Raw genomic sequence first — 57,671 nt, forward strand, 5'->3', positions numbered from 1 at the left:
ATTTCAACCCCGCAAAGGGCACCGAGCCCGGCAAGATCCGGCCTTGCCTGGTCATGCAGAGCGACCTGCTGAACGAAGCCGGGCATCCCAGCACGACGGTGCTGCCGCTGACGACGCAGCTACTCGACGACACAGCCCCGCTGCGCTACCGCCTCAACGCGCACGATCAGCTGGCCGAGGTTGAAACCTGCTGGCGCATAGTGATGGCGCTCGATTGAATCACCGAAAGATGGATTTTGATGGTGACGGCGAAAGGGTAGCCGGGCCTTCCATCTACGGTCATTCAGTGGAGCCAAAAATCACCGTGGTGGACCTGCCTGTAGGGCTACGGGACTACTAAGTCATTTGCTTGTGCCCGTTGCCAGGCGGCTTCCAGGTCCGTGCAGGATGGCCCGTCAATGGGGATTTCGTTACGCCCATGGCGGAAACTGGAAATGCTCCGGTAGACGTCGCGGCGCGCCCGGTTGAGGCTGCCCAGGGGCCTGTGTGCCTTTAGGCAATTCCAAGGTGAGAATGAAATGTGCTCACAAAGCCACATCATTTCGCTGGTGTCGAAGCGCTGTTTGGGTATCGTGAGGGTGCCTACCTTCACGGGCTCGGACAGCTTCTTCGACCAACTCACGGCCGCACGCTCCACTGGCATTTTGTATGGGTGCACCTGCCGTTGCACGTAAAAACCCAAGATCACGTCCCCTTGCTTCAGTTGTTTCCGCAAGCCATGGCGCAGGAAGTCACGAGAACGGTCTTTTTCCACGGTCGGCGACGCAGACTTCAGCTCAACCTGAGCGGACTCCAGCTTGAACGATTCGAACTTGACGATGAACTTGACGGCCAGCTTGTGGTTGCGCACACCGAACCGGTAAGCAGTAATGCTGTTCCAGGTGATTTCCGTCAGGATCCTATGCCTTTTCACTGAAAGGAGGAGGTTGCGAATGACATACCATCGCCACGGTGCGATTAAGCAGTAGGCGAAGTAGATGAGTTTGAAGATACCGCCGCGTGTCACTGAGAAAGTCAGGTATTCGTACTGGCCGATATTATTCACAGGGAAAACATCGTGACTGACCAGGAGAAAGTCCTGCTCGTTTCGGGAAATACCATCGTGTTCGAGTCGCTCGCCGGGTGGATGGCATATCTTGATCGCCATTCCACGCACATCTGGCTTGCCGTCCGGTTTAATGGATGGGCTGGAATTCGAGAAACGCACCCAGGCATCGTATTGGCCGTCTTTGGAATCTTTGGAAAACAGTCCCTGGCGCAGGTCTTTGGGTATGTCCGCAACAACCACCTTCAGCCGGGCCTTGACTAGGCCGTGGTGTTTTGGATGGGCATCGCGGCGTGTATCACCAGCCACGTAATCTGCCTTCAGCATGTTCAACAGGTTCCTCGCAATGCGGCCTGTGTGCTGAAACTGTGACGGTTGCGGGTATTCCTCTCCCAGCCTGAGGCTCTTGGCATAGCTCACCCAGGTTTCGATCTTTTCAGGTATGAAGGCCGACAGCGTAAACACCAGAGCCAAATAGGACATCAGGAATTTCCAGATCCCCCTTGATACGGGAGGGAGCCAGTACAAAAGGCATTTCACCATCACCCACAGCGCCGCCAGGACGACGGATAGGTATGCCATCGTCATGACGATGATGCGGAGCGCGACGATGATCAAGCCTGCCAAAAAATCAAACGTTCTCGACAGGAGTTTGCGCACCCAGTTGAATACGTCGCTCCCGATTTTCATGAGTGCAGCGAACAGGATTTTCATGAGACACCGAACATGGCTATGGCGTCGCCGATGCGGGGTATATCCGGCTGACAAAATCCGTGTACTTGGTCAAGCCGGTACCTTCGGCTGTACCTTCTGCGCGGATTTTCTCGATTGCGGCCAGGACCTCCGGATTGCCGATCATATCGTCGTGCAGATCTTGGTTCTTGATGGCTTCCAGCGCCCAGATCTGATGGTCTGGATCTGGCAAAGGCAGGTAAGACGATTCAAACAGGATCATGCCGTCGCCGTTGAACATCCGGCCGCGACCAGGCTTCGCCTGGCCGCTGATTTCCCAACCACTGCCTTTGTGCTGGCTGACAGACGACCAAGTCTCCTTTGAGCCGATACCAACAATGAGGAACATACGCTCTTTGAGGGCTTCATCGGCAAAGGAGAGCTCAAGATCCAGGTTTTGGTACCAAGCTTTTGCCCACTTCAGGCAGTCTTGGTTGGGGGCCCAAATTTCTTCAGCCTGGCCTTTCCGAGGTTTCTTATTTTTGAGCCGGCTTTTCCAGAGAGTTGGGTCATAGAGATCGCCGCCCTGTACTGGATATTTGAGATCGAGGGTGCCGCCATTCATCGGCAATTGTTTCAGCCATTGCTCGGCGGGTGCCAGCACCATCTGGTACATGCCAGGCATGGTGGTTGCGATGTCCCTCAGTTTTTTATCGCTGAGGAAGAAATTCAATTTGGAAATGGTTGTCTTGCCGTCCTGGATGGTGCTGATGGCGCTCAAAAGCCCCCTGAAGGGCGGTGCGATGAAGATAATTTTGCCGATCTGGTCGTGGAGTTTTTTATTGTCCTGTAAAAACTTGAGCACGACGCAACCGCCCATGCTGTGCGTGACCAGGTCCACCGTCTCGATACTTTCTTCGGCGTCATAATCCAGCAAATCATTAAAAAACAGCTTAAGGCGCTTCGCTTCGGTCTCGATACGGTCGCGCCAGTCGTAGGAAAATACGCCCGGCCGCAGGCATTTCAGGAAATTCCGGTAGCCTGGGGATAGCACTAGCCAAGATCTCATCGGTGCCCTGGCCATTATGTAGTTGTCCACCCGGTCGTAGGAGCTGTTTAGTCTGGGTTCCTTGAAGCCCAGCCGAACAAGCTTGCTCGGGAAAACGATGACGCGCGGGTCAAACCAGAGGGTCTGTTGTCTGCGGGCATCCCAAAGCGTACTCATCATAAACCCGGGTACAAACAGCAACGGGCGTTTTTCTCTTTCCCGATCGACGGTCGGCACTTCGCCAAGTATGCGCTGAAAACCCCACTTCAGCCCCGGCCGGGGGCCAACGGTCCTTTCGATCCAGTTCGGCCAAAGCCGTTGCTTGTAATACTTGTGCTTGTACAAGTCTTTTGCGCTGTCAGACATTGCAGGCTACCTTTAGATACCGGCCAGGTAGCGCAGGGCGCGAATGCCGGGCATGAAGAAATAGGCACCGCCGCGGACATGAACGAAACGTTTCAGGCCGTCGAGTCGCCGCTGGACCGGCTCTTGCTGGATCGTGAAGTGGCCACTCGGCCATTTCGGGCGGAACGGAGAACCGGGCAAGGGATCGACGACATTTTTTGATGCGCTATGATCCCCCATGATCGGGTCCGGGTCCTCGGAAAGGCCGCCAAATTTCGGACTCATGATCCAGGCCGATTGAATGGACTCAAACTGCCGGGCGATATTGGCATTGAAGCACATGAAATGCAGTCCCCGGACCAGTTCACCTGGATTGTTGTCGACCACCGTGTCTTTGGCCCCCCATTTATTTCCCCACGCTTTTTCCGGACATATGGTAGTCCCGTTTCCCTTGATGAAATCCTGTCCCGCCAACGGCGGCCCATAGGCCCGGCCCCGGCGGATGATGCGGTGATGCCGGCCGTGTACCGAGGACTTTTCAGATGCACCAGGGAAAGAATCTCGGGGATTGGTACGGCGCATGTGTGACCCGAAGGGGCAACGGAAACCATAGCGGTCGATGTCATAGAACCCGAAGCCGTCTTCGTCTTGCAGTGCAGGATTGTCCGAAAACGGCGCCAGTACCATGGGGGCTCCACTCGGCCAGCGTCCGACCATCTTGGACGCCAGCCAAGTACCCTGCTGTACATCACCAGTGACTTGTTCGCGCACGAATTTCCAGAAACCGGGCACATCCTGGGACAATTGCCGGAACACCAGGAAGCTGCCGTTGCGGCCGAAATGATTGTTATTCTTGGTCTTGGGTGGGATCGGGAAACGTTGGTATATGTTGGGGTAGCCGAACAGGAACTCGCCCGCATCGATGACATTATCCGGTCGGCCACTGACGCCAGATCCTTTTACCACAGGCTGAGCAATACCGTCGCGGAATCCGAAATGTTCCTTACGCCCGGGTAATAACCGCGTCGAAAGTACCCGGACAACCTTCATGCCGTTTTCCTGGAAATCTTTACCCGATTCTTTTTCATCCCCAGATGCCTCGCCCCCAGGTGTTCCACCCCACGGGGAGGCCGTTTTGAAGCCGACATCCCCACCAGCGACTTTGTTGTACAGATTTGCCAATTGCGCCTCGTCCGGCGCATACAGCATCACTAACAGGTGGATCTCCTTTCCCAGATCGCCGCGCTCGAGTTCGTCGCTGTCATAGCCCCAGACCCATTTGTAAGGCGCGCTTTCACCAATATCGCCCAGCAATCTCTGGCGATGATGGATGTGGGGGGAATCCTCGGGATGCTCGCTCTTACCGTGATCCTCGGGTCCGACCATGCCCTCATGGAACTGCCGGGATACCTGTTCGAAAATGCCCTTGGTCTCGTCGAATTTGTCCAGTCCCGGGCGGGTGAAGGCGATATTCAGGCACCGGTCGCGACGTAACTTGACGGGCTTTCGCGTGGCATTCGTAAAGCTGGTTCGCTTTAGCCATTCCCGCAATCGATCGACATCAGTGATTTGCAACAAGACCAGGCAGGCGGCATCCATTTCCTCGTAACCGCGGAGGATGATGCCCTGGATGTCTTCGCGTTCCAGTTCGCTCATAATGCTTCCGTGGTGCCGCCAAACAGCCGTAGCCAGTTCTTCGCCTCGTCCGCAGTCATTTTTTTTCTGTGCAGGGCTTGCCTGATTCTCGAGTTACGATTGATCTCGATGATGGACAGGTAGGGGTAGGCGCTGTACCAGAGGTGGGTCTCGATCATTGAATTGCGGGAATAGGCCTTGAAGGCTTGTTCGTCCTTGGCGCCCTTGGTGATCAGCCAGCGTGTACGGGGAAAAGCATGGGCGTGGGTCCAGATCAAGGTCAGCCCAGCCGCCGCATTTTCGACGAACTCGCTGAGGTAGTTCTCCCAACTGCTGTTGTAATTGCTCATGAACAGCAAAACGGGCGGCCTGCCAAAAATAGCCCAGCGGGCGAAATGGATCGAAGAAATACCACCCAGCTGGCCCTTTGTGTCACTGAACCTAGCCACCCAGCGGACAAACCACAGCACCAATTCCAGGCTAACAAGACGAAATAGCCCGGATTTGACCAGGATGGCGCTGGACATTGGGTTCTGTAGGATGTGCTCTTCGTTTTTGACGAACTTTACCGGATCGGGCTGAGTCAACTCGTCGTATTCGTCATTGATCTCGTGCCAGTTCAACACAACGACGAGGTAAAGTAGAGGGCCAAACACGGCGAGCAGCGCCCAACCAGGATCGAACGCCCCGGTCCATGACCATGCAGCTGAAACCCCGAGCAGCGCAGCCAGCGCCGGCACCGCCGCGTAAACAAAAAAGGCAATTAGCGGCAGGCCCAGCAGGAAGCCGACGTAGGTGACCAAGAAACCGGACAGTCCGGCATCCGTGATTAATCGCGTCAGCCAGGGAAGTTGCGGTGGTGGTTCGTCTTCGGGTTTGAATCCTTTTTTGATCTCCTTCCAGACCGCAACCGGGTCGCGTTCCTGCCATTTTTTTCCGGTGAGATGGTCGGAAATGTTCTGTCGAAGTTCTTTCTCGTACTTGATTTGTTTTACCGTTCGTCCGCGTGCGCCGACAAAAGGCGCATTGGCATAATCCCGGCCACGGTGCTTACTCATGAATTTGCGCAGATTCTCGCGGTCGCTGTCATCCAGGGGCAGGTTCGCGATTTCATAGTTTTCGCAAAACCCGAAAACAGAGTTGAACATCTCGTGTAGTTTGCGGAATCTGGCGGGATCATCCTCCTCTGAATGGGAGTCTTCGGCATTGGCCTCTTGATTACCGGTTTCTGGTGGTAATAAGTCCAGCAGATGATCTTGACCGATCTCGTCGTACCAGGTTTCGAAAAGTAACTGTGGTCGAAAAACGCTCATATCGCTGCGCTTGACGTCGATGATGACAAGACGAGCGAAATGCACGTTCTTCACAGCTTTGAAAGGTGAGTCTGGCTTGGTGTTGCCCGCGGAGCTATACCAGTCGTGCCGCAGTTTGTATAAAGCTTCCTGGAGTTTGCCTTCCATGCCGTCCTTGATCGACACGATCACGGATAGGAAAGTCTGCTGGATCGGTCGTCTGTTTTTCCAATTATTCATGCATCCCCGACCCACCGACCAATGCTTTTTCCCGGAATTGATCAGTTGTTTTTCGATGGTTTGAATGCTGTCTTGTTCTCCTTTAGTTTAGACTATGATTCGGGTCTTCGCTTCGCAAGCCGAAGAATGCGTGATATCTGTGAATGACCTTGCGAATCAAGCGATTCAGCGATTTCCGGGTTTTCTGCTAAGCTAAGCTGAATGTCCGCGTGATAAGAGAAGCGGAAAATGGCCGACAACCCTCCCCGGGAAAAAGTCTCACTCTTGGCAGAGTTGCAGCGCCGCAAGGTGTTCCGGGTTGGTGCGGCCTACGCTTTTATCGGTTGGCTTTTTATCCAGGTCGGCGCAGATATTTTTCCGGCGTTAGAATTCCCGCACTGGGCGTTGCCACTACTGATCTGGCTGGTGCTACTGGGTTTCCCGGTTGCGCTGGTGGTGGCATGGGCCTATGAGCTCACATCCAGGGGAGTGGAATTCGATCAGCGCCCGATGAGTTTCCGGGTCGCCAGAATATCGAAGGTTATTCTGGTGCTGATCATCGGCCTCACCGTAAGCATCATTGGTTTCTCCGTGTTCCGCTACCAGGCCGAGCGGTTGACGCAAATAAATTCCCTCGCTGTGTTGCCGTTCAAAAACCTGAGCTCTGACCCCGCCGGGGTGATTTTCGCGGAAGGCCTCGCGGAAGAGTTGCTGAGCCGTTTTTCCAGGATCAAGGCACTAAAGGTGCCGGGCCGACGCTCCACAAAATTGGTCGCCGAGCGAAGCCAGGACTTGGCAGAGATGGGCAAAACCCTGGGCGTTCAAGCAGTACTGGAAGGCGGCGTGCGTTGGAGTTCCGGTGGAGGCAACGAGGCCATCGTCAAGATTGACCTGCGGCTGCTCAAGGTGGCCGACGGGCTGACCATCTGGACCCGTTCCTATACCCGCAGGCTGGATAATATCTTCGAATTACAGGAAGAGATCGCCACCGAGGTGGTGGGCGCCCTGCAGGTGGAGATGCTAACGGCAACCGGGAGCACTGTAAAACCGACATTCAGCGTTGAAGCATACGAACTTTATCTCAAGGGGCGCGCAGCCTATTACAAGCGGGAGTATGCGTCCATGATCCAATCCATCGCGTACTACGAACAAGCCATTGCAGTCGATCCGGACTTCGCCAAAGCGTACAGCAGTCTGGCAGAGGCTTGGGTTCTGCTGGCCATGTGGGGTTACGTGGACGCTTCCGAGGCGATGAGAAACAGCCTGCGCGCCGCCCAGAGAGCGCTACAACTTGATGATAGCCTGCCGGGTACACAGGTTGTGCTGGGTTCGATTGCCCACTGGCATGAATGGAACAACGAGAAGGCCGAACCGCACTTTCGGCGCGCTATTAAACTGGATCCGAATTACCCGACCACGCGCAACTGGTATTCGGTGTTCCTGGCTCATACCGGCAGAGCAGAGGAGTCGCTGAGTGAACTGGAACTGGCGTTAAGGCTGGATCCGGTCAATCCCATCATCAATGCACAGGTCGCCTACACCTATCTGCACGCCGGCCGTTTCGAAGAGGCTGTAACCAGTGCCCAGAACGCCGTCGAGCTGGATCCCGGCTATATTCCCGCGCGTTATTACCTTGGCTGGGGTTACCAGATGACTGGTCAGTTCGAGGATGCGATTAGGGAATACCTACAGGTAGCGCAGCCGCTTCCCTTGTTCCGGCAGGTGCTGGCACAGGCTTATGCCGCAGCCGGGCGCCGCGAAGAGGCGATGCCCATACTGGATGAACTCATGGAGACCCGCGAGCGGGGCGAATTCTATGTTCCGGCGTACTTCACCGGGGTAATTTATACTCAGTTGGGGGACTTCGACCAGGCCTTCAAGTGGTTGGACCTGGCTGTTGAAGAACGCTCGGTTCAGCTGGCCAAGATCGAGTATGACCCCTACCTGATCCCACTTCATGACGATCCTCGCTTCGACGCCCTCAAAGAAAAGATTTGGCCCGATTGAAGCGTCCACGATAGTAGAGTCAAGGTAAGGAACTCGGTAACCGGAAAGTGGGAAAATCGGCCGTTTCCTGCATCCCGTAAATCCTTTGCAACAATTGGTTTTTATTGGATTGAAAGGCAATACCAAAATCGGACAGTCGGAGAATCATAGCCATGCATTACGAATATCAAGGCTGGATGCTTGCAGTTCTCATAGCGTTTGATCAGTTTGGCAATGCGATTGGTGGCGGCAACCCAGATTCTACGATCTCCGCCCGAGTGGGCCATTTCTCGGAATTTACTTCTCGCAAAGATTTTCCTGTGAAATACTCCTATTGGAAGACACTCGAGTGGATAATCGATCTTTCATTCTACCCAATCGATGGTGCAAGACATTGTTACCAAGCAGCGACAGCGGATATACACGGTCGTTACGAGCGTGGTAACGATATAACCCAGTTCGTGCTCAGCATGATTATTTTCATGGTATGTCCATTAATCGCTATCGTGCTATGGCTACTGTCGCCGTTCTTTCGGTCCTCCGGGTAACTAGCTGATAACAGGCAGGAAAAAAGCCATCCTGGGACGGCTTTAGACTTTGTGTTGGTGGAGGCGGCGACTACCGAATAATAGGTGTAAACTATTGGATATAAAGTGAAAGTGTAATTCTCGTGTTTGCAGTTGCCCCCAATGTTGCCCCCGCCTGTTACATCTTGCTACCAGTCATCTCTGAATACTAATATGTCCGTTATCGATCCAGGTTATCGTGTGTCAAAGGGGACATAACGATGTATAAGGTCGCATTTGCCTTGATTCAGTTATTCCGCTTTCTTGCTGTGCCGGTCGGTGCTTGGCAAGTCTTGGGCCTCTTGCCAGTCCTCAGTTGGTCCTCGGCGCCGGGCCAAGTTGCAGCTGGTATGTGGTTCATGGTCGGTATCAAAGTGTTCGTCTTGGCTATTTGTCTGCTCGTATTCTTTGGACTAAAGCGGGTAGCAACATCGCTCCGCACTCGTATTACGGAGCAAAGCGCAGGTGCTTCAACTTGATTCCTTAATAGTTGGCTGGAGAAACGAATGTCAAGCTGGGCCAATTCTAGGTTTTTTTGATGTCTCCACGATAGGCCGTGTAGAACTCCCTAGAGCGAAGAAGTCATTGAGGAACAAATGCTGTGGAACAATATAAGAAAATATTTTTTGGCCTATTATTTCTCTTGGCATTAATTATCATTGCGTGGCTTAGTGGGTCATCTTGGTCCCCTTTAAACCTCATTTTCGGTCCGCAGTCCTCTGTTCATACGGAGGCACCAAAAAGTAATTCCCGCGACCCTTTTCTGATGGAAATCGTGCCAAAGCGGTACCCTATTCTTGTCCAGTGCTTGCAGAAAGGATCAGAAACAATACAGTGGGTGGCGCAGTCCGGCGAGAAACAGCAGGAACTTCTAAGTTTCCAGGAACCCAATAGTTTGGCTATCGAAACTACGATTTTCGTTGGTACCGCACCTAATTCATCTTCCTCCTCCACGCAGCAAGTTTTGGTAACGATGATCGATTCAACCGGCGATGCGAAAATGGATCAAGTTGTCTATCTTCTTCCAGGAGGTCAGACGCACAAATATACAGAGCCATTTGACGAAGCATCTCAGTTCCTTTGGGATTCTGGATTAGCGATGGCCTTCAAACTGAGTAAGTGTTTTTGAGAGTTTTGACAGCCACGTTATACAGACACCAATAATCGGTGCTTCCATTTACTTCGTTATTTGCCGGCGTCTTAGGACTTTTTTATAGGGCGGGGTTGGCTGCTTTATACTTGTGGTCGTTGATAACTTATGTGATTGATTGAGTCCGTGTCAGAACGATTGCTCTATTCTAGCTTCTCAAAAGCAGATATGCGTGGTCTCGACATCGAGCAATATGTGGCCTTCCGGGCAAACTAGCTGATCATAAAAACAACTGATACCGACGTGGCTTTCCGTGATAATTAGGTCTTTCTTCCGGAGGGTGGATTTACACTCCAGACAGGTCACCTCCGCTTGGCCTTTTTGAACCAAAGCGATTGCCACAAATTCAAATCTGTCCCATATATGTGGTACCTCTGTTGGTTCCCGAGTCTCTTTACTGCGTTTGCGTATCCAGTTAAAAATCACGCTGTCATCAGAGTTGGAAAGATATGGGTAGAAATTCAGATCGTCCTTAAGGATCTGTTCGATATCGGCTGCTTGAAAGAGAAACTCGCCACCGTTGTTTTCATCCGATCCGCAGGCCGGCCGATAAAGAATGAGTTCACCACAAGGCGGTAGATTGTGCCGAAGCCGGTCCCGTTCTCGCCTCCTGTTTATCATCCCAAACTCGTCATTGGCCATGAACCGTTCGGGATGTATCAAAGATTGCGGTTTTAAGGCCAGGAGGGGCCATAGAAGCGTAGACAAGAAGAAATCGAACCAATGCTCGGCCTTTTTGAAGTGCCAGTCATAGGCATCGAGTTCATAGCGCATATGCCAGCCGAGGCGTATTGCCACATACAGCGCGCCGCCAATATATGCAAAAAGCAGTAGTTTCAATGGCTCGAACGTCACAGGGTGTCGGTGAGGCCTCTATTCGTGTGTGTAACAATTCGTTACGATTACTGTACAATGTAACGCACTTCACACCATAAGGGCAATCAATGGCCGGACTGAAAACAGCGACTCTCAACCTGCGCATCGACCCGGGGGTGAAGGAGGCTTTGCGGATAGCAGCGAAACAAGAGCATCGAAGCATTGCCAACATGATCGAAGTGATGATTCGAGCACACTGCAAAGAGGCGGGCATCCCGGTGCCGGAGCAAGCCGAACTTTTCCAGGAAGAGAGAAATGAATGAAAAAGTCATCAGGGCGCTGGTTGAGGCGGGCGCTGTGCGGCAGGTACGGATAATCGCCAACCAATCAAGTTTCCACATAAGAATAGAAACAGCCAACGGCAGTAACGTCGCTGAAACATTGAAGGGCAAATTGAAGACCTGGGCCACATTAAACGCGGCGGCAAAATGGATACGCTCACTGGGGATCGGGGAGGCAAAACTGGAGCTTACCCATTGGAATCCGGACCAGAAGGCCATGCCGTTATGACGAGTATCTTGGACGGCCGCGGGTCACCCACCCGTACCCGATCTCGCCTTCGTGAGACCTAGCCCTGCATACACCGATTCCGAATTCATACTGGGCAGAAACCGGCTCACTTCTGGCCGGCGAGTACCCGGGCATGCGTTCTGAGCACCTGTCAAAGTCGAAGCTGGCCAGGTTTCTTGATTCAGGTGTTACATACTTTATTGATCTCACCGAAGCGGGAGAACTACGCCCGTACGAACCGGACTTGGAAAGGCTTGCAGAAGATCGGACTATCGATGTCTGTTATCGGCGCTTTCCCATACGAGATGGGGGGGTACCTCCGCACCAGGATGACCTACAACAGCTCCTGAACACTATTAAAGGCGCCTTGTGCGCGCGCCATGTCGTGTACATCCACTGCCTGGGTGGAGTAGGCCGTACAGGTCTGGTTGTCGGTTGTTATCTTGCAGAAAAACATCGGAGCGGTCGGCAAGGACTCGCGAAATTGCAGGATTTCTGGACAGAATGCGAAAAATCAGCCTATCGGCCAACAACGCCGGAAACTGAAGAACAACGCCAGTGGATCCTGGCCTGGGGGAGTGTGTAAACCGCGCAATAGCGGAGAAAACGAGCCCGATGACCACCGTGGGTGTTAGCCGCTGGACGTTTAACAGGTGGTAGTTTGCCCGTATTTGTATATGATGGTAATATACAAATATGATTGCCTTGACGAAGATCACGGGCTTTGACTGGGATGAGGGAAATACTCGAAAGAACGAGAAACACGGTGTCTCGATGGCGGAGGCGGAGCAGGTTTTTTTTAACGCGCCATTATTGTTGCTTGAGGATGTGAAACATAGCAACCGGGAGCCACGCTTCCACGCTTTGGGGAAAGCAGATGATAAACGTCTGCTGCACATTACTTTCGCCCTGCGCCACGAGGGGGAAAAAATTCGAGTGATCTCAGCCAGGGATATGCATCGGAAGGAGCGAGCAATTTATGAAAAAGCGACGTAAAGCGGTACCGGAATTCGCCAACGAGGGCGACGAACGGCGTTTCTGGGAACAGTACGATTCCTCCGACTACCTCGACTGGACTCAGGCGCAGCAAGTCGTCATGCCCAGGCTAAAGCCGACGACCAAGACGATTTCGCTGCGTCTGCCTCAGCATCTTCTGGACTCCATCAAGATTGCGGCCAATGCTCGCGACGTACCCTATCAATCGCTGATCAAGGTGTGGCTGCAAGAGAAACTGCATAAGCACTGACAATCTCCGGCAGACACTTCATTGCTGTAAAAAAGCCCGCCACAAGGGCGAGCTATGTTGTTGGTGGAGGCGGCGACTACCGAAAAATAGGTGTAACCTATTGAAAATATAGAGAAAGATAAATTCGCATTACTTGAGTTGCCCCCAATGTTGCCCCTGATTATCGTGTGTTGCTGCCGATTTTTGCCGCGTATTTCTGGGTTTGCTAGCGATCCAAAGCGGACATTATAGAGTCTCGACCTTCCGCTGTTCCTGATCGTATTCCCAGACTTCCACATCAAGTGGGATCAGATGTCGGTAGGTTCGGACGTAATACTCGGCAAGTGATTCACCCGTCTTCGCACGAATATCGCGTAAGACAAACAAAATTTTCCTATACTTCGTCGGCGCAGTCGCGAAGTAATACATAGCCTCATTCCAGACTGTCATTTTTGCGCTGGGCACGTTGTTCCCGCTGGTCCAGCAATGGGACTTACATTCGACAAGAATTGGAGGATTAACGGTCCCCAAGTCAAAGTTATGGGCCTTCTTTTTCTCACTAATACGGACATCTACCGAAAAATTCTTTTCGACAACGATACCTGCCTCAGCAAGAACCGAGGCAGCCACTTTTTCAAAGTCACTGCCAACACGGGCGTTGCTTATGGATCCTACTCTTTGAAAATTTGCCAAGTCGTTACTTTCCTAAATTTTTCAGCCATAACCTATCGAGCACCAATTCGATGCAGTAGTCAAACATGCTTCTGGACCTTGTCAACTTAGGCCCCTAATTATCTAGTCTTCATTTAGCAATGCCTGAAGCGACTTAATATCATCTACCAAGTTGTGGAATCGCCATGCAATGCCCCGTGTTTCTCCGTTCCACTCGAATACGCCAATTTCTTCCAAAACGACTCCAAGATAACTCGCGCCTTGCGCGTGCGTGGTATCGCCCGGCCGTAATTGATAAATTGTTGTGCCCAATCCCAACCTCTCAGTACCGGAATACATTGTTTCTACATTGTTGGCCAGTGGTATCCAGTTTTCATTGAATGCGGTATGAAGTGAATGGATGATTGTGAGAATTTCTTCCAACGAATAACTATGCCGCATTCCAGATTCGCTTTGGATCAGTAATTGTCCATGTTTAACTGACCAGTCAAAGTTTCTAGCGCGGCCACCACCGTGAGTAACAGACATTGGTAGTTTCCTTACAATCTGCTCGATCCCAATAATAATCTATTTGAGCAACCGCTCCTGGCCGAAGGCGGACTGTCAAAAATCGGCTTTTGCTCAAATCGAACGTCCGCTATACACCCGGAAGCGGACATTCAGCTAATATTGCCACGAAGGGCCGCTAACGACTGCGATTTCAATCGGTCGACGCAACACTTTAACTAAAACGCAGAAGATGGCGTGTATGCTGATGAATCATAAGGAGACGTCGAGGTCTTCACGGGGCAGAGAAAGTGGAGCTGTGGGACCGCTGAAAGCGAGCAGGGGCGCTAAAGTCGATTGGGCGAGCGTTTGACAAACCTTCATCGTCTGGTTATCACCAGTTGACGCCGCACAGGGGGATCGAAACCCCAGCAGAGAGGATTAACACAGGTGTTGCGTCGACCGGTTGAAATCGCAACCCAAAGCCGACCTTCAACATTATGCCGTTTTGAGCTAGCGTCCCATGAAAGTGGTCGTGATTCGCGTCTTTCTCGCCTGCTGCGGTACGAAAGGATACCGTGACTATTTTTCCATCCATGATGTTGTCGAAGACTTTGATGGCTTTGAAGTCCGTAGAGCCGGGATTGTCTTCCTCTATTCGAATTCGCGCTTTTTCCTTTATTTCGTCGAGATTCATGTGTGTCTCCTTGAGCCGGTCGGGAATTGGTGGGCTTGAAAGATTAAACAGCAGGCAAAATGGAGCAGGAAGATTTTCTCATATAACCTAGTGAATAGCCGCTTTCAGCGCAGGTACACGGCGAACTGCTCCGTGATCGTCTACTGTCAGCGTCTTATGGTCGCATCCATGTCGATCAGCCGATTCTTGAGGGCACCAAGCCGTTTAGCAGGTACATGGATCGCATTTGCGGCGCATTGTGCGCCGTGAGACAGGATCGCCAGCGCGTCGGCCCGCCCAATATAAGAGAGGGTCGTCGGGAATCCAGCCGAGTGCTTTGCTTCCTGGATCGTGTTGCCTTTGACCCACAGTTGTTCGTCGAGGTGCGAGACGGCGATGTGCACACCGCATACATGGCAGCCGAGCCCAGATTCGACAATATCCATGATGAGTTCGTTCATTTTCGGCTGGGCGAGGTCGCCGGTCAGGCGGAACACCTTGTCCGAAAAACGCAAGCGTTCGCCGTCGCGTACGACGCTCATTTCACGTCCGGCATTCGACAGGAACCATGTGTCGCCAGGGCCAAGTACGCGCTTGGCGTTTTTCTTGAGCAAAGGGTGAAAATTGTAAAGTGCTTGGTTGTCAACCAAACCGGCATCGATGAGCTGGAGTTCTGGTAATGACACCTTCGGGAAGAAGCCCGGGAAAGCCGTTGCCGATACGATACCGTGCGGCGCAGGAAGGTTTTCGACCCGCACGTCTTTCGGTATTCCGCGCTCGTAAAAATCTCTATCCGCCTCGAAGTATCTGCCTTCGTGAAAAGCAATGATGTGGCCGTCGTTGTAATTGAGCGACTGGAATATGAACACCGGATAGCATTGCGCGTCGCCGGGACTCACATATTTGGCGAAGTTTTTGTCGAGCTTAAGCGGCTTTTCACGCAGTTCGAGGTTTCGCCACCAGGCATGAAGGTGCCGAAACCATGCTTCCTGTGCCCGAATGACGGCCCCACGCCAATGCCAGTTGAATTTGCCGAGGAACCGCGGACTGCCCTCGACGAGAGCGATCAAAGCTTCTTCGGGTGCGAAAGAGTCTTTATCCTGGTCATACTCCTCCGATCGAAGGAACCGGTTCCAAATTTCTGCTGCGATTGCTCCACCTGAAACAGCATTTACAAGCACGTGAAGCCGGTCAGGTTCAAGGTTCGGTCGAAGAATGTCGGCTTCGTGCAGCGTGCGAAGAACACCGGCATTGAATAAGGCGGCGCGGTATCCGCCACCGGACAGCGAAATGAGGTAGCGATTGTTCATGGCAAAGGCTCCAAGTGGCCTCGAGGGCAAGGGCCCCATAGCCAAGTATAGACGACGCGTAATCTTTGTCGCTGCACGAAACCGACAGTCAGTTCAACACCCTTGGGACGCTTGTTTCAGTCGGAGCCGTTGCAGTGGGTGATTTCCTCGTCGCCTTTCATATCGGTCGAGAGTAATCGATCTTGACCGGCTGGTTCTGACCGAAAGCGACCCCTCAAAAATCGGCTTTTCGGCATTTTGACAGTCCGCTTTCCACCCAAAAGCGAACATTCAGCTAATATTGCCACGAAGGGCCGCTAACGACTGCGATTCCAACCGGTCGACGCAACACTTTATCGAAAACGCAGAAGATGGCGTGTATGCCAATGAATCATAGGACTCGTCGAGGTTTCATGGCGGCAGAGAAAGCGGAGTTGTGGAACCGCTGGAAGCGAGTAGGGGCGCTGCGTCGATTGGGCGAGCATTTGGCGAACCTTCATCGTCTGTTGATCACCAGTTGGTCCCGCACGGGGGGATCGAAACCCCAGCAGAGACGATTAACGCATGTGTTGCATCGATCGGTTGAAACCGCAGCCGAAAGCAGCCCGTCAGCACGTTGCTTTACTGGTCGATTGAATGTCCGCTTCTCTAATCGGGCGTTAATGTCAAGCTCCCAGTTTTTATGGCATGGTATTGGTCGCGTCTTGGCGTGGGTCAAGCTTCTCTTCGCAGTCGGTACTGGTGGTATCCAGCCGCTGCAGGCATCAGTCGGACGGTGTGGAGAGCCAGGCTTTTGGACGTGCTTTTATGCACAGCAGACAGACACGGCTTCATCCAGACCACGTCCACGCCGGGACGCTCCTTTTGAGGTTGGAGTGAGCGGTTATTTCATGACCTTGCTCCCTCCGTACCCCAGCGGAACTGGGTGTCATCGAGCCACATGCGGTGGAGGATGACGGCAAGTTTTCTGGCGACCGCAACGACCGCTCGGCGATGACCGCGAGTCTTGGCGAGCTGCATCCCCCAGGCTTTCAGTGATGACCATTTTGCGCTGCGCGTTATCATGGCGTTGGCAGCGGTGTAGAGGGTGCGACGCACATCACGATCACCGGATCTTGAGATGTGGCCTGAGTTATCTATCTCACCGGACTGGAAGCGCCTGGGGGTGAGGCCGAAGTGAGCGGCCACGGTTCGAGAGCGTTTGAAGCGGTGTGGATCGTCGACCGCGGCTTTGAAGGTCAGGGCAGTGACAAAGCCCACCCCCGGTGTACTCATCAGGCGCTGACAGACCGGATCACGCAGCGCCATTTTGCGGGTACGGTTATCCAGCACACGGAAGGTGTGATACAGCACCAGTCTGGCCTCGAGCAGTGGCAGCAAGGCATGCGCCAGTGCGCTATCGGCCTCGATGGTCTCGCGCACCGCTTTGTCAAAGCTCCCATGGCCGAGCTTCGGTGGCAACTTGATGCCGAACACCTTGAACAGGCCACGGATTTCATTTTCCAGATCGACGCATTTACTGAGCACGGCCTTGCGACAAGACAGCAGTAAACGGATGTGATGACTTGCCAGGCTCTTCACATGCACCCGGCTGTACCAGCCTGAGCGCAAGACCTGTGCGATACCCCGGGCATCGTTTTTGTCGGTTTTGTTGCGCATCGCCGACAGTGCGGCTTTAACTTGCCGCGATTCCATGCAAATGACTTCGAAGCCAGCTGACTGAAGACCATAGGTCAGGTATTGGGTGAGCGTGCCGGCTTCCAAGCCGATCCTTGAGACTGGGTAGTCGAGACCGTGTAAATAACCGGCAATGTCTTCGACTTCCGAGTCCAGTTTCGCTTCAGCCTTGATCTTTCCGTGATCATCGATGATGCAGATGTTGGCTGATCGTAATGAGACGTCGAGTGCTGCATAGTAATTCATGGTGTTCTCCCGCTTGGATGTGTGTGAACATCCTAATAGGAGCCAGGCTTCTATAGGCCCGCCCGATTACTAATGCTTCTGGCCGTAAGCGGCCCTTCATTTTCGTGGTTTTCGAGCAGTTCGAACGTCCGCTTTCCGGAAAAGCGGACATTCGCCATGCTCCGCCAATTTCTGCACAGATAGCAGATTTTCTCAGGCTGAAACGAACTTATAGGCAGCCCATCCTCAGGCAATGCTCATCGAAATCTACATCGAAGCCCTGCTGGTTGATGAGGAGCAAGCTGATTTGGTTTGGGGGGCTTGGTTTGCTGGGGAGATTGACGACGACAAGGTACTGCTAGCGTGGTTTAGAATTGCAGCATATCGCGAATCCAGCTAATGAACTGCTGTGCCGCCTCAACGATTGAGTCCTTGTTTCTTACAAGCTCTCTGAACGCGAAAACCAAGAACCCTCGCATGACCATGTTGGGTTCTACTGGCACATCTGGGGCGGGGGCTTCCTCTATTGCCGCCACCCCAGGAAACACAAAGCTTTGGGCCGCGACGAGTAGCGGGAGCGGCGTTCTCCGATTCGTCCAGTTCATCGACTGATTAGAGGGAAGCCCTTGCCATGCTGCTATGGGCACGCTTACTGCATTTTGGCCTGGGGGGAGTTGGTCAGTTTCATCCATGCTCGAATAATACAGGAAGTTCCGTCAGTTCCCACAACTGCAAAATCGGGCCTGAATGCAGCCCTTCTTGCCGATCTGCGCGCCGACGAAATCGGCGTATTTCTGCACGGGATTTTACCTAAACAATACCTAAGTTCAACGAGTTTCGGTCACTTACCACATAACTCATTGAAAAATATGGCGTCCCCAGGGGGATCTGGACGTTGCGCTAACGCCAGATCTCGGTATCCCCCTCAGGATCGAGATCCGGCGTGCCCTGAAGTCTACCACCGCCACCCCAGTAGTGAGTGAGCGCAATAGATTGCGCTCTGGTCCATGACTGGGATTTGACTTGGTAGACAGTGTCAGAAGGCTAATGCCCGTTTAGGCTAATTGTGGGGCCATCTGACCAATCTTCTACTATACTTAGTGATAAACAACAAGGCCAAACCCGCCGAAAGACGGGGGCGAAAAGTTACGGGTCCTCGTTTCCTCCGAGAAGTTACGGACGACCTCCCGAAGGACCCAAAGACAACCGGGCTGTCGAAGCTACAGCCGCATTGTCCGTGGAGCAGGCCCGAAGTTGAATGGAGGTACCCATGGCCAGCTTGTCGGAAACGGGCGATCATCGATACCAGGCCTTTATCAGCTACTGCCATCAGGATGAAAAATGGGGTGTCTGGCTTCATAGGGCGCTGGAGGGGTATCGCGTGCCCCGCTATTTGGTCGGCAAAAACACCGCGCACACACTAATCCCCCGCCGCCTCACCCCGATTTTCCGCGATCGTGACGAACTGCCCACCGCAACTGACCTGGGTAAGGTCGTCAATGAAGCCTTACAGCGCTCAGCGTGTCTGATCGTCATCTGTTCGCCGCACGCTGCCCGCTCCCGCTGGGTCAATCAGGAGATTCTCAGCTTCAAGCGCTGGGGTCGTTCGGATCGCATCTTGTGCCTCATCGTCGAGGGCGAACCAAATGCAGCCGACAAACCAGAGCTGGAAGCCGAGGAGTGTTTTCCCGAAGCCTTGCGCTACGTTCTGGGCCCGGACGGGGCGCTGACTGACGCACGCACCGAACCGATTGCCGCCGATGTGCGGCCCCAGGGGGACGGCAAGGCCACCGCAAAGCTGAAGTTAATCGCCGGCCTGCTCGGTGTTGGTCTTGACGAGCTGAAGCATCGTGAACAGCATCGTCGCCATCAGCGCATGGCCGGTGTCACGGCGATGGCATTAGGCGTTATGGTAATTACAACTGTACTGGCAATAAAGGCGATCGTTGCTGAGCGCGAGGCACTACAACACCGTGCTCAAGCTGAAGGACTGATCAGTTTCATATTGGGTGACCTGCGAGAAAAGCTGGAGCCTATCGGTAGGCTCGACGAGCTCGATAGCATCAGCGACAAAGCGTTGGAATATTTTGCCTCACTTACCGACAAGGACATTACGCAAGAGACATTGGCAATACGAAGCAAGGCACTGCGTCAAATTGGTGAGGTCCGCATGGCGCAGGGGCACCTCGGTCCAGCCATGGAAGCATTCCAGCGGTCATTATCGGATGCAGAGCTGCTGGTACAACGCGAAGCTGAGAACAATGAAGCACTGTTCTTATTAGGTCAGGCTCATTTTTGGATCGGTTACGTTCATAAGGAACAGGGCGATCTCGACCGCACGCTGCAACATCTTCAGAGGTACATGGACGTTTCGAAAATGCTGGTCGAAAGAGAGCCTGAGAATGAGAGGTGGCAGCGTGAACTTGGTTATGCGTATACGAATCTGGGTGCAGTTTATAGTGCACGCGGCGAAACCGATAATGCGCTCGAGCAATTTTTAGGTGACCAGGCGATCGGGAAAGAACTGGTAGCCCGGAATCCCGATGACTTGAACATGCAGTTCGATCTGTCCGAAACAACATCGTGGGTAGGTTCGGCGCTAAGCGCGCTCGGCGATTTGGATGGTGCACTCGAACAGTTTCATGAGGAAGTCGCGATCAAAAACAGATTGGTTACCGCAGACTCTCAGAATACGGGGTGGAAACGGCGCTTGAGCCTCGGCCACCGGAGAGTCGGCGAAATTCTCGAGGCACAGGGTAAGTTGAACGAGGCGATCGATAGTTTTCGGACTGCGTTGAGAATCAGCGAAAACCTGGTTTCGCTGGACCCGAGCAACGCCAACTGGCGGCGGGACATCGGCGTGCTGCGGGCAGGCATGGGCCGCATTGCACTCGCACTCGATCATCCTGAAGAGGCCCTGATAAATTTCGGGAACTACATGCGGATCATCGAAACCCTGCTTGCCGAAGATGCCAGCAAAACCCGCTGGCAGAGAGACCTGGCTGATGGCCGCATCCTCACCGGGAACGCCCTCAAGGTAAATGGCCACCTCGAAGACGCGGAATCTGCTGCAAAAAAAGCAGCTGAAGCTTTGCTAAGTCTTTTATCTGAACATCCGGATGATCGTGAAGCTACACGCTTGCTCAGTGAAGCGTACCTGCTCGATGGTCAGTTGCTAGCGCTGTCAGGTAATGATGAACAGGCACTTGCGGCCTGGTTAGAGTCACTCGAGCTCATTGAACCGCTGGCGCGAGCGACCAAAGATTATCGAATTCTGAATATAGAGGCACAAGTGCTTCTGCACCTGGATCGAATTGAAGAAGCGAGCCCCATTGTCGAGCAGCTTGCAGCGATGGGATTTGCGAATCCGGCTTTTGTCGGCCTGCGCGATAGCAAGGGCTTATCGGCAAGAGCCGTTCCATAGCGGAATGTGATCGTGATGGAGCGCTAACATTTTGTATTTGAAAAAAACCGCCATCACGAAGCACACAAGGCGCTTCGGCCGGTTCGATAAACCATATTGTCGGGCTTTCCGAGCGAAAATTGAAATAAACAACAGGAGATACTCTGATGAGAATGTTTAATGTATCGAACGATGGAACAAAAGTGACTTGTGTTCCAGAAAGAATGCATGCGCCACGCGGGTACGAGGAAATTGCGATTTGCCTTGACAAGAAATCGGAACGTAGGTACGAACTAATTGTGTCAATTGGAGAAGACCCAGATAATGCGCTCACGTTCCAGCCGCTAACTTCGTCGATGGTTGTGCTGCAAAACAATAATTGTTCGCCTAGTAAAGCGAAGTTTAATATTGGACTGAAGCCGTTGCCACGGTCCAAAGCACGTGCGCTCGCGCCACTTGATCCACATATTGTGAACGAATAAAAAAAAGGCGATTACTGGCCAACCTCAGTTGACGTTGGATAAGGATTGCAGTTGATCGTGCCTCTGCCGATGCCGAAAGATCTGTATCGGCACGGCTTGGCGAGCGACGCGGACAGGTGGGAGTTCGACCGGCTGGTTAGCCAGGCAGAGGTGTTCGAACTTGGGTAAAGTCGCTGCTCGCCCACCGGGAGATATAAGACACCGTGCAAGAGATCATCGCCACGGAGGCGGGACGACCAATCAGGCCGGACGCCGCGGCCCCGGGCCGCGGCGAAAGGGTGATATCGGATCTCGAACTCATTGAACCGGTGTCGTTGGTCGTCGGCGTCACCGGCCACCGCGACCTGGTCGAAACCGAAATCCCAGGCTTGAGTGACCGGATTCAGAAGTTCTTTGAAGAGATTCAAGAACTCTGCCCGCATACGCCGGTCGGCATCCTCACCCTGTTGGCTGAAGGCGGCGACCTTTTGGTTGCCAAGGTGGCCCGGGCGCTCGGGCTGCGGCTTGTCGTGCCCTTGCCCGTGCCAAGGGACCTCTACCTGCGAGATTTTGGTAGCGAGCAAGCGAGGAAAGCGTTCGAAGATCTTTGCCAATATGCGAACGTATTCGAGCTGCCCCTGGTTGACGGCAATACCTTGGCGGCCGTGTCTCGCGATGGCGAAGCGCGCAATAAGCAGTACGCGCAAGCCGGCGTTTATGTGGCCAGTCACTGTCAGATATTGCTGGCACTTTGGGATGGCAAACCATCCGAGGAACTGGGTGGCACAGCGCAGGCCGTGCAATACCACATCACCGACCAAATGCCCGAATTCCTCGAGGATCGGAAGACGGCACAACAGTTATTGGCCGAGGACGAAAACGATCTCGTCCTGCACCTCGTCTGCTCACGGGATCAGGCGAACGGTCAACCGGCAGAGCCGCTGCAGCCCCTCCAGACCCGCTGGTTGAGCTCTGATGCCGACCAGCCGAGCTCTGATCAACTCCCCCGCCGCTACCAGCGAATCTTTGCGAGAACTGATGAGTTCAATCAGGACGCGCTCAAATACAGCGCCAGGATCGCCTGCGAGAAAACCGATCTGATCTCGCCCGATGAATACCACAAGCTGAATGCCAATGATCGGCGCGTGAATCAACTTTTCTACGCCGCGGATTGGCTCGCCGATCACTATCAACACCGCTTGAACATGGCACTGCGGGGAACTTATCTCATCGCGGTGCTGATGGGACTGTCGTTTATTCTGTACGCTGATCTGCCGAACTACGACTATATGGTCTATGTGTTTCTGCTCTTTTTCGGCGTTGGTTTCGCTTTGTATCTGTTAGGGGAAAAACGTGACTGGCATCGCAAGTATTTGGATTATCGGGTGCTGGCGGAGGGTTTGCGGGTGCAATTTTTCTGGCAGATCGCCGGTGTCAGCGCTGGTTCTGGCACCGAGTTCGCACACGATAATTTTCTCCAGAAACAGGACATCGAATTGGAATGGATCCGCAATGTTATGCGGGTTGCCAGTCTCCACCGCAGGGCCCGCGTCGGTCCGAGCATCGAATGCGGCCTGGATGAAGCGATCAAGCGCTGGATTGGCGATCCTCAAAATGAAACCAACAGCAGTCAAATCGGTTACTACGCGCATAAGGTCACGGAACGTACGCGTCTACACATGATCACGCAGGTGATCGGCAGGGCCTGTCTGTGGGCCGGCATTGCAGTCGCGGTGGCACTCGCCTTGTTTCAACACGTGCTCGAGGATGAGGCGCGCAATGCCTTGATTGTGCTGATGGGAATCTTGCCGCTGATCGCCGGTGTGCGAGAAGCCTATGCGCATACGAAAGCGGACAAAGAGGTGATCAAACAATACCATTTCATGCACAGAATATTTGGCAGCGCGGCGCGTCAACTGGCTCGTGCCGAAACGACCCAGGACAAACTCAGCATTCTCAAGGCCCTCGGTAATGCCGCGCTCGACGAGCATGCGGAATGGATATTGATGCACCGTGAAAGGCCGCTGGAGCACGGGAAGTTGTGAAACGACAGACTCTATTGCGCGTTGAGCGTCTGGCCTCAAAAAGGTGATGCGGCAGCTGGAAATGGAGTCGCTTACACACGAAACATGAGCGGCCATAACGTCCGCTTTTGGCTGCGATTTCAACCGGTCGACGCAACACTTTAACTAAAACGCAGAAGATGGCGTGTATGCTGATGAATCAAAGGAGACGTCGAGGTCTTCACGGGGACAGAGAAAGTGGAGCTGTGGGACCGCTGAAAGCGAGGAGGGGCGCTGAAGTCGATTGGGCGAGCGTTTGGCGAACCCTCATCGTCTGTTTATCACCAGTTGACGCCGCACAGGGGGATCGAAACCCCAGCAGAGAGGATTAACACAGGTGTTGCGTCGACCGGTTGAAATCGCAACCCAAAGCCGACACTGGCATTGATTAAATCTGGCATGATTTTGAAACACTGATTTTATGCAAACCATTAAACTAATCCACGAGATATGGGAGATAGATACGAAAAAAGCCCTAGGTTCACCTGGGGGCTTCGGTGAAGTTTTCCTAGGCAAAGGCAGCAGTGGGGAAGTAGCAATCAAGCAACTTAAACTAACCGCCACTCAAGCAGCGCATCGTGAGTTACAAATAGGACAATCTCTTTTCGAGCGTTCGCTACAACACGTCGTACCTATCCTAGATTATGGTCAGGATGCTGACTCTGATCGTTATTATATCGTCATGCCAGTCTGCGATCGGAGTTTACAAGATTACATCGATGACAAAGGCGTTGGTTCTCCAGCCGATTGCATCGAGATTCTATTAGCTATTCTTTGCGGGCTTAAAGAAGCGAAAGACATTACCCATAGGGATATAAAACCATTAAACATATTGATGCACGAGGCAAAATGGAAAATTGCAGATTTTGGCATTGCCAAGTTTGTGGAAGACTCTACATCCCTGGAGACTCTGAGAAACAGTCTCACACCGGCATATGCTGCTCCGGAGCAATGGTTATTGCAACGCCCTACTAGTGCAACAGATATATATGCTGTTGGATGTATCGCACATGGTCTATCAACAGGTGCTCCGCCGTTTTCTGGTGATGTAGATTCACTGCGCGAACAACACCTAAAAGAGACCCCGGAATCTCTAGACAGCTTGCCTGCAAGCGTACGCGGTTTGGTGTCTCAGATGATGCGAAAAAATCCTGATATTCGGCCGAGTTTAGAGCGCTGTATAACTGTGCTTGAAAATGCAAGAGGCGGCGAACCGCAGAATGTTAGAGGGGTCGAAAAAAGACTTGCTAAAGCAGTTAGTGAACTTGCAGTTACACAAGCTAGAAAGGAAGCTGACCAGCAGGCAAGAGACGAGCGAAGACGTAATAGAGAGGCCGTTTTTGATGAAGCTGCGAGTGAGTTGGCCCAAATAAAAAAGAGACTATTTGGCGAAATAAATCATCACGCTCAAGATGTAAGGGAAAACACCTCCAACGACTCCGTTCTCCGAATTGGAAATGCTACTCTAGCTTTTGATACAGCAGAAAGCGCATCGAGTGTCAGAGGATTGATAAGGAGTGATCTCGAACAGATTGGAGGAAGTGCAGGCTGGGGAGTGCATAAACAACAATCGAAATGGGACATAGTTGCCTTTACTAATATCTCAATTGAGCAAATAGGTGATCATAACTTCTATAAACGTTGTGCAAATATCGTTTTTGGCAGGCCCAGCAATGATTCTGATTACCGGTGGTATGAAATGGCATTCTGGTCCTTATCTTCGTCGCCAGTCGGATGGGCCGACAGTTACCCATTTTGCCTAGACTATGTATGGGAGATTGATGAAGCTCTTTCCAGTGTAATGGCCGTGAATAATCTAGCCTATGATCCTGTGCCCATAGACGCTGAAGACGCAGATTCCTTTATAGAATATTGGATGGATATCGTGACCCAAGCAATTGTCGGCAAACTTGTGAAACCCTCACATATGCCAATGAATCGATAATCAATAGTGTATTTGAGTGTCGCCATTTGGCCGAAAGCGGACTGTCAAAAATCGGCCTTTGCTCAAATCGAGCGTCCGCTATACACCCGAAAGCGGCCATTGGGATGGTAGAGTCCTGAGCGGCCGCTAACGGCCAGAAGTGGACTTTATTTTTGTTCGCAATAGGTTTTCTATATCTGCAAATTTATTCTTGCTTCTTCGGACATTCTTGACCAATCGTCCGACACGCTACCAATGCGATTACGATTATTAGTTCCTTGCTGACTTGGGTGAGATTGCGCCCAGATTCTGACTTCACCATGGCTAAATGGCGAATCGATTGCTTGAGTTAAGTAATCGACTCTATCCATACCAATGCCTTTGCGGATGGCATTAATTACGTCTTTGCCAAGGCATATTACAACTTTGGGCGACACCACTTCTATCTGAGGAATGGCGAACTCAACGGCGGCGGCAGTCAAATCTCTCATCGGAATTGATGCATTCATTGCACCCTTCTTAATGAAAGGAAAAAGGTTGGTTCCAAAGGTGTCCTGCAAGGAGAGGCCAAAGTGGACCTTCAAAAGAGCCCTGAGATTCTTATTTGTCCGCACGCTCGGATCATATCCGAACTCAATGCTATCCCTGCCGTGCTCACCAACTGGGCCGCTGAGCTGTTCATCTGAGCTCCAATCTTTGAGAATGAACATCACTTCAGCGTCAACGTTACCGGCTGTTTTGGTATATGGCGATACGTGATCGCACTCATACACACCGTCCCAGTAATCACCAATACCTGTATAGCCCTCATAGATTTTGGATTGACGCAATTTCGCGAGCGCAAGTAGTTGTTCAGACTTATTCACTTCATTATTGTCCCAAGTGGCGCCAATTGATACATTATGCTTGTGAGCAGCGATCATACAACGAAGCTAGTATTCACCTGTTCAAGGCAACGCCCAACGCATGAACCTGATGACGTGGAGGATCTTGGTCCGGTAAAATATCCAGAGTTCATTAATGTCTTCAGAAGCATTGACTGGCGGTATGAGGCGAACCAAGCAGAATGGGCCATGAAAGCGTCACCGACTATCGCGGTCACAAACCAAAATGATGGGTGTACGCTCTGGGTGTCCGCAATAATTGCAGGTTCTTGTATTGATGTAGACGCAGAGCCAGACGAGCGGTTCAAGGTAGATAAGTACGAACCTTGGTATTCAGTGGGGATGAAAGATCCACCAGAGTTCTCAAACATCACAGTTCTTGATCCTCATGCCATTGGCGACGAGTTCGGTTTCACGGCGTGGGCGACTGAACGCGTCGAAGAGTGCTTCGAGTGGTTCTTCGAGGAAGACTATCAGAGCCTGTACCAGTTATATCGCTGGGTATGATCAGGCGGCTGCTCCTGGCCGAAAGCGGACGTGAGGCGCAGCCCTGCATACACCAATTCCGAATTCATACTGGGTAGAATCTGGCTCACTTCTGGCCGGCGAATACCCGGGGATGCGTTCTGAGCACCTGTCAAAGTCCAAGCTGGTCAGGTTTCTTGAGTCAGGTGTCACATACTTTATTGATCTCACCGAAGCGGGAGAAATACGCCCGTACGAACCGGACTTGGAAGGGCTTGCAGAAGATCGGGCTATCGATGTCTGTTATCGGCGCTTTCCCATACGAGACGGGGGGGTACCTCCGCACCAGGATGACCTACAACAGCTCCTGAACACCATTACAGAGGCTTTGTGTGCACGCCATGTCGTATACATCCACTGCCTGGGTGGAATAGGCCGTACAGGTCTGGTTGTCGGTTGTTATCTTGCAGAAAAACATGGGAGCGGTCCGCAAGGACTCGCTAAATTGCAGGGATTTTGGACAAAATGCGAAAAATCCGCCTATCAGACAACAACGCCGGAAACTGAAGAACAACGCCAGTGGATCCTGGCCTGGGGGAGTGCGTAAACCGCGCCATAGCGTTGTTTCTGTGCCATTGGCTAGATTCGCTCAGAAGGCCGGGCCTTCGCTTGGCGGGCTTTTTGGCCGTGATGTGCCACATAGGACTTTGACAACAAAAATTAGTGACAAGTGTGACTAGACGGACGTGACTCATCCGGGCAAAAAACACGCAAAGGACGGAATAATGGCCGGAATGGCTACAAAAAGGGCCTTAAAGTGCGCCATTTCCGCTGCGCGTTAGCTCCCGATTTTTAAGATAGTGACACCAGTCGCATTTTGGCGTAGTTAATCCCAAGCGATTTGATGGTGATACATAGCCTTGACGATATAATCAACTGGTTTTTCAGTTAGAGCAGAATTTGAAATGCGCGATTTTCGGCTAACCCTTAAGAATTACCGGTGTTTCAGAAATGATGTACCCGTATCCATCGATTTACGAAGAGGTTTTACGGCATTAGTCGGGCCTAATAACTCTGGCAAGTCTACAATATTGAAGTTTACACATGAGCTAAAAGACCTTTGGGGACAATTTGTCCCTCAAAGTGGGGCTATTGGGACCGCGCTAAGAGGTGAAATGATAGGGGTAACTTATCGTGATGTCAGTGATCCGTTGGAGCTATTTTGCAATTCAAATTCAGATGGACTTTCATTCAAAATTGAACTATTAGAGACGGAACCAGTTGTGCCCGGCACACAACCGATCGTCGGTGTGTCGGGTTTTGCAGAGCGGGCAAGCCCAACCAATTGGAAAATGCAATTCTTGTATGGCGCTAAGCGTAAGCAAGTTGATTCTGCCTCATCCAATAGAAAGCACCCAATATGGACCTCAGATCCAAACCAAGCTTTAGCCGTCTGGGGAAATACGCAATACGACTTTTCGTCGATATTAGAGTTACTGTCTCAGCTTAATCGATGTCTCTATATTCCGCCGTTCCGAAATGCAATCAACGAAGGATCAGGAACGTACTATGGAATAACCGTTGGTAGTAGTTTTATAGAAACGTGGAATACTTGGAAAGGAGGTGGAAGGATATCGCAAGCGAAGGTAATTGAAAATGTTACGGAGGACATAAAATCATTGTTCGCTTTTGAAAAATTTGAGGTAAACGCATCAAGCGATAGAAAAGAACTACGGGTAAATATCGACAGTCAACCATACAGACTGGCGGAGTTAGGGTCTGGATTGGCTCAATTCATAATAATATTTGGGAATGCTGCGATATCGAAACCTCCTCTGATAATGATCGACGAGCCGGAATTAAATCTGCATCCGTCGCTTCAAATATCATTCCTTTCAGCTTTGGCGCGGTATGCAGATGGAAATATCATTTTTGCAACTCACTCCGTAGGACTGGCGAGGTCAACTGCTGAGAGTATTTATTCATTTCGATTAGGGCCAGGGCGAGTACCGATTGTTTCTAGTTTTGAACAAACGCCAAATTACGCGGAATTCGTCGGAGAGATGTCGTTCTCTGCATTCAAGGAACTGGGTTGTGAATCCATTCTGCTTGTAGAGGGAGTGACAGACGTAAAGACGTTCCAACAATTTCTTCGGAAACTCAAGAAAGAAGCAAGTGTTGTCGTGATACCTCTCGGCGGAGATGCAATGGTATGCGGTGGAAGAGAGATTGAATTGGGAGAATTAACGAGGATCACACCAAAGGTCTTCGCTATCGTCGACAGTGAGCGTAAAGGGAAAGGCAAGGCGCCATCGAAAAATCGGAACGAATTCAAAAAATCATGCGAGAACCTCAATATTACCGTCCATCTTACAGAGCGCAGAGCGACGGAGAACTACTTCACAGACGAGGCAGTGAAGGCGGCTTGCGGTGAGAACTTTTCAGCGTTGGGAGATTTCGAGAATCTGAAATCTAGCTCAAATGCGTGGAACAAAACTCAACACAATTGGCAGATTGCAAGTCGGATGACAAAGGAAAATCTTGAAGACACCGACGTAGGTCGATTTCTAATTAGTGTCTTAGACATACCGAAGTAAGGGCGAGAAGGTAAGGGCGACTTTTGCAATCGCTGTTCTAGCCATCCCTAACAGACTATGTTTGTACGGTTATTATTGTAGGTAAGAGATTAGGGGCCGTGGGTTTCAGGATGCCCATGCAATTGAGCTTCACATTTGAATGAATAATCCGGAGATTTGGAATAAGGAATAGAGCAATACCCAACCCAACCTTGCCTAACCTTTCCTATCCTAACCCCCCCTACTTAGGTAGGGGTGTACGTTATATACAGCAAGGTATACAGAGGATTCGCTTGGCAATTTATTTGGGTCACCAATCATCGTCTGGAAGAACTCGGACAAGCTTTGCAATTCGGCTGTATTGATTTTCTTCGGGTAGAGGATTGTTTTGGTAATCCCAGGTGACCACCTCTAATTCGCCCATGAGGCGTTTTCCTTTAAGCGTCTTGAAGGATATACGATCTCGCCGACTCGCCTCTCCGATTACTTGCCTGAATTCGCGAACTAGGTGACAGTTTCTACTAGCGACATAGTTTCCATATTTGCGTGGCGGCCCAATTAATCGCTGGACGTTGTAAAAGCGATCGACGAGGAGACTGGCGCAGTCATCAGGCGCCACAATCGCACAATGCACGATGACCTTGGGGTTACCAAAATACATAGCTGTTTCATAGTAGAGATATCGAAGCTCATATTCGCCATTAGGCACAGTAATACACCGTCCAGATATCTCGCCACCACCATTAACAGGCTCCTCCGTAGGGGGAGGCGCCTCGTGGTCATCGCCCTTCATTTTACTGGTCGAAAGCTAGATGAAATCAACTGTTCATAGCGTTGGACAAGGCTGGATACGGCTTCAATAGCATTAGACAAGGTATTTGCCGGATGCAGCCTGATATCGCGGTGGACACCGTCCTCCAGCGCGTTGCCAAATGAATTGAACCATCGGTAAGGTTGCCAGGACTGCTCCCTATCACGCATTCGCGGTTTTTGCAGTTCCCAAACCCATTTCGTGCCAACAATTCGGGTTTTTGGGTCAAGTTGGATGATCATGACTCGTCACCTGGACGGGACGCGTCTATTTTGGATTGAATCCAAGCCTCCACACTATCGGAATCCCAACCGACCGCACGGTCACCCAAACGGAATTGCCGTGGAAATTGTCCCAGAGACATTTTCTGATAAACAGACGACCTGGAAAGTCCTGTGTGAGATAAAACTTCGTGAAGTCGCCAAACAATTTTTCCAGACATGATCGTATCCTATTAAGCGAAAAATGATCCTTAACAGGACCTGGTGCGGATCAAATCGTCAAGTTATTGAGTAAAATAGAAACTTAGATAAAACAGTATGTTGCGTGGGTCTTAAACGACAGCATGGGGTCAAATCTCACCATCTCACCATCTCACCATCTCACCATCTCACCACCTCACTATTTCAGCTTAATCAAATGAACTTTTTATGGGTTGAATTGACCTTTTTTTGTTGGTTTCGCTTCCAGGAATGTTTTATCTGAGGTTGGTTTGTGCTTGCCTTTCAAGTAATGGCGCATGCCTTCGACCGTTGTCCATCTCGAAGTAAAGGAATCACCATTCGAGAATTTTCCGGACGCTAAGAGTTCTGAGCAAATGCTTAAAACGGTCACATACTCTCGATCAATTCCGATATATCTACGGTGGATTGCTTCTTTTAACGCGGCTTCCCTCAACTCCAATACCTGCTCGCTTTTAGTTGCGCTGGACTCTTTCTTTGTCTTGGCCAAAGGAGTCTTTTCCGGTGGATTGGTCACAAAGTCATTGCTTTTCGCCCACTCAAGCCACGGAATATCAATTCCCTTTAATGCTGCCCAGCTCAAAAAATACCGGGGCTCAAATTTATCGTTTGCTTCATGCTTCGGATTACTCATGAAAATGTCGTGAGCATGACGCAGTGCCATGAAAGCACAATGGCGATTCGACATACGCACCTGGACATCGTCGGAATGAATTTCTAGGTCGTCTCGCCCAAATTCTCTTTTGAGTGCTAACAGACGCTTGATGTCAGCATCAACTTCAGAGGCACTCGGATCTCTTATAGGGCGGAGATGAAAGATCGGATCCTCGGATAATAGAGCCACGTAAACGAAATTTTCACAAAAAATCTGCTCCAAATCAGTGAGTGCGGTGCTATACCATAAATCTGAATAAGCGGAGTTTGTCTTATCAATATTGCAAATCAAAAGAAGTCCCAATTGCCACGGCCATGTATCGTGACCAAGCCAATCGGAAAGGTTCGAATTTTCATACCAACACAACTCATCGCTTGAATCGAGACGCCCCCGGCTGTCTTTTCCGCCCATTGTGTTTAAGCGTTCCTTCTAACGCCCTTCATAGAAAGCCTGGGCAGACCGGTGAAGGTTTCCGGCTTTTCGGTAGCTAACCTAGCCCTGGCTTAACTTAACTATCCGGCTTGTGATGCCTTACCGAACCTTCCAACTGTTACGTTGCCGCCATCAGTCTGAGGGTCGAAGTAGTCCACCGAATGCTTGCGCGCCTTTTGGAACGGGACCAAACATAATGGATTAATGGTAGTGCTCATTAAAATTAGCTTCAAGGCTTCATCAAAGCTTGCCCACGGTGACTTAAACATTCTGTCCCCCTTTGTGTGCCTGCCCTTGTGAGGGAGCCGCGCCTGCTTTCAGCTTGTCCAGGTGATCTGCCCAATCCTGCATCATTTCACGTCGTTGGGGCAGATGAATGGTGCGGTTGTAGGCTCGTCCGTTGGGGTCACGAACCGCATGGGCGAGTTGATGTTCAATGTAGTCAGGACGGAAGCCCAGCACTTCATCTAGGATGGTCCTGGCCATTGCCCGGAAGCCATGGCCGCTCATTTCTTGCTTGCTAATACCCATGCGTCGCATGGCAGCAAGGATCGCGTTCTCGCTCATGGGTCGCGCTGTGCTTCGTGCTCCGGGAAAGACATAGCGCCCAAGTCCGGTGAGAGGGTGCAGTTCGCACAGGATGCTAACGGCCTGGCGGGAGAGGGGAACGATATGCTGGGTATCAGTCTTGGTGACAGTGAATCGCCATTCTGCCTCGTCCAGGTCGATGTCTGCCCATTCCGCATGGCGCAATTCGCCGGGCCGCACAAAGACCAAAGGAGCAAGACGGAGGGCGCAGCGCACGGTAAGGGTACCTTCGTAGCCGTCCAGTGCTCGGAGCACCTCAGCGACCTGTTTTGGCTCGGTAACGGATGCAAAGTGTTTACCCTTAGTCGGTGGAAGTGCACCACGAAGGTCCCCAGATGGGTCTCGTTCGGCACGTCCGGTGGCGATGGCATAGCGAAATACCTGGCCACAGTTGCCCAAGCCCCGATGGGCGGTTTCCAGTGCACCACGTTGCTCAATTCGCTGAATAACCTCCAGTAATTGAGGCGCGGTGATATCGGCAATGGGCTTGCCCCCTATCCAGGGAAATATGTCCCGCTCAAGTCGGCGAATGATCCGGTCCGCATGACTCGCTGACCAGTTGGGGGAGTGCTTGGCGAACCATTCCCGAGCAACTACCTCGAAGCTGTTTGCTGCCCGTTGTCCTTTCGCGGCCTTCTGGGCCTTGCGATGCTCGCTAGGATCGACATCATTGGCCAGCAGTTTCCGCGCCTCGTCACGCCGCCCACGAGCGTCTTTCAACGACACCTCGGGGTAAACGCCAAGCGACAGTCGCTTTTCCTTGCCCCCAAAACGGTACTTTAGCCGCCACCATTTGCCTCCGCTAGGAGAAACTTCCAGATATAACCCGCCACTGTCATACATCCTTTTGATCTTAGTGCCGGGTTTTGCGTTACGGATAGCGGTATCTGTCAACGACATTGGGGGCAACTCATTAAGGTGATAGCATACTTGCCCCTAATGTTGCCCCCAGTTGCCCCCGGATGTCAACGGATGTTATTGGTATTAGACGGACGAAAAATCCAGATAACTTACTGATAATAGATAAGAAAAAAGCCGTCCTGGGACGGCTTTGAATCTTTTATTGGTGGAGGCGGCGGGAATCGAACCCGCGTCCGCAAGCACTCTGCTCAGGGATCTACATGCTTATCCAGTCTATTGATCTTATTGCCGGCTACCCGACGGGCAGGGAAAACCGGAAACCAGTTCAGAACTTGTTAACGCTGGAACCCTGAACAAATTCCAGTCGCGATCTTGTGTAAGGTGACGCCCGAAACATATCCACAAGAAAATATTGTCGCGGACGCTAGCGGGATTTAAGCCGCTAGTGCGTAGTTGTTGTCGTTTGCAACTATACAGTTTGCAGTTGGATTAACGAGGAACCCTGCACCTCGGCATGCACCCGGAGGTTCGCTACCCACGTCGAAGCCAGGTCGCCCCCAGAGTGTCTATACTACACCTTTGCCGTGCCTGAAATGGGGTCTGCGGCGCAAAATTTGAGATCGATTAGCTGTGCTTCAGGATGCGTTCTTTTTGCCGCTTCCAGTCTCGGTCTTTGTCCGTGGCGCGCTTGTCGTGCTGTTTCTTGCCCTTGGCCAGGCCCAGGTCGAGCTTGGCGCGGCCTTTTTTCCAGTAGAGGCTCAGCGGGATCAGCGTATAGCCTTTGCGCTCGACCGAACCAATCAGGCGGTCGAGTTCGCGGCGGTGGAGCAGCAATTTCCGGTTCCGCGTCGGGTCGGCCTTGACGTGGGTCGATGCGGAACTCAACGGGGAAAAGTGCGCGCCCAGCAACCACGCCTCGGCATCTTTGATGACCACGTAGCTTTCCTTGAGCTGGGCACGGCCGGCCCTGAGGCTTTTCGCCTCCCAGCCCTGTAGCGCCAGTCCGGCCTCGAGGTTCTCTTCGATAAAGAAATCGTGCCGCGCCTTGCGGTTGGTCACAATGACGTTCGAGGCCGTACCTCGCTTTTTTTTTCTTGCTGCCATGATTTCGAAGTCCTGTTCGCGCGCATTCTACCGGGGAGTGGCCGGAAAATGTTGCTTTGCATGCAATTTGTCCAGTGGACAAAATCATCTGCCAGTTGTCTGTAGAATAAATTTCATCCAGAATCGCGGCTTTCGCGGTAGGTTGGATAAAACATGAATAATCAAATGGCTGCCACCGTAAAGCGTCAATCCCTGCAGGGCCAGTGGTCGACGCGCATGGCCTTTATTCTCGCGGTTACCGGCTCGGCGGTCGGTCTGGGGAATATCTGGAAGTTTCCCTATATCGCCGGTGAAAACGGTGGTGGGGCCTTTGTCCTGATTTACCTGCTCTGCGTTTTTATGGTCGGTCTGCCGATCATGATGTCCGAGATCCTGATCGGCCGGCGTGGCCGGCGCAACCCGGTCACGACGATGAGGATAGTCGGCGAAGAGGAGGGCGGCAGCCGCAACTGGGCCCTGGTCGGCATCATGGGGATCATCGCAGGCGTGTTGATTCTTTCTTTTTACAGCGTCATTGCCGGTTGGGCGATGTCCTATGTTTTTTCGACGGCTGGCGGCACCTTTGTCGATGCCGATGCGAGTCAGGTCAAGTCGATATTCGAACAGCTATCGGGTAGCTGGAAACTCTCGGCTTTCTGGCACACGGTTTTTATTGTAATCACGGTAGCTGTCGTTGCGCAGGGTGTGCAAAGAGGTCTGGAGCGGCTGGTGAAAATCCTGATGCCGGCCTTGCTTGTTTTACTGCTGATATTGCTGGTGTTCAGCATGAACTCCGGTTACTTCGGTCAGGCCGTCGAGTTCATGTTCCGGCCGAATTTCAGCGCGCTGACACCTTCCGGCGTGCTGGTTGCACTGGGCCACGCCTTCTTCACGCTGAGCCTGGGGATGGGCGCGGTGATGGCCTATGGCGCTTATTTGCCGGAAGGTACATCGATCACCAGTACCTCGGTGATCGTGGTGCTGGCAGACACGGGGATCGCCTTGCTGGCAGGCCTGATTATTTTTCCGGTGGTTTTTGCGAACGGCCTCGAGTCGGATGCCGGGCCCGGGCTGATCTTCCAGACCCTCCCGCTGGCTTTTGGGCAGATGCCTGGCGGCGTGTTTTTCGGCACGCTGTTTTTCATATTGCTGAGTTTCGCCGCCTGGACCTCATCGATCGGCATGATCGAGCCGGCAGTCGCCTGGATGTCGGAGAGCAAGGGCATCAAAAGAGGCGTAGCTGCCGGCATACTCGGCGGATTTACCTGGGTAATCGGTTTTGGCACGGTGTTTTCGTGGAACCTGTGGCAAGACAAGACATTCTTTCAAGGGACTTTTTTCGACAACCTCGATTACCTGATCAGCAATGTTGCGCTGCCGCTCGGTGGTTTGATGATCACGATATTCGCCGGCTGGGTGATGTGCAGGAATTCGACCAGCGATGAACTGAACTGCGGGACCGGAGCGATGTACAAAGGCTGGCGCTTCCTGGCGCGCTATGTCGCGCCGGTTGCGGTGATCCTGGTGTTGATCGAGGCGGCGAGCGGCGGCATAGTTTCGGACTACCTGTCAAAGATCGGAGATTAGTCACGGCGTGAAACGAATCCGCCGAAGTGCGCTGGTGCCGTTTAGCGCCCGGCAAATGTTCTCGTTGGTGGACGATGTCCCGCGGTACCCGGAATTTTTGCCGTGGTGCAGCGATTCCGAAGTGCTGACTCGTGAGCCCGGCCGGGTGCTGGCCAGGCTGGAAGTCAGCAAGGGCACATTTCGCAAAAGTTTTACCACCACCAACCGGATAGAGCCTTACTCGGGTATTTATATGGTGCTGGAAGAAGGGCCATTCAGCATGTTCGAAGGGAACTGGACCTTTGCGGAACTCCGCGACGATGCCTGCAAGGTCGAACTCGATCTCCAGTTTGAATTTACCAGCCCGCTGATGTCGATGATTCTGAGCCCGTTATTTGAAGATATCGGCAATACTCTGGTTGATGCCTTCTCAAGACGGGCTGAGTCTGTCTATGCCTGAATACATCGATATCGAAGTTGCCTACGCGAGGCCGGGAAAGCAATTGATCGTGCCCCTCAACGTGCCCGTCGGCACGACTATCGAAAAGGCCATCGCGTTGTCCCGGATAGCGCAAAAATTCACGGAAATCGATCCTGGAAAGCTGGTCGTGGGGATTTTTGGCAAACGGGCGAAGCTGGATCACCGGCTCGCCGACGGTGAGCGCATCGAAATTTACCGACCGTTGAAAGCGGACCCGCGGGAGATTCGGCGGCAACTGGCCGCGCAGGGCAAAACCATGGGCAAGGCCAGGAAAACCGATCAGTAGCCTGATGCTTCGTCGGTCGAAGGCTCCCCGGCAATCCTGTCAAAACGGCTAACCTGGTCGCCATCAAAGAAAACCACAAAATGATGGGTGGTTTTTTCGCGGGTTTTCCCCTCCTTGAAATAGTAATAATAATCCCAGCGATCCTTATCGAAAGGATTGTTGACCAGTGGCGTACCCAGCAAAAACCGGACTTGCAGGCGGGTCATTCCGATTTCGACTTGTTCGATGAGATCCGCATCCAGCAGATTGCCCTGCTGAATGTTGATGCGATAGACGCAGCCGCCGGCCAAGGCGGCAGCGACCAGCATCGCTGCAACCAGGTTCAATCGGCGAACCAGTGGACTATAATTATATTGGTTTTTTGGCGCATTCATGTACGGGTCGGCTCGTGTTTAGCGTACAATTTTTGTTGGCAGCAGCCTGCCGCAAGCCGGCAGGCGTGGCATCATAGCGTATCAGACAGGCTTGCCGGCGGGAAATTCGATGGAACGCAGCGAACTGAGAAAAGCGGGACTCAAGGTAACGCAGCCGCGGATGCGGATATTGAACATCCTGGAAAGCAGCGACCAGCGCCATATGAGCGCCGAGGATATCTACAAGTCGCTGCTGGAGTCGGGCGAGGATATCGGCCTGGCGACAGTCTATCGGGTTCTCACCCAGTTCCAGACGGCCGGTCTTGTGTCGCGGCATAATTTCGATGGTGGTCATTCTGTTTTTGAACTGGATACGGGCGTTCATCACGATCATATCGTGTGCAACGATTGTGGCCGCATCGAAGAATTCATGAACCCGGTTATCGAAAGCCGGCAGGAGGAGATCGCGAAGGAACACGGGTTCAGCCTGGTCGCGCACTCGATGATTCTTTACGGTCGCTGCCTGAACCCGGACTGCCCGCACCGGACCGACGAGAATTAATTGCTTATCTGCTTGCGGTCCGGGCAATCATTTCCCGCGCGTGTTCCCTGGTCTTGGTCGTGATATCCACGCCGCCGAGCATGCGTGCGAGTTCTTCGACTTTTTCTTCGCCTTCAAGATGGCTGAGCGCCGTTCGCGTGGTTTTGCCATCGGTAATTTTCATGATGCGCAGGTGCTGATGGGACTGGCTCGCAACCTGCGGGAGATGAGTTACGCACATCACCTGGTAACGCCCGCCGAGTTCGCGCAGGTGCCGCCCGACAATTTCCGCAACACCGCCCCCGATACCGCTATCGACCTCATCGAACACCAGGCTGGGGACCTGGCTGCTATCGGCAAGAATCACCTGGACGGCCAGGCTGATACGGGATAGCTCGCCGCCTGACGCTACTTTGCCGATCGCTTGTTCCGGTTGTCCCGGGTTGGCGGCGACCAGGAACTCGATGTCATCCAGGCCTTTGGCCGAATAATTCGATTCAGCGACTTCCGTTACCTGGCAAACAAAGCGTCCGCCGGGCATGCCGAGTTTTTGCATCACCGCGCTGACTTCGCTGCTGAGCCTGGTGGCGTTGCGAACCCTGATTGCGGAAAGCTTTTTGGCAAACTCCAGGTAATTGCTTTTCGCCCGGGTGACGTCTACGGTCAGTTTTTCAAGCCGGCTTTCGGCATTCTCCAGGTTTTCCAACTCGGTCTGCATCGTTGCCAGGTGCGCCAGTAGCCGATGGGGTTCCAGCTTGTGCTTGCGCGCCAGTTCATGCGCGCTGTCGAGCCTGGATTCCACCTGCCGCTGCCGCTCGGGGTCGATTTCCATGCCATCGAGATAACGGCGCAGGTCTTCGGCCGCTTCTGAAATCCGGATGTCCGCTTCGCCGATCATCTCCAGCGTCGCTTTGAGCGACGGATCGAGTTCCACCGCACCGCCGACCGCGCTGGCGGCCTGGGACACCAAAGACTGCGCAGATCCATTGTCGTTCTCGTACAGAAATTGCAGTGCCTGCTGGGCCCTTTCCATCAGCATGCCCGAATGCGCCAGTTTTTTTCGCTCAAGCTCGAGTTGCTCCAGTTCACCGTCTTGCAGCGCCAGCGCATCGAGTTCGCGGACCTGGTATCGCAACAGGTCCAGCCGCGCTTCACGGTCCTTTTGCTGATCCTGTACTGAGTTCAGGTCCGCCGCCAGTGACTGCCAGTTGCGGTGGGAGCGCTCGACATCCTGGCCAAGGTCCGCATGACCGCCATGGGTATCCAGCAGTTCCATCTGGGTCGGTTTGCGGAGCAGCGACTGATGCGCGTGCTGGCCATGAATATCGACCAGTTGCTCGCCGAGTTCGGTCAGCGAGCGCAGCGGGACCGATTGACCGTTGATAAAGGACTTCGAGCGGCCTTCACGGCTGATGACCCGCCGCAATACGCATTCATCCTCTGAATCCAGGGCTTGCTCGCGCAGCCAGGCGAGCGCAGGCGAGTCAGGGTCGATTTCAAAACTTGCGGTAATCTCGGCTCGCTCGGCGCCATGGCGAACCGTGGCGCTGTCTGCGCGGTCACCGAGCACCAGCCCCAACGCGCCGACCAGGATGGATTTCCCGGCGCCGGTCTCACCGGTCAGTACGGTCATTCCCGGACTCAGTTCCAGTTCTGCTTCGTCGATGATGGCGAAGTTGCGAATTCTGATATGGCTCAGCATGGCGCGGTCAGCTCGTTGGCTCGCGGTTGCTCCGACTGCTGTCTCCCCAGCGCAGCTTGGATCGCAACATGCGGTAATAATCGTAATCGGCGGGATGAATCAGCGTCAGGCGTTGCTTGCTGGCGCGGATCGACAGCGTCTGGTTCTCGTCCATATTCCCAAGCAGGTGGCCATCGCAAAAAATCGGCACGTTACCGCGCGGCGATCGCGCCAGCCGCAGGCTGATGGCGGAGTCCGCGGGGATCACTATCGGCCGGTCGCTGAGCGTATGCGGGCAAACAGGAACCAGCAACAAAGCGTCGAGAGACGGTTGAATGATGGGTCCGCCGCAGGAAAGCGCATAGGCGGTCGAGCCGGTTGCGGTCGCGACGATCAGCCCATCGCCGGTGTGGGTGTTGACGTACTGGCCATCGACCATGGTCTCTATATCGACCATGCGGCCGGTCTCCGAACGCTGAATGACCACATCGTTGAGTGCGTTTAGCGTTTGCTCCTTTGCTCCGCTGCTCAAGGAGACCTCCAGGTACAGTCGCTGGTCCTCCTGGTAATTGCCGGCCAGCACTTCGTCTACCTTCGGCAGCATGTCGACCTGACCGATATCGGCCAGAAAGCCGAGCCGGCCGCGATTGATGCCAAGCACCGGCGTGGTACTGCCGGCGACCAGCGAAGCCGCGTCCAGCATGGTTCCATCACCACCAATGGCGATCAAAAGGTCGGCGGTGGCAGCAAGTTTTTCCGGGTCACACGCCTGCGCGCCGGGCAAATCGATTTTCCCGGCGGTCGCCGCCGGGAGCAGCACTTCGCGACCGGTCGCCAACAGGTGTGCACCCAGGGCTGCCATGGCCTGGGCTTCAGCGCTCTCCCGATGCTTGCCGACCAGCGCGATTTTTCGGAATTGCTTGTTCATATCGATTCCGCGCTTTGTAGCACGTTGCTGATTTTGTGGCCAGAGCCGGGTCTTTCACGGCCGGCCGGGTTTAGCTTGACAGCCTGTTCTGCGCATTGATAGGTTCACCTGACAATCCCGCGTGGAGATTGCCTGTGCAACTGAGTCCAGACCGGTGATGATTTCGGCAAAGCATGACGAATTGCCCAACGAACGCGCGCGCCAGCTTTTGAAGGCTCTGGTCGAGCGGTATATCGAAAAAGGTTTGCCGGTCGGTTCGCGAACGCTGGCCAAAGGATCGGGCATGGATCTCAGTCCGGCGACGATTCGCAACGTCATGGCCGATCTAGAAGACCATGGATTCATCGCTGCGCCGCATACCTCGGCCGGCCGTGTGCCCACGCAGAAAGGTTACCGCCTGTTCGTGGATACCCTGGTCAAACTCAAGCCGCCAACCGGCAAGGAAATCCATAGCCTGGAAGAACAACTGTCCGGGCGTGGTGAAGACATCAAAAGCCTGGTGGAGTCAGCGAGTACCCTTTTGTCGAGCCTGACTCACCTGGCCGGCATCGTTACTGTGCCACGGCAACCTCATCCCGCTCTGAGCCAGATCGAGTTTCTGCCCTTGTCCGATCGACGGGTCCTCGCGATCATGGTGGTCAATAACGAGGAGGTCCAGAACCGCATTCTTCACCTGGAGCGGGATTTTTCGGCCGACGAATTGCGGCAGGCCGCCAATTACCTGAACCAGGAATTTGCCGGTCGCAAACTGGACGATGTGCGCCGGGGGATCCTGGAAAAGCTTCAGGAAACCCGTGCGAACATGAACCAGCTAATGGCTGACGCGATCCAGATCGCCAGTGCGGCGCTGAGCCCGGAAGAGGGCGATCAAAACGCCTACGTCCTGGCGGGCCAGACCAACCTGATGGATATTGCGGATCTTTCCGACGTGGACAAGTTGCGTGAGCTGTTCGACGGATTCACGCGTCAGCGGGACATCCTGCATTTGCTGGATCAAAGCCTGGCGGCAGGCGGTGTACAGATTTTTATCGGTCAGGAGTCCGGTTACCGCATGCTTGACGAATGCAGCCTGGTAGCGGCGCCTTACGAAGTGAATCGTGAAGTGGTTGGCGTACTCGCCGTTATCGGTCCGACCCGTATGGCTTACGAGCGTATTATTCCGATCGTGGATGTAACCGCCAGATTGCTGGGTTCCGCCTTGAACTCCAGGTTCTGAACCCCATAATCGATTCGCAATCGGTGACGGGCCGGGATGCCTGTGACGCATTATTTAATCTGGAGCGGGAACAGATGGGTACAGATCAGAAACAGCCTGATGACGCGGCGGATCCGGAAAACGCGGCTGCGGACAAGCAGGGTCCGAAGGAGGATGCGTCCGCGGAAACGCCCCCGTTGACCGAGTCGGAGCGCGAGCTGGTCGACGCCAAGCACAAGGCGGAAGAGAACTGGGAACTGTATCTGCGCACTGCGGCAGAGTTGGAAAATGTTCGCAAGCGCGGTCAGCGGGAATTAGAAAATGCACGCCGTTATGGAATTGACCGATTCGCACAGGAATTGCTTGCGGTAGGGGACAGCCTGGAAAAGGGGCTCGAAGCGGCCAGCGAGGAACCCAGCGTGGAGATCCTGATGGCGGGCAAGGAGGCCACGCTGAAGCAACTCAAACAGTTGATGGAAAGATTCAACATCGTTGAACTGAACCCGCTCGGCGAAGCATTCGACCCTGAATTGCACGAAGCGATGACCACCCAGCCCAGTGAAGAATACCAGCCGGGTCAGGTAATGGCGGTGGTCCAGAAGGGCTACCGCATCCATGACCGGCTGCTCAGGCCGGCACGCGTCATTATTGCTGCAGAGGCCGAAAATCCGGAAGAGGGAAACTCTTGAAGTTTTACCGGTCGGCACCATTTACAGCGGTAATCGGTTTTTAAGAATTTTTTGGAGACATCTAATGGGCAAGGTAATTGGCATAGACCTGGGAACCACGAACTCGTGTGTGGCCGTCATGGACGGCAACAACCCAAAGGTTATTGAAAACAGCGAGGGCGATCGCACGACCCCGTCGGTGGTTGCGTTTACCAAGGACGACGAAGTCCTGGTGGGTCAGGCGGCGAAACGGCAGGCGGTAACCAACCCGACCAACACCTTGTTTGCGGTCAAGCGGCTGATCGGCCGCAGGTTCAAGGACGAAGTGGTGGGGCGTGATATGGACATGGTGCCTTACAAGATTGTCGAAGCGGACAATGGCGATGCCTGGGTCGAAGCCAACGGCAAAAAGATGGCGGCGCCGGAAATATCCGCCAGGATCCTGATGAAAATGAAGCAGACCGCCGAAGATTACCTGGGCGAGAAAGTGACCGAGGCGGTGATCACGGTCCCGGCCTATTTCAACGATTCGCAGCGTCAGGCGACTAAGGACGCCGGCAAAATCGCCGGCCTGGATGTCAAGCGCATCATCAACGAGCCAACCGCGGCCGCGCTTGCTTATGGCATGGATAAACAGCGTGGGGATCGCAAGATAGCGGTCTACGACCTCGGTGGCGGCACCTTCGATATCTCGATCATCGAGATCGCGGTCGTCGATGGCGAACACCAGTTTGAAGTACTCGCCACCAACGGCGATACCTTTCTCGGGGGCGAGGATTTCGATCTTCGAGTGATCGAATACCTGGCAGACACGTTCAAAAAGGAAAGCGGTGTCGATGTGCGCCAGGATCCGCTGGCGATGCAGCGCCTCAAAGAGGCGGCCGAGAAAGCCAAGATCGAGTTGTCTTCAGCGCAGCAGACCGAAATCAATCTGCCGTATATCACGGCGGATGCCAGCGGGCCCAAGCATCTGAACATCAAGATGACGCGGGCGAAGCTCGAATCACTGGTCGGAGAATTGATCAAACGTACCGTTGGCCCGTGCAAGATCGCGCTCAAAGACGCCGGTTTGTCGGCCAAGGAGATTGACGACGTGATCCTGGTCGGTGGACAGACCCGCATGCCGAAGGTTCAGGAGGCAGTGAAAGCGTTCTTTGGCAAGGAGCCCCGCAAGGACGTCAACGCGGACGAGGCGGTAGCCGTGGGTGCCGCCATCCAGGCCGGTGTTCTGGCTGGCGATGTCAAGGATGTCTTGCTGCTTGATGTGACGCCGCTGTCGCTGGGCATTGAAACGCTCGGTGGCGTGATGACGCGGTTGATCGACAAAAATACCACGATTCCGACCAAGGCCAACCAGGTGTTTTCGACTGCCGAGGATAATCAGACTGCGGTAACGATTCATGTCCTGCAGGGCGAGCGCGAGCGGGGGGTCGACAACAAATCTCTGGGTCGTTTCGATTTGTCCGATATACCCCCATCGCGGCGCGGCCTGCCGCAGATCGATGTAACTTTTGACATCGACGCCAACGGTATTCTGAATGTATCGGCCAAGGACAAGGCGACTGGCAAGGAGCAAAAGATTGTCATCAAGGCTTCGAGCGGTCTTGCCGAGGATGAAATCGAGAAAATGGTCTCAGATGCCGAAGCGCATGCCGAAGAAGACCGGAAATTCCGCGAACTGGTCAATGCCAGGAACCAGGCCGATGGCCTGGTGCATGCGACGGAAAAGTCTCTTGAGGACCTGGAAGACAAGGTCGAGGCAGACGAGAAAGAAAAGATCGAAGCTGCGATCAAGGACCTCAAGGAGGTGCTCGACGGTGACGATTTGGAAGCCATCGAAAATGGCGCGAAGGCCCTGGCCGAAGCATCTTCTCCGTTGATGCAAAGAGTTTACGAGGAGCAGGTCAAGGAGGCGGCAGCCGAACAATCGCAGGCCGGTGACGGCAGCGAAGCGACGGCGGATGAGGATGTCGTCGACGCCGAGTTTGAGGAAGTGAAGGACGAAGAGTCCAAAAAGGACGATTGATTCATCGGTGACCGCGATGGTCGTTTGTGGTCTTGCAGGATCGACGGGCTGTCGGCTGGAAACGGTCGGCAGCCTTGTCTGTATTCGCCGGGCACGCAGGCATCGGCGAATGCTCCACGGGAAGCAGAATGAGTAAACGGGATTATTACGAAACTCTTGCTGTCAAGCGGGGCGCGTCGGCGGCCGAGATCAAGAAGGCCTACCGCCGGCTCGCGATGAAACATCATCCCGATCGCAATCCGGGCAATGACGACGCCGAAGCGCATTTCAAGGAAGCCAAGGAAGCCTACGAAGTCCTCAGCAATGAACCCAAGCGGGCGGCCTATGACCAGTTTGGTCATGCCGGTCTGGATGGGGCCGCGGGCGCCGGCGGGTTCAATCCCGGCGTTGCCTTCAGCGATATTTTCGGCGATATTTTCGGCGACATATTCGGCGGTGGGCGGCGCGGCGGCCGTCACCAGGTGTTTCGCGGCGCCGACCTTCGCTATCAACTCGACCTCGATTTAGAGCAGGCGGTTTTTGGCGACGATGTCGAAGTCAGTTACTCGACCCTGAGCGAGTGCGAGAGTTGTCATGGCAGTGGCGCGAGGGCGGGCTCGGAACCGCAGACCTGCCCGTCCTGTGGCGGCCATGGGCAAGTCCGCATGTCGCAGGGTATGTTTTCCATACAGCAGACCTGCCCGCGGTGTCGCGGCACCGGTCAGCAGATCGTCGACCCCTGTGATGGGTGTGCTGGACGGGGGCGCATCAACAAACGCAGGACCTTATCCGTGAAAGTGCCTGCGGGCGTGGATACCGGGGATAGAATCAGGCTGTCCGGCGAAGGCGAAGCCGGGCGCAACGGCGGGCCCGCGGGCGATCTCTATGTCGAAATCAGGGTTCGCGCTCACGAGATTTTCCAGCGTGACGGCGCCCACCTGCATTGCGAGATACCGATCAGCATGGCGACCGCGTTGCTGGGAGACACGGTCGAGGTTCCCACGCTGGCTGGCGAAGTTTCCCTGAAGATTCCAGCCGGAACGCAATCCGCCAAGGTTTTCCGCTTGCGCGGCAAGGGCGCCGCCCCGGTCCGCGGTGGGCCGGCCGGTGATTTGTTCTGCAAGGTTAAACTGGAGACGCCGGTTAACCTGACCGATGAGCAGCAGGAACTGGTGCGCCAACTCGAAAAGAGCCTGAATGCCGGTGGCAAACGTCATCATCCCCATTCCCGTTCCTGGCTGGATACGGTAAAAAAGTTTTTTGACAAACTTGGAGCCTGAAATGGGTGGAACCCGCGCGAAAGTCGCAATACTTGGCGCAAGTGGCCGGATGGGCCAGGCTTTGCTTGGCGCCCTGCGCCAGTCGGCCGATCTGGAACTTAGCGGCGCGCTGGTCAGCCCGGACAATGGGCGGATAGGGCAGGACGCGGGCGCTGGTTTGGGTTGGTGCAGCGGGGTGAAATACAGCGCCGGGTTGGCGGAGGTCCTGTCGCCTGCCGAGGTCGCCATCGATGTAACTTTGCCGGTTGTCAGCACAGATATTATCGCGGCATGCCGATCGTCGGGGTGCCCGCTGGTGATCGGGACCAGCGGCCTGAGCGTTGAACAACACGGCGCGTTAGCGGACGCAGCGAATTCGATTGCGGTATTGCCGGCGGCGAATTTCAGTATTGCCATGACCTTGATGATGGGCATGGTGAGAGAAGCCGCCGCCAAGCTCGGTCCAGCCTGGCAGGTCGATATCCTGGAAACCCATCACCGGCATAAGATCGACCGGCCTTCGGGAACCGCGCTTGCTTTGGCTGAAGTGATCGCCGGCGAGCGGGGCAAAACACTGGCCGAGACACTCGAGTGCATCGAGACCGGCGGGGAACGCAAGGTTCCCGACAGCATCGCAATCCAGTCGGTGCGCAGCGGCGAAGTCGCTGGCGAGCATGCGGTCACTTTTGGAGAGGGTTCAGAGACGCTCGAATTGGTGCACAGCGCGGGCAGCAGGGCGGCTTTTGCCCGCGGAGCCTTATTGGCCGCCGCCTGGCTGGCGACCCAAAACCCCGGTCTTTACCGGATGGAGCAGGTACTGGCGGACAAGCGCGGATAGCATAGACACCCGGGAGCCGGCTGAGTACAATTTAGCTGCCAGGCAAGTTACGGGTGCCCGGTAAGCGGGAGGGGTCCGGTTCGGATTCAGCCCGCTTAACTTATGTGGAACTTTTATTTTCAAAAACAATTAGTTAGTGCAAATAATTAAAGTCTTTTCTCGACACCCGAACCCGGCCACCGGGGGACAAAGACACCATTTGTGGCTGCAGATCTGCGGCGGGGGAACCGGAACGTGAATATTCCGGCAATTCTGGCTCTCGCCGACGGCACTATTTTTCTCGGCAAATCGATAGGCGTCAGCGGGCAGACCGTTGGCGAAGTCGTATTCAATACCGCGATGACCGGCTACCAGGAGATTATCAGCGACCCGTCCTATGCCCGCCAGATCGTTACACTGACCTATCCGCATATCGGCAATACCGGTGTCAATGCGATGGATATGGAAGCGGATCGTCTCCATTGCGCCGGCCTGATAATCCGGGACCTGCCGATTCGGCCGAGTAGCTGGCGGATGGAAGAGAGTTTGCCGGATTTCCTGGTTCGTAATGGCCTGATCGCGCTGGCGGGCATCGATACCCGCAAACTGACCCGTATTATTCGCAAAAACGGCGCCCAGGCCGGTTGCATCATGAGCGGTGAAATCGACGAAGCCGCAGCGCTTGCAGCGGCCCGTGAGTTCCCGGGGCTGACCGGCATGGATCTGGCCAAAGTCGTCAGTACCGAGGAGCCGTATTCGTGGAACGAAGGCACGGTGTGGCGGGCCGAAGCAAGCAAGGAAACCACGGCTGATCGTTTCCGGGTCGTCGCATACGACTACGGGATCAAGCGCAACATCTTGCGCTTGTTGCACGGCGCCGGGTGCGACGTGACGGTGGTCGCGGCACAAGCGCCAGCCAGCGATGTCCTGGCGATGAATCCGGATGGCGTTTTTCTGTCAAATGGGCCGGGTGATCCGCAGCCATGCGGCTACGCGATCCGGGCGATCGGTGAAATCCTGGATGCCGGAATTCCGACCTTCGGAATCTGTCTGGGCTATCAGCTGATGGCTCTGACCAGTGGCGCGCGCACGGTCAAGATGAAATTCGGTCACCACGGGGCGAATCATCCGGTGGTCGATATCGAATCGGGGCGAGTTTTTATCAGCAGCCAGAACCACGGTTTTGCGGTCGACGAAAAAAGCCTGCCGAGCAACCTGGTCGCCACCCATCGCTCTCTTTTTGATGGTTCGCTGCAGGGTATCCGCCGTACCGATTGCCCGGCATTTGGTTTTCAGGGTCATCCGGAAGCCAGCCCGGGGCCCCGCGAGCTAAGCCCGATGTTTGCAAATTTCATGGCGTTGATGGCAACAGGCAGAATCCAGGCGGGCGCTGAAAATGCCGGCACCAGAAGCGCTGCCGGCTGAGGCAACGATGAATAACCCGATATGGCTGGCCTGAGAGTCGGCGACAGATACTGATGCCAAAAAGAACCGACATTGAGACCATCCTGATCATCGGCGCCGGGCCCATCGTCATCGGCCAGGCCTGCGAGTTCGATTATTCGGGTGCCCAGGCCTGCAAGGCGTTGCGCGAGGAGGGCTACCGGGTGGTCCTGGTCAACTCCAACCCGGCAACCATCATGACGGATCCCGAAATGGCGGATGCTGTCTATATAGAGCCGGTGCAGTGGCGCACGGTGGCGAAAATCATCGAAAAAGAAAGGCCGGACGCCCTGTTGCCGACCATGGGTGGGCAGACCGGGCTGAATTGCGCCCTGGATCTTGCTCGCGAGGGCGTGCTGGAAAAATTTGGCGTGGAATTGATCGGCGCCTCGCGGGAAGCCATCGATATGGCGGAAGATCGCGAGCAGTTTCGCGAAGCGATGAAGGAGATCGGTCTGGCCTGTCCCCTGTCGGAAATTGCCCACAACATGGCAGACGCGCTCGCCATCCAGGAGAAACTCGGTTTCCCGATCGTTATTCGGCCGTCGTTCACCATGGGTGGCAGCGGCAGCGGTATCGCTTACAACAAGGAAGAGTTTGACGAAATTGTTTCCCGCGGGCTCGATCTGTCGCCAACCACCGAGGTATTGCTGGAAGAATCGGTACTCGGCTGGAAAGAATTCGAAATGGAGGTCGTCCGCGACCGCAATGACAACTGCATCATTATATGCTCGATTGAAAACGTGGATGCCATGGGCGTACACACCGGCGACTCGATCACCGTGGCGCCCGCGCAAACCTTGACCGACAAGGAGTACCAGGATCTCAGGGATGCTTCGTTCGCGGTGCTCCGCAAAATCGGCGTCGAAACGGGCGGCTCCAATGTACAGTTTGCGATCAATCCCGATGACGGGCGCTTGCTGGTCATCGAGATGAATCCGCGGGTCAGTCGGTCGTCGGCGCTGGCCTCTAAAGCCACCGGTTTCCCGATCGCCAAGGTTGCCGCCAAACTCGCGGTCGGCTACACGCTTGACGAGTTGCGCAACGAGATTACCGGCGGTGCGACCCCGGCATCGTTCGAGCCGACGATAGACTATGTGGTCACCAAGATTCCACGATTCAATTTCGAGAAATTCACTGGCTGCAACGATCGGTTGACGACGCAAATGAAATCGGTCGGCGAAGTCATGGCGATCGGGCGCACCTTCCAGGAATCGTTCCAAAAAGCGCTGCGCGCCATGGAAACCGGCACCACCGGCCTGAACCCGAAGCTAAGTGGTCCGTTGAGCGATGAACAGTTTCGCGATCTCCGCCAGGAATTGAGGATGCCGGGGCCTGATCGTCTGCTGTTTCTTGCGGACGCAATGCGCCTGGGGATGGCCGACGAGGAACTCTCGGCGCTCAGCGGTATCGACCCGTGGTTTGTTGCGCAGATTTCGGACCTGGTGAAGGCCGAAACCGATTTGCTCGGAAAAACCATCAATGATCTTACGATCGAACAATTGCGGGGGCTCAAACGCAAGGGATTCGGCGATCTGCGCCTGTCGGAAATCTTGAAATGCACCGAAAACGAGGTCCGCCAAAGACGTTTGGAACTCGGCATCCTGCCGGTTTTCAAGCGGGTGGATACCTGTGCCGCCGAATTCGCGACCAGCACGGCATATATGTATTCGACTTACGAGGATGAATGCGAGGCCGAACCCGGCGACCGGCGGAAGATCATGATTCTCGGTGGCGGCCCGAATCGTATCGGTCAGGGTATCGAGTTCGATTATTGCTGCGTGCATGCGGCGCTGGCCCTGCGCGAAGCCGGCTATGAAACCATCATGGTCAACTGTAATCCGGAAACCGTGTCCACCGATTTTGACATCTCGGACCGGCTGTATTTTGAGCCGCTGACTTTCGAAGACGTAATGGCGATTATCGATATCGAGAAACCTACCGGTGTCATCGTGCAATATGGCGGACAGACGCCGCTGAAACTGGCACGTGCTCTGGAAGCGGCGGGGGCCACGATCATCGGTACATCTCCGGATTCCATCGACCTGGCTGAAGATCGCGAGCGGTTTCAAAGACTGGTCGATAAACTGGGGATCCGCCAGCCGCCCAACGGCACGGTCCGCAACGAAAAAGAAGCGCTTGAGGTGGCCGGCAAAGTGGGATACCCGCTGGTTGTACGTCCCAGCTACGTGCTCGGCGGACGTGCAATGGAGGTCGTTTTTAACGATGGGGATTTGCTCGGTTATCTGAAAGACGCAGTGCAGGTGTCCAATGACAGCCCGGTGCTGCTCGACCGGTTCCTCGATCTGGCGGTCGAGGTGGATGTCGACGCCATTTGCGATGGCGAGCGGGTTTTTGTCGCCGGCATCATGGAGCATATCGAGCAGGCCGGCGTGCATTCCGGCGATTCGGGTTGCTGTTTGCCACCAAACACTTTGAGCGAGGAAACCCAGGCCGAACTGAAAAAACAAGTCGTGGAACTGGCTCTTGCCCTTGGGGTGAAGGGGCTGATGAACACGCAGTTCGCCATCCAGAACGGTGCGATTTTCATACTCGAAGTCAATCCCAGGGCATCGCGAACGGTGCCTTTCGTGTCCAAGGCGATTGGTTTGCCGATCGCGAAAATCGCTGCCCGGGTCATGGCTGGCGAATCTCTGGCAGACCAGGGAGTAGAGGGCGAGCGCCGGCCACCGTTTTTCTCGGTCAAGGAATCGGTATTCCCGTTCAATAAGTTTCCAGAATCCGACCCGATACTTGGGCCGGAGATGCGCTCGACCGGCGAAGTCATGGGTAGCGGCAGGAGCTTTGGAGAGGCTTATGCGAAGGCGCAGCTTGCCTCGGGCGTCGTGCTGCCGACCTCGGGCACTGCCTTGCTTAGCGTTCGTGATCAGGACAAACCCGCAGCGGTTGAACTCGCGCGCGAGTTGATTTCCAGAGGTTTCGAGATTGTGGCGACCCATGGAACGGCGAACGCGCTGGAAGCGGCCGGTGTTGTCTGCCAGCATGCCAACAAGGTTCGCGAAGGACGGCCGCACATTGTCGACATGATAAAAAATCATGAGATTACCTTGATCGTGAATACCACGGAGGGCAAACAGGCCACCCACGAATCGCATTCGATTCGGAGTGAAGCGGTGCACCAGAAAGTCACTTACTACACAACGATTTCCGCGGCCCGGGCGACCTGCGATGCCATGGACCATCAACACGAACTCGAAGTGTTTTGCCTGCAGACCCTGCACCAGGAGGTACTCGCATGAGTAAAGTCCCGCTGACCGTAAAAGGCGCTGAAATGCTCCGCGCAGAGTTGAAAAAACTGAAATCCGAAGATCGACCGAGGATTATCAAGGCGATCGCGGAGGCGCGGGCCCATGGCGATCTGAAAGAGAATGCCGAATATCACGCGGCCAAGGAGCAACAGGGTTTCACCGAGGGCCGGATCAAGGACATCGATGGCAAATTGTCGCATGCGCAAATTATCGATGTCACTGAACTCCCGGTCTCCGGCCGCGTTGTTTTTGGGGTCACAGTCGAGCTGACAGACGAAGATAATGGCGAAAAAAAGGTTTACCGGATTGTCGGCGAGGACGAGGCGAATATCCGTGCCGGTCTTCTGTCTTACACCTCACCCATCGCCAGGGCGCTGATAGGCAAGGAAGCCGGCGATATTGTCGAGGTGCGGACGCCGGGCGGCGATTGTTCCTACGAAATTGCAAAGGTGCGGTACATCTGATTTTCCGTAGCCGCAATAGAAATGCTCTGAGCCAGGCAGGCTTTGGCGTTGCCAGCCGGGTCCTGTTGAGCCTGTGGGCAGGCAGCCTGTGGACAGTCGGTTACCTGGCTGCGCCCACGCTGTTTGCGGTGTTGGATGACCGCCGGCTTGCCGGTGAAATAGCCGGCCGGTTGTTTTACGCGGAAACCTGGCTCAGCTTGATCTGCGCCGCCCTGATTCTATTGCCTGAATTCATTGGCGGCCTTCGCCGCGCTATTTTCAAGCTGGACAATATTCTGGTGATCCTTTGCGTGGTTTTGCTGGCGGGGACGGAATGGGGCGTGCGGCCGCTGATGGATGCGTCGCGGTTTGCGGATGGCGGCGCGGGGCCGGATTTCGCGATGTGGCACGGCGTCGCCGCGGGAATGTACCTGTCGGCCAGCATCGTGGCTTTGATTCTGCTGTGGCGATCGGCTTCAGGGAGGTAGGATCATGCCGGTCAGATCCGGGTTGGCCCGGTAGAAAACCGCGGTGTTGCCAATACGCTGAACCAGTTCCGCGTTGCGATCCCGGCAGATTCGCTGAATGATTTCGTTTCGTGAATCGCGATCGCCGACCCTGATCCGCGTCTTTAGCAGTTCATGGCTGGCCAGTGCCTGTTCGATTTCCGTGGCAACCGTCTTGCTTAGACCGCTGCCGCCGATCCATACCACCGGTTTGAGGCTGTGGGCGCGGCCGCGAAGAAATTTTTTCTGTGCTTCATTTAACATGTGGAGATTATAGGGGCGAGGATGGCAAAACGCAGCAAAAGCAGTTCCCGCTGGATGCAGGAACACCTGAAGGACGAATACGTCCTGCGGGCGCAGAAAGAAGGCTGGCGATCACGCGCAGTCTACAAGCTCAGCGAAATCCATGAACGGGAGAAACTGATCCGGCCAGGAATGACGCTGATCGACCTCGGGGCGGCGCCCGGCAGCTGGAGCCAGTATGCGACCAGCCTGCTGGATGGACGCGGGTCGATTTTGGCGCTGGACCTGCTGGCCATGGATTCTTTGCCGGATGTCGAGTTTATCCAAGGCGATTTCACCGAGCCGGCCGTTCTCGAAGAGTTGCTGGGGCGTCTCGGGGATCGTAAAGCCGACCTTGTAATGGCGGATATGGCCCCAAATATGAGCGGTATGAGCGCTGTCGATCAGCCCCGTGTGATTTATCTTGCGGAGTTGACGCTTGAACTGGCCCACAAGGTACTGAAACCGGGTGGATTCATGCTGGTCAAACTGTTCCACGGCCAGGGATTCGATGAATACGTGGCCGCGGTGAAACCCTGTTTTGGCAAGGTGAAAGTCAGGAAACCCAAGGCCTCCAGACCGCGTAGCCGTGAGACTTATCTGCTGGCGGGACAATATGGCTTATAGTAGGGTCTAATTAACTGGAAAGCGGCCCGGAAAGGCCGCAGCGGGCCGGGAGGCCCAGGGGTTTGTTTTGAGCGATTTTACCAAACAGTTATTGCTTTGGGTCAGCATTGCCATGGTGCTGGTCATGGTGTTCAACAGCTTCAGCACGAACCAGCAGCAGGCTGTCGAAGTCGGTTACTCGGAATTCCTCGACGATGTCGAGGCTGGCAATGTGTTCGAGGTCGTCATTGACGGCAAGATAATCAGCGGGACCTACCGGGACGGCCAGCGCGAGTTCTGGAGCAGTAATCCGGAAACGGAGACCACCGAGCTGATCGAAGTGCTGCGTAGCAACAACGTCAAGATCAAGGGTGCGCCACCCGAGCGCAAGTCCCTGTTGATGGAATTATTCCTCTCCAGTTTCCCGATCCTCCTGCTGATTGGCGTCTGGGTCTACTTCATGCGCCAGATGCAAGGCGGCGCCGGTGGCCGTGGCGCGATGTCATTTGGCAAGAGCCGCGCTCGGTTGCTCAGCGAAGACCAGGTCGGCGTCACTTTTTCGGACGTAGCCGGTATCGAGGAAGCCAAGGAGGAGGTCGGCGAAATCGTGGATTTCCTGCGCGATCCGTCGAAATTCCAACGCCTTGGCGGGAAACTCCCCAAAGGTGTGTTGATGACTGGTGCGCCGGGCACTGGCAAGACACTGCTTGCGCGGGCCATTGCCGGCGAAGCCAAGGTCCCGTTTTTTACGATTTCCGGCTCTGATTTTGTCGAGATGTTTGTCGGAGTAGGCGCTTCGCGCGTTCGCGACATGTTTGAACAGGCGAAAAAGACCGCGCCATGCATTATTTTTATTGATGAAATTGACGCCGTCGGCCGTCATCGTGGCGCGGGTCTGGGTGGTGGGCACGATGAGCGCGAGCAGACTCTGAATCAGTTGCTGGTCGAAATGGACGGGTTCGAAGGTAATGAAGGCGTCATCGTTATTGCCGCGACCAACCGCCCCGATGTGCTCGATCCGGCATTGCTCCGGCCCGGCCGGTTTGATCGCCAGGTGGAGGTCCCGCTTCCCGATGTTCGCGGCCGCGAGCAGATCCTCAAGGTGCATATGCGCAAAGTGCCGATAGACGATGACGTGCGTCCGAAAATCATCGCCAGGGGCACACCGGGCTTTTCGGGGGCCGATCTGGCGAACCTGATCAATGAAGCTGCGCTCATTGCCGCGCGGGCGAATCGCCGGACAGTCGACATGGAGCAGTTCGAGAAAGCCAAGGATAAAATCATGATGGGCGCCGAGCGGCGCTCGATGGTCATGAGCGAGGAAGAGCGCAAGCTCACCGCATACCACGAGTCCGGACACGCCATCGTGGGGTTGAGCGTGCCCGACCACGATCCAGTGTACAAAGTCACGATTATCCCGCGTGGCCGGGCGCTGGGCGTGACCGTTTTTCTGCCGGAAGAAGATCGCTACAGTTTCAGCAGGCGTCGTCTTGAAAGCCAGATTTCCAGTTTGTTTGGCGGGCGCATTGCCGAGTCAATGATATTTGGCAAGGACGCGGTGACCACGGGTGCGGCTAACGACATAGAGCGGGCGACCGCCCTGGCCCGCAACATGGTTACCAAGTGGGGTTTGTCGGATGGCATGGGTCCGCTGACCTATGCCGAAGACGATGGCGAGATTTTCCTTGGACGCAGCGTCACCCAGCACAAACATGTATCCGATGAAACCGCACATGCCATTGACCGGGAAATCCGCGTGCTGATCGATCGGAACTATGCGCGCGCCGAAAAAATCCTGCAAAAGGAAACGAAAACGCTGCACAAGATGGCCGAGGCATTGATCAAGTACGAAACCATTGACGAGGAGCAGATCAAGGACATCATGGCGGGGCGCAAACCGAAACCCCCCGCGGACTGGGAAGACAGCGAAACCAGGGGTTCCGCGAAAGACAAGAAAGGCCGGAAAAAAGCCAAAGGGAAGATCGGCGGACCGGCTGAACAGCTTTAGTTTCCTGGCCCATCATTGATCCCGAAGCATTTGCAATACCCGCGCCCGCTGGTCATGGGGGTGCTCAATGTAACGCCGGATTCATTTTCGGACGGGGGTTGCTTCATCGATCCGAGCCTGGCCATGGCCCGGGTGAAGGAGATGGTCGACGAGGGAGCCGATATCATCGATATCGGTGGAGAATCCACGCGGCCCGGCGCAGCGGCGGTCCCGGAGGCGGAAGAACTGGAGCGGGTGATCCCGTTGCTGTGCCAAATCCACGACACGCTCGAGGTCATGGTTTCTGTCGATACCAGCAAGCCGAAAGTCATGCAGGCTGCTATCTCAGCGGGCGCGGGAATGATCAACGACGTTTACGCATTGCGGGCGCCGGGGGCTATCGAGGCGGTTGCCGATTCATCGGCACAGGTTTGCCTGATGCACATGCAGGGTGAGCCCAGGACCATGCAGGACAATCCGCGTTACTCGAATGTCATCGTCGAAGTCGGCGATTTTTTGGCCGCGCGCGCTGAAGCCTGCCTGGCGGCGGGAATTGGCCGGGACCGGATTTTTCTTGATCCGGGCTTTGGTTTTGGAAAAACCCTGGCGCATAATCTTGAGTTGATGGCGGGCCTCGATAAACTGCTGGAACTGGGTTTTCCGCTGTTGGTCGGGGTCTCGAGAAAATCGATGTTTGGCGCCTTGCTTGAACGCGAGGTGGACGAGAGACTGGCCGGGAGCGTTGCCATGGCAGCCATCGCGGTCTGGTCCGGCGCCAGCATTATTCGGGCGCACGATATTGCGGAAACCAGCGACGCAGTGCGGGTAGCCGCAGCCGTACGCGGCGCGCGCCAGGAAACAAGGAACGAGACATGAAATATTTTGGGACCGATGGGTTGCGGGGAAGGGTTGGTGAGCCACCAATGACCGTGGATTTTGCGCTGCGCCTGGCCAGCGCCGCCGCTCGCGTTCTGGTTCCGAATGGCGGCACCGTCGTAATCGGCAAGGATACCCGTGTTTCCGGCTACATGTTTGAATCGGCGCTGGAAGCCGGTTTTGTGGCCGCGGGTGTCGACGTCAAACTGCTCGGACCATTGCCGACACCGGCAATCGCGGTGTTGACCAGGAAATTCGAAGCCGATCTTGGCGTGGTTATCAGTGCTTCACACAACCCCTATTTCGATAATGGCATCAAGTTTTTCAACGGCGAAGGCCAAAAGTTATCGGATGAACTCGAGGTTGCTATAGAAGCCGAACTGGACAAAGCGGTTACCACCAGGGAATCGGCTTTGCTTGGCAAGGCCGAACAAGTCGTGACGGCACGCCTGCAGTACCAGGAGTTTTGTTTGTCGACAGTCGAGCCAGGTCTCGATTTGGCGGGCCTGAAGATTATCCTCGATTCCGCACACGGCGCCGCGTACAAGGTCGCGCCGAGAGTGTTGTCCCAGTTGGGCGCAGAAGTCGTACCGATCGGCAGTTCGCCCAATGGCCGCAATATCAACGACCAGTGTGGTTCGACCCATCCCGATCTCCTGCGCAAAGTGGTAAAGGCCGTCGGCGCGGATCTGGGGATCGCGCTGGATGGCGACGGCGACCGGGTCGTCATGGTCGATCACAACGGCGTATTGGTAGACGGCGATCAGCTGATTTTTATCATTGCGCGCGATCGAAAAAGCAGGGGTGAGTTGCGCGGGCCGGTTGTGGGCACTGTGATGAGTAACCTGGGTCTGGAAAACTCGCTGCACAGCCAGGGAATCGAATTTCTGCGCGCAGCGGTCGGCGATCGAAAAGTACTGGCCATGCTTCACGAGCACAATGGGATGCTCGGCGGTGAAACCTCCGGCCATATTATTTGCCTGGACAAAGTCACGACCGGTGACGGCTTGGTCGCCGCGCTGCAAATCCTGGAAGTCATAAAACGCAGTGGTGGCAATCTGGCGGAACTGGCCACAGAAATGCCCAGGTACCCACAAACGATCATCAATGTTCGGGTTGCCGGCAAGCCGAATCTGGACGATCTGCCGGCGATCAGCAAGGCCGTAGCCGGTGTCGAGGCGACGCTGGGGAGGGCCGGCCGCGTTGTTTTGCGGCCATCCGGAACTGAGCCTGTTATCCGCGTCATGGTGGAAGGTGAGGACGAGGCGCTGGTAAAGAACCTGGCCAGCGAGCTTGCCGAGTCAGTGGAGCAAGCTTGCTCGACCTGACATTTATTGCTATCGAGTGGTCTCGCGTTTAAGATTGCGCGCGATTTTTGAGTACTGCGAGCACCATTCACGGATTAAGGTATGAGAAAAGCATTTATTGCCGGGAACTGGAAATTGCATGGTTTACGCCATGAAAATCAACAACTTGTCGCCGATCTGATCGATAAGCTGCCAGCCCGGTTCAACAGCGAAATCCTGGTTTGCGCGCCATTCGTGTATTTGCAGGAAGTAGAGCGCCAGATTCGGGACAGCGGCATTCAACTGGGCGGACAGAGCGTTTGCGCCGACGCGGCGGGTGCGTTTACCGGTGAAATATCTGCCGAGATGCTGGCGGACGTGGGCTGCAGTCACGTCATTGTCGGTCATTCGGAAAGGCGCGCGCTGTACCATGAAGACGATGCCCTGGTCGCCAGAAAATTCGTTGCGGCCCAGCGGGGCAACCTCGTTCCGATACTTTGCGTCGGAGAACTTCTGGCGGAACGAGAGGCCGAGCAGACCTTTGCCGTTGTCGGCCGGCAGCTCGATGCGGTCCTGGATGTGGCAGGGATAGACGGATTTAAGAACGCGATTGTCGCTTATGAACCCGTGTGGGCCATCGGCACCGGTTTAACCGCGACACCGCGGCAGGCGCAGGAAGTTCACGGGTTTATCCGTGAGCGGCTGGTCGCTCAGGATGCTACAATTGGCGGTTCCGTACGCCTGATTTACGGGGGCAGCGTCAAGGCCGCCAATGCGGCGGAACTGTTTGCTGAGGAGGACGTGGACGGCGGTCTCGTTGGTGGCGCATCGTTGAAGGGTGACGAGTTCGCGAAGATTTGTGTCGCGGCCGTTTGAATTTAAAAATAGAGAGACAATATGTTACAGACTGGAATATTGATACTTCATGTGTT

56 protein-coding genes, 1 other RNA gene and 1 riboswitch (1 of these 58 running past the window's edge) are annotated in these 57,671 nt (G+C 54.4%); of the genes, 35 read left to right on the forward strand and 22 right to left on the reverse strand.

Going from position 1 to position 57,671, the window contains the following annotated elements:
• Window positions 1–218, forward strand: a 218-nt coding sequence (locus IIA05_05995) for a type II toxin-antitoxin system PemK/MazF family toxin (GenBank protein ID MCH9026653.1), incomplete at its 5' end; no start/stop codon positions are given.
• A 107-nt stretch (window positions 219–325) separates the two neighbouring features.
• Here IIA05_05995 and IIA05_06000 read toward each other — a convergent pair.
• From IIA05_06000 to IIA05_06015, 4 genes are all read right to left on the reverse strand, one after another.
• On the reverse strand, window positions 326–1,759 hold the full coding sequence (locus tag IIA05_06000) for a hypothetical protein (protein MCH9026654.1): 1,434 nt from the start codon (window positions 1,757–1,759) through the stop codon (window positions 326–328).
• 16 nt (window positions 1,760–1,775) lie between these two features.
• Window positions 1,776–2,801 carry a hypothetical protein gene (locus IIA05_06005; protein ID MCH9026655.1) on the reverse strand — a complete coding sequence of 342 codons (1,026 nt, stop codon included), beginning with the start codon at window positions 2,799–2,801 and terminating at the stop codon, window positions 1,776–1,778.
• A 342-nt stretch (window positions 2,802–3,143) separates the two neighbouring features.
• On the reverse strand, window positions 3,144–4,766 hold the full coding sequence (locus tag IIA05_06010; GenBank protein MCH9026656.1) for a hypothetical protein: 1,623 nt from the start codon (window positions 4,764–4,766) through the stop codon (window positions 3,144–3,146).
• Window positions 4,763–6,277: a hypothetical protein gene (locus IIA05_06015; protein ID MCH9026657.1), complete on the reverse strand. Its 1,515-nt coding sequence runs from the start codon at window positions 6,275–6,277 to the stop codon at window positions 4,763–4,765. Before IIA05_06015 ends, IIA05_06010 begins: the two co-directional genes overlap by 4 nt.
• A gap of 228 nt (window positions 6,278–6,505) precedes the next feature.
• On the opposite strand from IIA05_06015, the gene IIA05_06020 reads away from it, so the two are divergent.
• From IIA05_06020 to IIA05_06030, 3 genes are all read left to right on the forward strand, one after another.
• Window positions 6,506–8,263, forward strand: a complete 1,758-nt coding sequence (locus IIA05_06020) for a tetratricopeptide repeat protein (protein ID MCH9026658.1) — start codon at window positions 6,506–6,508, stop codon at window positions 8,261–8,263.
• 152 nt (window positions 8,264–8,415) lie between these two features.
• Window positions 8,416–8,790: a hypothetical protein gene (locus IIA05_06025; protein MCH9026659.1), complete on the forward strand. Its 375-nt coding sequence runs from the start codon at window positions 8,416–8,418 to the stop codon at window positions 8,788–8,790.
• A gap of 619 nt (window positions 8,791–9,409) precedes the next feature.
• Entirely contained in the window at window positions 9,410–9,937 is a 528-nt protein-coding gene (locus IIA05_06030; GenBank protein ID MCH9026660.1) for a hypothetical protein, read from the forward strand.
• Between the two features lie 177 nt (window positions 9,938–10,114).
• Here IIA05_06030 and IIA05_06035 read toward each other — a convergent pair whose 3' ends face one another.
• Window positions 10,115–10,798, reverse strand: a complete 684-nt coding sequence (locus IIA05_06035) for a hypothetical protein (protein ID MCH9026661.1) — start codon at window positions 10,796–10,798, stop codon at window positions 10,115–10,117.
• 104 nt (window positions 10,799–10,902) lie between these two features.
• Between IIA05_06035 and IIA05_06040 the strand changes: the two genes are divergently transcribed.
• The 5 genes from IIA05_06040 to IIA05_06060 all read left to right on the forward strand — a co-directional run bounded on the left by IIA05_06040 (window position 10,903) and on the right by IIA05_06060 (window position 12,590).
• Window positions 10,903–11,097, forward strand: coding sequence for a hypothetical protein (locus IIA05_06040; GenBank protein ID MCH9026662.1), 195 nt, complete (start codon window positions 10,903–10,905; stop codon window positions 11,095–11,097).
• Complete coding sequence (locus IIA05_06045; GenBank protein MCH9026663.1) at window positions 11,090–11,344, forward strand: hypothetical protein; 255 nt, start codon at window positions 11,090–11,092, stop codon at window positions 11,342–11,344. Before IIA05_06040 ends, IIA05_06045 begins: the two co-directional genes overlap by 8 nt.
• A gap of 133 nt (window positions 11,345–11,477) precedes the next feature.
• Window positions 11,478–11,930 carry a dual specificity protein phosphatase family protein gene (locus IIA05_06050; GenBank protein MCH9026664.1) on the forward strand — a complete coding sequence of 151 codons (453 nt, stop codon included), beginning with the start codon at window positions 11,478–11,480 and terminating at the stop codon, window positions 11,928–11,930.
• 110 nt (window positions 11,931–12,040) lie between these two features.
• Entirely contained in the window at window positions 12,041–12,340 is a 300-nt protein-coding gene (locus IIA05_06055) for a BrnT family toxin (GenBank protein ID MCH9026665.1), read from the forward strand.
• Window positions 12,324–12,590: a BrnA antitoxin family protein gene (locus IIA05_06060; protein ID MCH9026666.1), complete on the forward strand. Its 267-nt coding sequence runs from the start codon at window positions 12,324–12,326 to the stop codon at window positions 12,588–12,590. The genes IIA05_06055 and IIA05_06060 overlap by 17 nt, the downstream gene beginning before the upstream one ends.
• A gap of 225 nt (window positions 12,591–12,815) precedes the next feature.
• Here the strand turns inward: IIA05_06060 and IIA05_06065 are convergent, their stop codons facing one another.
• From IIA05_06065 to IIA05_06085, 5 genes are all read right to left on the reverse strand, one after another.
• The gene (locus tag IIA05_06065) at window positions 12,816–13,262 is read right to left on the reverse strand and encodes a hypothetical protein (GenBank protein ID MCH9026667.1); all 447 of its coding nucleotides are present in this window, start codon (window positions 13,260–13,262) and stop codon (window positions 12,816–12,818) included.
• A gap of 102 nt (window positions 13,263–13,364) precedes the next feature.
• Complete coding sequence (locus tag IIA05_06070; GenBank protein ID MCH9026668.1) at window positions 13,365–13,769, reverse strand: hypothetical protein; 405 nt, start codon at window positions 13,767–13,769, stop codon at window positions 13,365–13,367.
• Window positions 13,770–14,121: 352 nt separating this feature from the next.
• Window positions 14,122–14,424: a hypothetical protein gene (locus IIA05_06075; GenBank protein ID MCH9026669.1), complete on the reverse strand. Its 303-nt coding sequence runs from the start codon at window positions 14,422–14,424 to the stop codon at window positions 14,122–14,124.
• Between the two features lie 146 nt (window positions 14,425–14,570).
• Window positions 14,571–15,713 (reverse strand): patatin-like phospholipase family protein, encoded by a 1,143-nt coding sequence (locus IIA05_06080; GenBank protein ID MCH9026670.1) that lies wholly within the window; start codon window positions 15,711–15,713, stop codon window positions 14,571–14,573.
• Window positions 15,714–16,580: 867 nt separating this feature from the next.
• Window positions 16,581–17,615, reverse strand: coding sequence for an IS110 family transposase (locus tag IIA05_06085; GenBank protein MCH9026671.1), 1,035 nt, complete (start codon window positions 17,613–17,615; stop codon window positions 16,581–16,583).
• A 232-nt stretch (window positions 17,616–17,847) separates the two neighbouring features.
• Between IIA05_06085 and IIA05_06090 the strand changes: the two genes are divergently transcribed.
• The 4 genes from IIA05_06090 (at window position 17,848) to IIA05_06105 (ending at window position 25,466) form a co-directional block, all read left to right on the forward strand.
• Window positions 17,848–17,994, forward strand: coding sequence for a hypothetical protein (locus IIA05_06090; GenBank protein ID MCH9026672.1), 147 nt, complete (start codon window positions 17,848–17,850; stop codon window positions 17,992–17,994).
• Window positions 17,995–18,699: 705 nt separating this feature from the next.
• Window positions 18,700–18,813: riboswitch (cyclic di-GMP riboswitch) on the forward strand.
• A gap of 51 nt (window positions 18,814–18,864) precedes the next feature.
• Window positions 18,865–21,018, forward strand: a complete 2,154-nt coding sequence (locus IIA05_06095; protein ID MCH9026673.1) for a TIR domain-containing protein — start codon at window positions 18,865–18,867, stop codon at window positions 21,016–21,018.
• A gap of 664 nt (window positions 21,019–21,682) precedes the next feature.
• A complete protein-coding gene (locus IIA05_06100; GenBank protein MCH9026674.1) occupies window positions 21,683–23,503 on the forward strand; it encodes a hypothetical protein in 1,821 nt (606 codons plus the stop codon).
• 439 nt (window positions 23,504–23,942) lie between these two features.
• Window positions 23,943–25,466, forward strand: coding sequence for a serine/threonine protein kinase (locus IIA05_06105; GenBank protein ID MCH9026675.1), 1,524 nt, complete (start codon window positions 23,943–23,945; stop codon window positions 25,464–25,466).
• Between the two features lie 170 nt (window positions 25,467–25,636).
• Here IIA05_06105 and IIA05_06110 read toward each other — a convergent pair whose 3' ends face one another.
• On the reverse strand, window positions 25,637–26,311 hold the full coding sequence (locus IIA05_06110) for a hypothetical protein (protein ID MCH9026676.1): 675 nt from the start codon (window positions 26,309–26,311) through the stop codon (window positions 25,637–25,639).
• Window positions 26,312–26,425: 114 nt separating this feature from the next.
• On the opposite strand from IIA05_06110, the gene IIA05_06115 reads away from it, so the two are divergent.
• The 3 genes from IIA05_06115 to IIA05_06125 all read left to right on the forward strand — a co-directional run bounded on the left by IIA05_06115 (window position 26,426) and on the right by IIA05_06125 (window position 29,391).
• On the forward strand, window positions 26,426–26,836 hold the full coding sequence (locus IIA05_06115) for a hypothetical protein (GenBank protein ID MCH9026677.1): 411 nt from the start codon (window positions 26,426–26,428) through the stop codon (window positions 26,834–26,836).
• 112 nt (window positions 26,837–26,948) lie between these two features.
• Window positions 26,949–27,401, forward strand: a complete 453-nt coding sequence (locus IIA05_06120) for a dual specificity protein phosphatase family protein (protein ID MCH9026678.1) — start codon at window positions 26,949–26,951, stop codon at window positions 27,399–27,401.
• A 358-nt stretch (window positions 27,402–27,759) separates the two neighbouring features.
• The gene (locus IIA05_06125) at window positions 27,760–29,391 is read left to right on the forward strand and encodes an AAA family ATPase (GenBank protein MCH9026679.1); all 1,632 of its coding nucleotides are present in this window, start codon (window positions 27,760–27,762) and stop codon (window positions 29,389–29,391) included.
• 289 nt (window positions 29,392–29,680) lie between these two features.
• Here IIA05_06125 and IIA05_06130 read toward each other — a convergent pair whose 3' ends face one another.
• The 7 genes from IIA05_06130 to smpB all read right to left on the reverse strand — a co-directional run bounded on the left by IIA05_06130 (window position 29,681) and on the right by smpB (window position 34,282).
• Window positions 29,681–30,079, reverse strand: a complete 399-nt coding sequence (locus tag IIA05_06130) for a hypothetical protein (GenBank protein ID MCH9026680.1) — start codon at window positions 30,077–30,079, stop codon at window positions 29,681–29,683.
• A gap of 80 nt (window positions 30,080–30,159) precedes the next feature.
• Complete coding sequence (locus IIA05_06135) at window positions 30,160–30,423, reverse strand: hypothetical protein (GenBank protein ID MCH9026681.1); 264 nt, start codon at window positions 30,421–30,423, stop codon at window positions 30,160–30,162.
• The gene (locus IIA05_06140; protein MCH9026682.1) at window positions 30,420–30,623 is read right to left on the reverse strand and encodes an AlpA family transcriptional regulator; all 204 of its coding nucleotides are present in this window, start codon (window positions 30,621–30,623) and stop codon (window positions 30,420–30,422) included. Before IIA05_06140 ends, IIA05_06135 begins: the two co-directional genes overlap by 4 nt.
• Before the next feature lie 206 nt (window positions 30,624–30,829).
• On the reverse strand, window positions 30,830–31,708 hold the full coding sequence (locus tag IIA05_06145) for a hypothetical protein (GenBank protein ID MCH9026683.1): 879 nt from the start codon (window positions 31,706–31,708) through the stop codon (window positions 30,830–30,832).
• Between the two features lie 282 nt (window positions 31,709–31,990).
• Window positions 31,991–33,217: an integrase arm-type DNA-binding domain-containing protein gene (locus tag IIA05_06150; protein MCH9026684.1), complete on the reverse strand. Its 1,227-nt coding sequence runs from the start codon at window positions 33,215–33,217 to the stop codon at window positions 31,991–31,993.
• A 164-nt stretch (window positions 33,218–33,381) separates the two neighbouring features.
• Window positions 33,382–33,737: a transfer-messenger RNA gene (ssrA, locus tag IIA05_06155) on the reverse strand.
• A gap of 65 nt (window positions 33,738–33,802) precedes the next feature.
• Complete coding sequence (gene smpB / locus IIA05_06160) at window positions 33,803–34,282, reverse strand: SsrA-binding protein SmpB (GenBank protein ID MCH9026685.1); 480 nt, start codon at window positions 34,280–34,282, stop codon at window positions 33,803–33,805.
• A 165-nt stretch (window positions 34,283–34,447) separates the two neighbouring features.
• Between smpB and IIA05_06165 the strand changes: the two genes are divergently transcribed.
• Genes IIA05_06165 through IIA05_06175 form a run of 3 tightly spaced genes read left to right on the forward strand, consistent with a single transcriptional unit; the run spans window position 34,448 to window position 36,594 of the window.
• On the forward strand, window positions 34,448–35,848 hold the full coding sequence (locus IIA05_06165; GenBank protein ID MCH9026686.1) for a sodium-dependent transporter: 1,401 nt from the start codon (window positions 34,448–34,450) through the stop codon (window positions 35,846–35,848).
• Window positions 35,849–35,855: 7 nt separating this feature from the next.
• Window positions 35,856–36,287, forward strand: coding sequence for a type II toxin-antitoxin system RatA family toxin (locus tag IIA05_06170; GenBank protein ID MCH9026687.1), 432 nt, complete (start codon window positions 35,856–35,858; stop codon window positions 36,285–36,287).
• Window positions 36,280–36,594, forward strand: coding sequence for an RnfH family protein (locus tag IIA05_06175; GenBank protein MCH9026688.1), 315 nt, complete (start codon window positions 36,280–36,282; stop codon window positions 36,592–36,594). The genes IIA05_06170 and IIA05_06175 overlap by 8 nt, the downstream gene beginning before the upstream one ends.
• On the opposite strand, the gene IIA05_06180 is transcribed toward IIA05_06175, so the two are convergent.
• Complete coding sequence (locus IIA05_06180; GenBank protein ID MCH9026689.1) at window positions 36,588–36,920, reverse strand: outer membrane protein assembly factor BamE; 333 nt, start codon at window positions 36,918–36,920, stop codon at window positions 36,588–36,590. The genes IIA05_06175 and IIA05_06180 overlap by 7 nt on opposite strands.
• 157 nt (window positions 36,921–37,077) lie before the next feature.
• Between IIA05_06180 and fur the strand changes: the two genes are divergently transcribed.
• A complete protein-coding gene (fur, locus tag IIA05_06185) occupies window positions 37,078–37,509 on the forward strand; it encodes a ferric iron uptake transcriptional regulator (GenBank protein MCH9026690.1) in 432 nt (143 codons plus the stop codon).
• 4 nt (window positions 37,510–37,513) lie between these two features.
• Here the strand turns inward: fur and recN are convergent, their stop codons facing one another.
• Entirely contained in the window at window positions 37,514–39,190 is a 1,677-nt protein-coding gene (gene recN / locus IIA05_06190; GenBank protein MCH9026691.1) for a DNA repair protein RecN, read from the reverse strand.
• 7 nt (window positions 39,191–39,197) lie between these two features.
• Complete coding sequence (locus IIA05_06195; GenBank protein ID MCH9026692.1) at window positions 39,198–40,097, reverse strand: NAD(+) kinase; 900 nt, start codon at window positions 40,095–40,097, stop codon at window positions 39,198–39,200.
• 157 nt (window positions 40,098–40,254) lie between these two features.
• Between IIA05_06195 and hrcA the strand changes: the two genes are divergently transcribed.
• From hrcA to IIA05_06240, 9 genes are all read left to right on the forward strand, one after another.
• Window positions 40,255–41,313, forward strand: a complete 1,059-nt coding sequence (gene hrcA, locus IIA05_06200) for a heat-inducible transcriptional repressor HrcA (protein ID MCH9026693.1) — start codon at window positions 40,255–40,257, stop codon at window positions 41,311–41,313.
• Between the two features lie 74 nt (window positions 41,314–41,387).
• Window positions 41,388–41,981 carry a nucleotide exchange factor GrpE gene (gene grpE, locus IIA05_06205; GenBank protein ID MCH9026694.1) on the forward strand — a complete coding sequence of 198 codons (594 nt, stop codon included), beginning with the start codon at window positions 41,388–41,390 and terminating at the stop codon, window positions 41,979–41,981.
• Window positions 41,982–42,045: 64 nt separating this feature from the next.
• Window positions 42,046–43,986: a molecular chaperone DnaK gene (dnaK, locus tag IIA05_06210; GenBank protein MCH9026695.1), complete on the forward strand. Its 1,941-nt coding sequence runs from the start codon at window positions 42,046–42,048 to the stop codon at window positions 43,984–43,986.
• Window positions 43,987–44,114: 128 nt separating this feature from the next.
• Window positions 44,115–45,245, forward strand: a complete 1,131-nt coding sequence (gene dnaJ, locus IIA05_06215) for a molecular chaperone DnaJ (protein ID MCH9026696.1) — start codon at window positions 44,115–44,117, stop codon at window positions 45,243–45,245.
• 1 nt (window position 45,246) lies between these two features.
• Window positions 45,247–46,062 (forward strand): 4-hydroxy-tetrahydrodipicolinate reductase, encoded by an 816-nt coding sequence (dapB, locus tag IIA05_06220; protein MCH9026697.1) that lies wholly within the window; start codon window positions 45,247–45,249, stop codon window positions 46,060–46,062.
• 234 nt (window positions 46,063–46,296) lie between these two features.
• Entirely contained in the window at window positions 46,297–47,466 is a 1,170-nt protein-coding gene (gene carA / locus IIA05_06225; protein MCH9026698.1) for a glutamine-hydrolyzing carbamoyl-phosphate synthase small subunit, read from the forward strand.
• 53 nt (window positions 47,467–47,519) lie between these two features.
• The gene (gene carB, locus IIA05_06230) at window positions 47,520–50,744 is read left to right on the forward strand and encodes a carbamoyl-phosphate synthase large subunit (GenBank protein MCH9026699.1); all 3,225 of its coding nucleotides are present in this window, start codon (window positions 47,520–47,522) and stop codon (window positions 50,742–50,744) included.
• Window positions 50,741–51,217: a transcription elongation factor GreA gene (greA, locus tag IIA05_06235; GenBank protein ID MCH9026700.1), complete on the forward strand. Its 477-nt coding sequence runs from the start codon at window positions 50,741–50,743 to the stop codon at window positions 51,215–51,217. The genes carB and greA overlap by 4 nt, the downstream gene beginning before the upstream one ends.
• A gap of 26 nt (window positions 51,218–51,243) precedes the next feature.
• Window positions 51,244–51,684, forward strand: coding sequence for a DUF4149 domain-containing protein (locus IIA05_06240; protein ID MCH9026701.1), 441 nt, complete (start codon window positions 51,244–51,246; stop codon window positions 51,682–51,684).
• On the opposite strand, the gene yhbY is transcribed toward IIA05_06240, so the two are convergent.
• Window positions 51,673–51,966, reverse strand: coding sequence for a ribosome assembly RNA-binding protein YhbY (yhbY, locus tag IIA05_06245; protein ID MCH9026702.1), 294 nt, complete (start codon window positions 51,964–51,966; stop codon window positions 51,673–51,675). The two genes, IIA05_06240 and yhbY, sit on opposite strands and share 12 nt — an antisense overlap.
• Before the next feature lie 21 nt (window positions 51,967–51,987).
• Between yhbY and rlmE the strand changes: the two genes are divergently transcribed.
• From rlmE to secG, 6 genes are all read left to right on the forward strand, one after another.
• Entirely contained in the window at window positions 51,988–52,611 is a 624-nt protein-coding gene (gene rlmE / locus IIA05_06250) for a 23S rRNA (uridine(2552)-2'-O)-methyltransferase RlmE (GenBank protein MCH9026703.1), read from the forward strand.
• A gap of 67 nt (window positions 52,612–52,678) precedes the next feature.
• Window positions 52,679–54,598, forward strand: a complete 1,920-nt coding sequence (gene ftsH, locus IIA05_06255; protein ID MCH9026704.1) for an ATP-dependent zinc metalloprotease FtsH — start codon at window positions 52,679–52,681, stop codon at window positions 54,596–54,598.
• 54 nt (window positions 54,599–54,652) lie between these two features.
• A complete protein-coding gene (folP, locus tag IIA05_06260) occupies window positions 54,653–55,453 on the forward strand; it encodes a dihydropteroate synthase (GenBank protein ID MCH9026705.1) in 801 nt (266 codons plus the stop codon).
• A complete protein-coding gene (glmM, locus tag IIA05_06265; GenBank protein ID MCH9026706.1) occupies window positions 55,450–56,781 on the forward strand; it encodes a phosphoglucosamine mutase in 1,332 nt (443 codons plus the stop codon). Before folP ends, glmM begins: the two co-directional genes overlap by 4 nt.
• An 81-nt stretch (window positions 56,782–56,862) precedes the next feature.
• Window positions 56,863–57,615 carry a triose-phosphate isomerase gene (locus tag IIA05_06270; protein MCH9026707.1) on the forward strand — a complete coding sequence of 251 codons (753 nt, stop codon included), beginning with the start codon at window positions 56,863–56,865 and terminating at the stop codon, window positions 57,613–57,615.
• 21 nt (window positions 57,616–57,636) lie between these two features.
• Window positions 57,637–57,671 carry the start of a preprotein translocase subunit SecG gene (gene secG / locus IIA05_06275; protein MCH9026708.1) on the forward strand. It continues 370 nt past the right edge of the window, so 35 of the gene's 405 nt are visible here — the first part of the coding sequence; it begins with the start codon at window positions 57,637–57,639; its stop codon lies off the right edge, out of view.

It is taken from the genome of Pseudomonadota bacterium, from assembly GCA_022572885.1.
Taxonomy (GTDB): Bacteria; Pseudomonadota; Gammaproteobacteria; order Steroidobacterales; family MnTg04; genus MnTg04.

Excerpts from the sequence above, each read along its gene's own strand:
- IIA05_06000 (MCH9026654.1), bottom strand. The coding sequence starts at position 1,759 with ATGAAAATCCTGTTCGCTGCACTCATGAAAATCGGGAGCGACGTATTC.
- IIA05_06005 (MCH9026655.1), bottom strand. The coding sequence starts at position 2,801 with ATGGCCAGGGCACCGATGAGATCTTGGCTAGTGCTATCCCCAGGCTAC.
- IIA05_06010 (MCH9026656.1), bottom strand. The coding sequence starts at position 4,766 with ATGAGCGAACTGGAACGCGAAGACATCCAGGGCATCATCCTCCGCGGT.
- IIA05_06015 (MCH9026657.1), bottom strand. The coding sequence starts at position 6,277 with ATGAATAATTGGAAAAACAGACGACCGATCCAGCAGACTTTCCTATCC.
- IIA05_06020 (MCH9026658.1), top strand. The coding sequence starts at position 6,506 with ATGGCCGACAACCCTCCCCGGGAAAAAGTCTCACTCTTGGCAGAGTTG.
- IIA05_06025 (MCH9026659.1), top strand. The coding sequence starts at position 8,416 with ATGCATTACGAATATCAAGGCTGGATGCTTGCAGTTCTCATAGCGTTT.
- IIA05_06040 (MCH9026662.1), top strand. The coding sequence starts at position 10,903 with ATGGCCGGACTGAAAACAGCGACTCTCAACCTGCGCATCGACCCGGGG.
- IIA05_06045 (MCH9026663.1), top strand. The coding sequence starts at position 11,090 with ATGAATGAAAAAGTCATCAGGGCGCTGGTTGAGGCGGGCGCTGTGCGG.
- IIA05_06050 (MCH9026664.1), top strand. The coding sequence starts at position 11,478 with ATGCGTTCTGAGCACCTGTCAAAGTCGAAGCTGGCCAGGTTTCTTGAT.
- IIA05_06055 (MCH9026665.1), top strand. The coding sequence starts at position 12,041 with ATGATTGCCTTGACGAAGATCACGGGCTTTGACTGGGATGAGGGAAAT.
- IIA05_06060 (MCH9026666.1), top strand. The coding sequence starts at position 12,324 with ATGAAAAAGCGACGTAAAGCGGTACCGGAATTCGCCAACGAGGGCGAC.
- IIA05_06070 (MCH9026668.1), bottom strand. The coding sequence starts at position 13,769 with ATGTCTGTTACTCACGGTGGTGGCCGCGCTAGAAACTTTGACTGGTCA.
- IIA05_06075 (MCH9026669.1), bottom strand. The coding sequence starts at position 14,424 with ATGAATCTCGACGAAATAAAGGAAAAAGCGCGAATTCGAATAGAGGAA.
- IIA05_06080 (MCH9026670.1), bottom strand. The coding sequence starts at position 15,713 with ATGAACAATCGCTACCTCATTTCGCTGTCCGGTGGCGGATACCGCGCC.
- IIA05_06085 (MCH9026671.1), bottom strand. The coding sequence starts at position 17,615 with ATGAATTACTATGCAGCACTCGACGTCTCATTACGATCAGCCAACATC.
- IIA05_06090 (MCH9026672.1), top strand. The coding sequence starts at position 17,848 with ATGCTCATCGAAATCTACATCGAAGCCCTGCTGGTTGATGAGGAGCAA.
- IIA05_06095 (MCH9026673.1), top strand. The coding sequence starts at position 18,865 with ATGGCCAGCTTGTCGGAAACGGGCGATCATCGATACCAGGCCTTTATC.
- IIA05_06105 (MCH9026675.1), top strand. The coding sequence starts at position 23,943 with ATGCAAACCATTAAACTAATCCACGAGATATGGGAGATAGATACGAAA.
- IIA05_06120 (MCH9026678.1), top strand. The coding sequence starts at position 26,949 with ATGCGTTCTGAGCACCTGTCAAAGTCCAAGCTGGTCAGGTTTCTTGAG.
- IIA05_06125 (MCH9026679.1), top strand. The coding sequence starts at position 27,760 with ATGCGCGATTTTCGGCTAACCCTTAAGAATTACCGGTGTTTCAGAAAT.
- IIA05_06135 (MCH9026681.1), bottom strand. The coding sequence starts at position 30,423 with ATGATCATCCAACTTGACCCAAAAACCCGAATTGTTGGCACGAAATGG.
- IIA05_06140 (MCH9026682.1), bottom strand. The coding sequence starts at position 30,623 with ATGTCTGGAAAAATTGTTTGGCGACTTCACGAAGTTTTATCTCACACA.
- IIA05_06145 (MCH9026683.1), bottom strand. The coding sequence starts at position 31,708 with ATGGGCGGAAAAGACAGCCGGGGGCGTCTCGATTCAAGCGATGAGTTG.
- IIA05_06150 (MCH9026684.1), bottom strand. The coding sequence starts at position 33,217 with ATGTCGTTGACAGATACCGCTATCCGTAACGCAAAACCCGGCACTAAG.
- smpB (MCH9026685.1), bottom strand. The coding sequence starts at position 34,282 with ATGGCAGCAAGAAAAAAAAAGCGAGGTACGGCCTCGAACGTCATTGTG.
- IIA05_06165 (MCH9026686.1), top strand. The coding sequence starts at position 34,448 with ATGGCTGCCACCGTAAAGCGTCAATCCCTGCAGGGCCAGTGGTCGACG.
- IIA05_06175 (MCH9026688.1), top strand. The coding sequence starts at position 36,280 with ATGCCTGAATACATCGATATCGAAGTTGCCTACGCGAGGCCGGGAAAG.
- fur (MCH9026690.1), top strand. The coding sequence starts at position 37,078 with ATGGAACGCAGCGAACTGAGAAAAGCGGGACTCAAGGTAACGCAGCCG.
- recN (MCH9026691.1), bottom strand. The coding sequence starts at position 39,190 with ATGCTGAGCCATATCAGAATTCGCAACTTCGCCATCATCGACGAAGCA.
- IIA05_06195 (MCH9026692.1), bottom strand. The coding sequence starts at position 40,097 with ATGAACAAGCAATTCCGAAAAATCGCGCTGGTCGGCAAGCATCGGGAG.
- hrcA (MCH9026693.1), top strand. The coding sequence starts at position 40,255 with ATGATTTCGGCAAAGCATGACGAATTGCCCAACGAACGCGCGCGCCAG.
- grpE (MCH9026694.1), top strand. The coding sequence starts at position 41,388 with ATGGGTACAGATCAGAAACAGCCTGATGACGCGGCGGATCCGGAAAAC.
- dnaK (MCH9026695.1), top strand. The coding sequence starts at position 42,046 with ATGGGCAAGGTAATTGGCATAGACCTGGGAACCACGAACTCGTGTGTG.
- dnaJ (MCH9026696.1), top strand. The coding sequence starts at position 44,115 with ATGAGTAAACGGGATTATTACGAAACTCTTGCTGTCAAGCGGGGCGCG.
- dapB (MCH9026697.1), top strand. The coding sequence starts at position 45,247 with ATGGGTGGAACCCGCGCGAAAGTCGCAATACTTGGCGCAAGTGGCCGG.
- carB (MCH9026699.1), top strand. The coding sequence starts at position 47,520 with ATGCCAAAAAGAACCGACATTGAGACCATCCTGATCATCGGCGCCGGG.
- greA (MCH9026700.1), top strand. The coding sequence starts at position 50,741 with ATGAGTAAAGTCCCGCTGACCGTAAAAGGCGCTGAAATGCTCCGCGCA.
- yhbY (MCH9026702.1), bottom strand. The coding sequence starts at position 51,966 with ATGTTAAATGAAGCACAGAAAAAATTTCTTCGCGGCCGCGCCCACAGC.
- rlmE (MCH9026703.1), top strand. The coding sequence starts at position 51,988 with ATGGCAAAACGCAGCAAAAGCAGTTCCCGCTGGATGCAGGAACACCTG.
- folP (MCH9026705.1), top strand. The coding sequence starts at position 54,653 with ATGGGGGTGCTCAATGTAACGCCGGATTCATTTTCGGACGGGGGTTGC.
- glmM (MCH9026706.1), top strand. The coding sequence starts at position 55,450 with ATGAAATATTTTGGGACCGATGGGTTGCGGGGAAGGGTTGGTGAGCCA.
- IIA05_06270 (MCH9026707.1), top strand. The coding sequence starts at position 56,863 with ATGAGAAAAGCATTTATTGCCGGGAACTGGAAATTGCATGGTTTACGC.